Origin of the sequence: Enterobacter quasiroggenkampii, from assembly GCF_043972695.1 — a bacterium.
Taxonomy (GTDB): Bacteria; Pseudomonadota; Gammaproteobacteria; order Enterobacterales; family Enterobacteriaceae; genus Enterobacter; species Enterobacter quasiroggenkampii.
Window position 1 is genome coordinate 2,581,428 of sequence record NZ_CP143745.1, and the last position, 57,671, is coordinate 2,639,098.

The 57,671-nt window shown below is 56.8% G+C and carries 53 protein-coding genes (2 of these 53 cut by a window edge); 18 read left to right on the plus strand and 35 right to left on the minus strand.

The features are described from left to right. The 3 genes from pdxH to pdxY form a co-directional block, all read left to right on the plus strand. A protein-coding gene (gene pdxH / locus V1572_RS12380; protein ID WP_008500575.1) for a pyridoxamine 5'-phosphate oxidase crosses the window boundary here: on the plus strand, positions 1–262 show its end. Its footprint begins 395 nt before the window's first position; 262 of the gene's 657 nt are visible here — the last part of the coding sequence; its start codon lies beyond the left edge, outside the window; it ends in the stop codon at positions 260–262. Positions 263–387: 125 nt separating this feature from the next. Continuing rightward, positions 388–1,662, plus strand: a complete 1,275-nt coding sequence (gene tyrS, locus V1572_RS12385; RefSeq protein WP_023335449.1) for a tyrosine--tRNA ligase — start codon at positions 388–390, stop codon at positions 1,660–1,662. A 66-nt stretch (positions 1,663–1,728) separates the two neighbouring features. Next, a complete protein-coding gene (gene pdxY / locus V1572_RS12390; protein ID WP_063621462.1) occupies positions 1,729–2,589 on the plus strand; it encodes a pyridoxal kinase PdxY in 861 nt (286 codons plus the stop codon). Between the two features lie 77 nt (positions 2,590–2,666). On the opposite strand, the gene gstA is transcribed toward pdxY, so the two are convergent. From gstA to blr, 12 genes are all read right to left on the minus strand, one after another. Further along, positions 2,667–3,272, minus strand: coding sequence for a glutathione transferase GstA (gene gstA, locus V1572_RS12395; protein WP_252073464.1), 606 nt, complete (start codon positions 3,270–3,272; stop codon positions 2,667–2,669). 105 nt (positions 3,273–3,377) lie between these two features. Further along, a complete protein-coding gene (dtpA, locus tag V1572_RS12400) occupies positions 3,378–4,886 on the minus strand; it encodes a dipeptide/tripeptide permease DtpA (RefSeq protein WP_395299148.1) in 1,509 nt (502 codons plus the stop codon). A gap of 591 nt (positions 4,887–5,477) precedes the next feature. Continuing rightward, positions 5,478–6,113, minus strand: coding sequence for an endonuclease III (nth, locus tag V1572_RS12405; protein WP_008500570.1), 636 nt, complete (start codon positions 6,111–6,113; stop codon positions 5,478–5,480). Further along, positions 6,110–6,796 carry an electron transport complex subunit E gene (locus tag V1572_RS12410; RefSeq protein WP_023343977.1) on the minus strand — a complete coding sequence of 229 codons (687 nt, stop codon included), beginning with the start codon at positions 6,794–6,796 and terminating at the stop codon, positions 6,110–6,112. The genes nth and V1572_RS12410 overlap by 4 nt, the downstream gene beginning before the upstream one ends. Positions 6,797–6,798: 2 nt before the next feature. Next, on the minus strand, positions 6,799–7,419 hold the full coding sequence (gene rsxG, locus V1572_RS12415; RefSeq protein WP_334754770.1) for an electron transport complex subunit RsxG: 621 nt from the start codon (positions 7,417–7,419) through the stop codon (positions 6,799–6,801). A gap of 10 nt (positions 7,420–7,429) precedes the next feature. After that, entirely contained in the window at positions 7,430–8,482 is a 1,053-nt protein-coding gene (gene rsxD / locus V1572_RS12420; RefSeq protein WP_024909350.1) for an electron transport complex subunit RsxD, read from the minus strand. Beyond that, complete coding sequence (gene rsxC / locus V1572_RS12425; RefSeq protein WP_395299149.1) at positions 8,483–10,504, minus strand: electron transport complex subunit RsxC; 2,022 nt, start codon at positions 10,502–10,504, stop codon at positions 8,483–8,485. Further along, on the minus strand, positions 10,497–11,075 hold the full coding sequence (gene rsxB, locus V1572_RS12430; RefSeq protein ID WP_032651615.1) for an electron transport complex subunit RsxB: 579 nt from the start codon (positions 11,073–11,075) through the stop codon (positions 10,497–10,499). The genes rsxC and rsxB overlap by 8 nt, the downstream gene beginning before the upstream one ends. Beyond that, positions 11,075–11,656 carry an electron transport complex subunit RsxA gene (rsxA, locus tag V1572_RS12435; RefSeq protein WP_008500564.1) on the minus strand — a complete coding sequence of 194 codons (582 nt, stop codon included), beginning with the start codon at positions 11,654–11,656 and terminating at the stop codon, positions 11,075–11,077. The genes rsxB and rsxA overlap by 1 nt, the downstream gene beginning before the upstream one ends. A 76-nt stretch (positions 11,657–11,732) precedes the next feature. Then, positions 11,733–12,173 (minus strand): DUF2569 domain-containing protein, encoded by a 441-nt coding sequence (locus V1572_RS12440; protein WP_045910336.1) that lies wholly within the window; start codon positions 12,171–12,173, stop codon positions 11,733–11,735. An 86-nt stretch (positions 12,174–12,259) separates the two neighbouring features. Continuing rightward, positions 12,260–12,475 (minus strand): transcription modulator YdgT, encoded by a 216-nt coding sequence (gene ydgT, locus V1572_RS12445; RefSeq protein ID WP_013096896.1) that lies wholly within the window; start codon positions 12,473–12,475, stop codon positions 12,260–12,262. A 231-nt stretch (positions 12,476–12,706) separates the two neighbouring features. Then, complete coding sequence (gene blr, locus V1572_RS12450) at positions 12,707–12,832, minus strand: division septum protein Blr (protein WP_168112406.1); 126 nt, start codon at positions 12,830–12,832, stop codon at positions 12,707–12,709. Positions 12,833–13,075: 243 nt separating this feature from the next. Here blr and V1572_RS12455 point away from each other — a divergent pair, with 243 nt between their 5' ends. Further along, entirely contained in the window at positions 13,076–14,116 is a 1,041-nt protein-coding gene (locus tag V1572_RS12455) for an oxidoreductase (protein ID WP_045910337.1), read from the plus strand. A 54-nt stretch (positions 14,117–14,170) separates the two neighbouring features. On the opposite strand, the gene add is transcribed toward V1572_RS12455, so the two are convergent. The 3 genes from add to malX all read right to left on the minus strand — a co-directional run bounded on the left by add (position 14,171) and on the right by malX (position 18,082). Beyond that, entirely contained in the window at positions 14,171–15,172 is a 1,002-nt protein-coding gene (gene add / locus V1572_RS12460; protein ID WP_023343982.1) for an adenosine deaminase, read from the minus strand. Between the two features lie 96 nt (positions 15,173–15,268). Continuing rightward, the gene (locus tag V1572_RS12465) at positions 15,269–16,441 is read right to left on the minus strand and encodes a MalY/PatB family protein (RefSeq protein ID WP_395299150.1); all 1,173 of its coding nucleotides are present in this window, start codon (positions 16,439–16,441) and stop codon (positions 15,269–15,271) included. Between the two features lie 48 nt (positions 16,442–16,489). Continuing rightward, complete coding sequence (gene malX, locus V1572_RS12470; RefSeq protein WP_024909342.1) at positions 16,490–18,082, minus strand: maltose/glucose-specific PTS transporter subunit IIBC; 1,593 nt, start codon at positions 18,080–18,082, stop codon at positions 16,490–16,492. Positions 18,083–18,261: 179 nt separating this feature from the next. On the opposite strand from malX, the gene V1572_RS12475 reads away from it, so the two are divergent. Next, positions 18,262–19,290 carry a Mal regulon transcriptional regulator MalI gene (locus V1572_RS12475; protein WP_395299151.1) on the plus strand — a complete coding sequence of 343 codons (1,029 nt, stop codon included), beginning with the start codon at positions 18,262–18,264 and terminating at the stop codon, positions 19,288–19,290. A gap of 98 nt (positions 19,291–19,388) precedes the next feature. On the opposite strand, the gene V1572_RS12480 is transcribed toward V1572_RS12475, so the two are convergent. Next, a complete protein-coding gene (locus tag V1572_RS12480; RefSeq protein WP_395299152.1) occupies positions 19,389–20,921 on the minus strand; it encodes a YdgA family protein in 1,533 nt (510 codons plus the stop codon). A gap of 214 nt (positions 20,922–21,135) precedes the next feature. Next, positions 21,136–22,320, minus strand: a complete 1,185-nt coding sequence (manA, locus tag V1572_RS12485; protein ID WP_395299153.1) for a mannose-6-phosphate isomerase — start codon at positions 22,318–22,320, stop codon at positions 21,136–21,138. 199 nt (positions 22,321–22,519) lie between these two features. Here manA and fumA point away from each other — a divergent pair, with 199 nt between their 5' ends. Continuing rightward, a complete protein-coding gene (fumA, locus tag V1572_RS12490; RefSeq protein ID WP_028012930.1) occupies positions 22,520–24,166 on the plus strand; it encodes a class I fumarate hydratase FumA in 1,647 nt (548 codons plus the stop codon). A 182-nt stretch (positions 24,167–24,348) separates the two neighbouring features. Further along, positions 24,349–25,743, plus strand: a complete 1,395-nt coding sequence (gene fumC / locus V1572_RS12495) for a class II fumarate hydratase (RefSeq protein WP_025911542.1) — start codon at positions 24,349–24,351, stop codon at positions 25,741–25,743. Here the strand turns inward: fumC and tus are convergent, their stop codons facing one another. From tus to rstA, 4 genes are all read right to left on the minus strand, one after another. Further along, positions 25,744–26,673: a DNA replication terminus site-binding protein gene (gene tus, locus V1572_RS12500; RefSeq protein WP_126534401.1), complete on the minus strand. Its 930-nt coding sequence runs from the start codon at positions 26,671–26,673 to the stop codon at positions 25,744–25,746. It lies immediately after the preceding gene. Positions 26,674–26,748: 75 nt separating this feature from the next. Further along, positions 26,749–28,047, minus strand: a complete 1,299-nt coding sequence (gene rstB, locus V1572_RS12505; RefSeq protein ID WP_045910344.1) for a two-component system sensor histidine kinase RstB — start codon at positions 28,045–28,047, stop codon at positions 26,749–26,751. Between the two features lie 75 nt (positions 28,048–28,122). Beyond that, complete coding sequence (locus V1572_RS12510) at positions 28,123–28,383, minus strand: hypothetical protein (RefSeq protein ID WP_045910345.1); 261 nt, start codon at positions 28,381–28,383, stop codon at positions 28,123–28,125. Positions 28,384–28,627: 244 nt separating this feature from the next. Then, the gene (gene rstA / locus V1572_RS12515; protein ID WP_021241154.1) at positions 28,628–29,344 is read right to left on the minus strand and encodes a two-component system response regulator RstA; all 717 of its coding nucleotides are present in this window, start codon (positions 29,342–29,344) and stop codon (positions 28,628–28,630) included. 128 nt (positions 29,345–29,472) lie between these two features. Between rstA and V1572_RS12520 the strand changes: the two genes are divergently transcribed. After that, the gene (locus tag V1572_RS12520; RefSeq protein WP_045910346.1) at positions 29,473–29,808 is read left to right on the plus strand and encodes a GlpM family protein; all 336 of its coding nucleotides are present in this window, start codon (positions 29,473–29,475) and stop codon (positions 29,806–29,808) included. Here the strand turns inward: V1572_RS12520 and folM are convergent. The 3 genes from folM to ydgH all read right to left on the minus strand — a co-directional run bounded on the left by folM (position 29,805) and on the right by ydgH (position 33,078). Next, on the minus strand, positions 29,805–30,527 hold the full coding sequence (gene folM, locus V1572_RS12525) for a dihydromonapterin reductase (protein ID WP_395299154.1): 723 nt from the start codon (positions 30,525–30,527) through the stop codon (positions 29,805–29,807). The genes V1572_RS12520 and folM overlap by 4 nt on opposite strands. Before the next feature lie 39 nt (positions 30,528–30,566). Then, on the minus strand, positions 30,567–31,949 hold the full coding sequence (locus V1572_RS12530) for an amino acid permease (RefSeq protein WP_045910348.1): 1,383 nt from the start codon (positions 31,947–31,949) through the stop codon (positions 30,567–30,569). Between the two features lie 184 nt (positions 31,950–32,133). Then, positions 32,134–33,078 (minus strand): DUF1471 family protein YdgH, encoded by a 945-nt coding sequence (ydgH, locus tag V1572_RS12535; RefSeq protein ID WP_048030717.1) that lies wholly within the window; start codon positions 33,076–33,078, stop codon positions 32,134–32,136. Between the two features lie 535 nt (positions 33,079–33,613). Here ydgH and pntA point away from each other — a divergent pair. Together pntA and pntB are read left to right on the plus strand one after the other, a co-directional pair. After that, on the plus strand, positions 33,614–35,143 hold the full coding sequence (gene pntA / locus V1572_RS12540; protein ID WP_008500544.1) for a Re/Si-specific NAD(P)(+) transhydrogenase subunit alpha: 1,530 nt from the start codon (positions 33,614–33,616) through the stop codon (positions 35,141–35,143). Between the two features lie 10 nt (positions 35,144–35,153). After that, a complete protein-coding gene (pntB, locus tag V1572_RS12545; protein WP_021241158.1) occupies positions 35,154–36,542 on the plus strand; it encodes a Re/Si-specific NAD(P)(+) transhydrogenase subunit beta in 1,389 nt (462 codons plus the stop codon). Positions 36,543–36,662: 120 nt separating this feature from the next. Here pntB and uspE read toward each other — a convergent pair whose 3' ends face one another. The 7 genes from uspE to V1572_RS12580 all read right to left on the minus strand — a co-directional run bounded on the left by uspE (position 36,663) and on the right by V1572_RS12580 (position 43,838). Continuing rightward, on the minus strand, positions 36,663–37,613 hold the full coding sequence (gene uspE / locus V1572_RS12550; protein WP_032640084.1) for a universal stress protein UspE: 951 nt from the start codon (positions 37,611–37,613) through the stop codon (positions 36,663–36,665). Positions 37,614–37,722: 109 nt separating this feature from the next. Continuing rightward, on the minus strand, positions 37,723–37,917 hold the full coding sequence (locus tag V1572_RS12555) for a hypothetical protein (RefSeq protein ID WP_044596726.1): 195 nt from the start codon (positions 37,915–37,917) through the stop codon (positions 37,723–37,725). Positions 37,918–38,052: 135 nt separating this feature from the next. Further along, positions 38,053–38,805 (minus strand): fumarate/nitrate reduction transcriptional regulator Fnr, encoded by a 753-nt coding sequence (gene fnr, locus V1572_RS12560; RefSeq protein ID WP_006174991.1) that lies wholly within the window; start codon positions 38,803–38,805, stop codon positions 38,053–38,055. A 183-nt stretch (positions 38,806–38,988) separates the two neighbouring features. Further along, positions 38,989–39,504 (minus strand): methylated-DNA--[protein]-cysteine S-methyltransferase, encoded by a 516-nt coding sequence (ogt, locus tag V1572_RS12565; protein WP_045910350.1) that lies wholly within the window; start codon positions 39,502–39,504, stop codon positions 38,989–38,991. 10 nt (positions 39,505–39,514) lie between these two features. Beyond that, positions 39,515–41,041: a p-aminobenzoyl-glutamate transporter gene (abgT, locus tag V1572_RS12570; protein ID WP_045910351.1), complete on the minus strand. Its 1,527-nt coding sequence runs from the start codon at positions 41,039–41,041 to the stop codon at positions 39,515–39,517. Between the two features lie 41 nt (positions 41,042–41,082). Then, positions 41,083–42,528, minus strand: a complete 1,446-nt coding sequence (locus V1572_RS12575) for a M20 family metallopeptidase (protein WP_252077265.1) — start codon at positions 42,526–42,528, stop codon at positions 41,083–41,085. Next, on the minus strand, positions 42,528–43,838 hold the full coding sequence (locus V1572_RS12580) for a M20 family metallo-hydrolase (protein WP_262796144.1): 1,311 nt from the start codon (positions 43,836–43,838) through the stop codon (positions 42,528–42,530). Before V1572_RS12580 ends, V1572_RS12575 begins: the two co-directional genes overlap by 1 nt. A 175-nt stretch (positions 43,839–44,013) precedes the next feature. Here V1572_RS12580 and V1572_RS12585 point away from each other — a divergent pair, with 175 nt between their 5' ends. After that, the gene (locus tag V1572_RS12585; RefSeq protein ID WP_196346209.1) at positions 44,014–44,925 is read left to right on the plus strand and encodes a LysR family transcriptional regulator; all 912 of its coding nucleotides are present in this window, start codon (positions 44,014–44,016) and stop codon (positions 44,923–44,925) included. Between the two features lie 356 nt (positions 44,926–45,281). After that, positions 45,282–45,845 carry a DNA endonuclease SmrA gene (gene smrA, locus V1572_RS12590; RefSeq protein WP_045910355.1) on the plus strand — a complete coding sequence of 188 codons (564 nt, stop codon included), beginning with the start codon at positions 45,282–45,284 and terminating at the stop codon, positions 45,843–45,845. A gap of 27 nt (positions 45,846–45,872) precedes the next feature. On the opposite strand, the gene tcp is transcribed toward smrA, so the two are convergent. Next, positions 45,873–47,534 carry a methyl-accepting chemotaxis citrate transducer gene (tcp, locus tag V1572_RS12595; protein ID WP_045910356.1) on the minus strand — a complete coding sequence of 554 codons (1,662 nt, stop codon included), beginning with the start codon at positions 47,532–47,534 and terminating at the stop codon, positions 45,873–45,875. 143 nt (positions 47,535–47,677) lie between these two features. On the opposite strand from tcp, the gene V1572_RS12600 reads away from it, so the two are divergent. The 4 genes from V1572_RS12600 to V1572_RS12615 all read left to right on the plus strand — a co-directional run bounded on the left by V1572_RS12600 (position 47,678) and on the right by V1572_RS12615 (position 50,961). Continuing rightward, positions 47,678–48,544: an aldo/keto reductase family oxidoreductase gene (locus V1572_RS12600; RefSeq protein WP_196346210.1), complete on the plus strand. Its 867-nt coding sequence runs from the start codon at positions 47,678–47,680 to the stop codon at positions 48,542–48,544. Between the two features lie 159 nt (positions 48,545–48,703). Further along, positions 48,704–49,138 (plus strand): translesion error-prone DNA polymerase V autoproteolytic subunit, encoded by a 435-nt coding sequence (gene umuD / locus V1572_RS12605; RefSeq protein ID WP_104948725.1) that lies wholly within the window; start codon positions 48,704–48,706, stop codon positions 49,136–49,138. Beyond that, positions 49,122–50,384: a translesion error-prone DNA polymerase V subunit UmuC gene (gene umuC, locus V1572_RS12610; RefSeq protein ID WP_252077263.1), complete on the plus strand. Its 1,263-nt coding sequence runs from the start codon at positions 49,122–49,124 to the stop codon at positions 50,382–50,384. Before umuD ends, umuC begins: the two co-directional genes overlap by 17 nt. A 130-nt stretch (positions 50,385–50,514) precedes the next feature. Continuing rightward, positions 50,515–50,961: a hypothetical protein gene (locus tag V1572_RS12615; RefSeq protein ID WP_048030703.1), complete on the plus strand. Its 447-nt coding sequence runs from the start codon at positions 50,515–50,517 to the stop codon at positions 50,959–50,961. Positions 50,962–51,027: 66 nt separating this feature from the next. Here the strand turns inward: V1572_RS12615 and V1572_RS12620 are convergent, their stop codons facing one another. Beyond that, positions 51,028–52,008 carry an NAD(P)H-dependent flavin oxidoreductase gene (locus V1572_RS12620; protein ID WP_395299155.1) on the minus strand — a complete coding sequence of 327 codons (981 nt, stop codon included), beginning with the start codon at positions 52,006–52,008 and terminating at the stop codon, positions 51,028–51,030. A 134-nt stretch (positions 52,009–52,142) separates the two neighbouring features. Here V1572_RS12620 and V1572_RS12625 point away from each other — a divergent pair, with 134 nt between their 5' ends. Beyond that, positions 52,143–53,027, plus strand: coding sequence for a LysR family transcriptional regulator (locus tag V1572_RS12625; protein ID WP_252077261.1), 885 nt, complete (start codon positions 52,143–52,145; stop codon positions 53,025–53,027). Here V1572_RS12625 and V1572_RS12630 read toward each other — a convergent pair. Then, positions 52,999–54,453, minus strand: a complete 1,455-nt coding sequence (locus V1572_RS12630) for a PLP-dependent aminotransferase family protein (protein ID WP_395299156.1) — start codon at positions 54,451–54,453, stop codon at positions 52,999–53,001. The two genes, V1572_RS12625 and V1572_RS12630, sit on opposite strands and share 29 nt — an antisense overlap. Positions 54,454–54,549: 96 nt before the next feature. Here V1572_RS12630 and V1572_RS12635 point away from each other — a divergent pair, with 96 nt between their 5' ends. Next, complete coding sequence (locus V1572_RS12635; protein ID WP_395299157.1) at positions 54,550–55,317, plus strand: arylamine N-acetyltransferase; 768 nt, start codon at positions 54,550–54,552, stop codon at positions 55,315–55,317. Positions 55,318–55,335: 18 nt separating this feature from the next. Here the strand turns inward: V1572_RS12635 and V1572_RS12640 are convergent, their stop codons facing one another. Then, positions 55,336–57,671, minus strand: partial view of an efflux RND transporter permease subunit gene (locus V1572_RS12640; protein WP_395299158.1) — the 3' portion only. The gene runs 742 nt beyond the window's last position; only the last 2,336 of its 3,078 coding nucleotides appear in the window; the start codon falls outside the window, past its right edge; its stop codon occupies positions 55,336–55,338.

Sequence of the window (57,671 nt, forward strand, 5' to 3'; positions counted from 1 at the left end):
CCGCCCGCGTGACAGCCAGATTGGCGCCTGGGTATCAAAACAGTCCAGCCGCATTTCCGCCCGCGGGGTGCTGGAAAGTAAATTCCTCGAGCTGAAGCAGAAGTTCCAGCAGGGTGAAATCCCGCTGCCGAGCTTCTGGGGTGGTTTCCGCATCCCGATTGAGCAAATCGAGTTCTGGCAGGGGGGCGAACATCGCCTGCACGACCGCTTTTTATACCAGCGCGAGAATGGCGGCTGGAAAATCGACAGACTGGCGCCGTAATCCCCGAAATTTGTTGATTTAAGCGCTAGCGCACACCGCGCTTGCGCTTTATTCTATGGTCCTTTCGCATCAGGCGAAAAGTCGTGTACCGGCAAAGGTGCAGTCGTTTATACATGGAGAATTTGATGGCAAGCAGTAACTTGATTAAACAATTGCAAGAGCGGGGCCTCGTGGCCCAGGTGACGGACGAGGAAGCGTTAGCAGAGCGACTGGCGCAAGGCCCGATCGCGCTCTATTGCGGCTTCGATCCCACCGCTGACAGCTTGCATTTGGGGCATCTTGTTCCATTGTTATGCCTGAAACGCTTCCAGATGGCGGGCCATAAGCCTGTTGCCCTGGTGGGCGGCGCGACCGGTCTGATTGGTGACCCAAGCTTTAAAGCCGCTGAGCGTAAACTGAACACCGAAGATACCGTGCAGGAGTGGGTCGATAAGATCCGCAAACAGGTTGCACCGTTCCTCGACTTCAACTGTGGCGATAACGCCGCGATTGCCGCGAACAACTACGACTGGTTTGGCAGCATGAACGTGCTGACCTTCCTGCGTGACATCGGCAAGCACTTCTCTGTTAACCAGATGATTAACAAAGAGGCCGTGAAGCAGCGTCTGAACCGTGACGACCAGGGTATCTCCTTTACCGAGTTCTCCTACAACCTGCTGCAGGGCTATGACTTTGCCTGCCTGAACAAACTGCACGGTGTTTCCCTGCAGATTGGCGGTTCTGACCAGTGGGGTAATATCACCTCCGGTATCGACCTGACCCGTCGCCTGCACCAGAATCAGGTCTTTGGTCTGACCGTTCCGCTGATTACCAAAGCAGACGGTACCAAATTTGGTAAAACCGAAGGCGGCGCGGTATGGCTCGATCCGAAGAAAACCAGCCCGTACAAATTCTACCAGTTCTGGATCAACACGGCGGACGCCGATGTTTACCGCTTCCTGAAGTTCTTCACCTTTATGGACATTGAAGAGATCAACGCGCTGGAAGAAGAAGACAAGAACAGCGGTAAAGCGCCGCGCGCGCAGTACGTGCTGGCGGATGAAGTGACCAAACTGGTTCACGGTGAAGAAGGTCTGGCCGCGGCAAAACGCATTACCGCTAGCCTGTTTAACGGCACCCTGAGCGATCTGAGCGAAGCGGACTTCGAACAGCTGGCGCAGGACGGCGTGCCAATGGTTGAGATGGAGAAAGGGGCTGACCTGATGCAGGCGCTGGTGGACTCTGAACTCCAGCCCTCCCGCGGTCAGGCGCGTAAAACCATCGCGTCCAACGCCATCACCATCAACGGTGAAAAGCAGGCCGACCCGGAATACACCTTTGTTGACGGCGACCGTCTGTATGGTCGCTACACCCTGCTGCGTCGCGGTAAGAAAAACTACTGCCTTGTCTGCTGGAAATAAGTCACAGTCTTCAGGGGCGTGGGAAACCACGCCCCTTTTGTTTTTTAAGGGTTGGGTAAGCATAAAATGAAGAACATCCTCGCCATTCAGTCCCACGTTGTTTTTGGACATGCTGGCAACAGCGCAGCGGAATTCCCGATGCGCCGCCTCGGCGCCAACGTCTGGCCCCTCAATACCGTTCAGTTTTCCAACCACACGCAGTACGGCAAATGGACCGGCTGCGTAATGCCGCCTTCACACCTCACCGAGGTGGTGCAGGGCATTGCCGATATCGGCCAGCTCAAGCGCTGTGACGCCGTACTGAGCGGTTATCTTGGTTCCGCGGAGCAGGGGGAGCATATCCTCGGCATCGTACGCCAGGTGAAGGCCGCTAACCCGTCGGCAAAATATTTCTGCGACCCCGTTATGGGCCATCCGGAGAAAGGCTGTATCGTGGCGCCAGGCGTGGCAGAATTCCACGTTCGTCATGCACTGCCCGCCAGCGATATCATTGCGCCAAACCTGGTTGAACTGGAAATTCTCTGCGAGCATCCGGTTAACAGCGTAGAAGAGGCCGTAAGCGCGTCTCGCGAGCTGATCGCGCAGGGGCCTGAGGTTGTGCTGGTAAAACACCTCGCGCGCGCAGGGCTAAGTCAGGATCGCTTTGAGATGCTGCTGGTGACGAAAGAGGATGCCTGGCACATCAGCCGTCCGCTGGTGGATTTTGGCCTGCGCCAGCCGGTGGGTGTGGGGGATGTGACCAGCGGCCTGCTGCTGGTGAAATTACTGCAAGGGGCAACGCTGCGCGATGCGCTGGAGCATGTTACTGCGGCAGTGTACGAAATTATGACGGCAACGAAAGAGATGCAGGAATATGAGCTGCAGGTGGTCGCAGCACAGGATCGAATCGCGAAGCCGGAGCACTATTTCAGCGCAACCCAGCTTTAAACGATGCCGGGTGGCGCTGCGCTTACCCGGCCTACAACACCCGTAGGCCCGTGCAAGCGAAGCGCCGCCGGGCGATATTAGCTAAGCCCTTCCGCTTTCAGCGCCGCAGCCACCGCAGGACGCTCTGCTACACGCTTCATATACGATGCAATGTGGTCTAACCCTTCCAGATTCAGCTTAACCGCGCGCGCCCAGCGCAGCACGGTGAACAGGTACGCATCGGCAATCGTGAAGCGCGACCCGCCAATCCACTGCTCGTCTTTCAGCGATTCGTTAATGTACTGCAGCTTTTTCTCCAGCAGGGCGCGCAGGGTAGGTTTAAACTCTTCTGGCGTATCCGGGCGGAACAGGGGGGTAAAGCCTTTGTGCAGCTCGGTGGCAATGTAGTTCAGCCACTCCAGCGTTTTATAGCGAGAAATGGTACTGACCGGGGCCAGCAGCTGGCGATCGGGCACGCTATCGGCCAGGAACTGCATAATCGCCACGCCTTCGGTCAGCAGAGTACCGTCATCCAGCAGGAGCGCCGGAACTTGTCCTTTCGGGTTAATGGCAAGAAAATCATCGCCGTTTTCCAGACGTTTTTTCATCAGATCAACGCCATCCAGCGTGAAATCTTTGCCGCTCTCGCGCAGGGTGATATGGGAAGCAAGAGAGCACGCGCCCGGTTTGTAGAACAGTTTCATCGGTAACTCCTTTTCGCTGAGGTTTCAGCTATGTTAGTGCGCAAACGGATAAAAAAAAAGCCGCTAATCAATTAGCGGCTTCTGGTCAGTCGTTTCTCACGGATATCACGCGGTAGCGGTTTTGGTCGCCTTAGCGGTCTTGTCGTCGTCCTGAGTCATTCGATTCAGTTTCGGTGCAGTCAGCAGCATCAGAGCGGCAATAACGGCAGTCGCGATACCAATCTGCATGAACACGGTACCGTAGACGTTCAGAGAAACCAGTGGGTCAGTGACGTTTTCCGGTACGGCCATCAGGTTCGCAATCTTGCCTGCGATAATGGCTGCACCCGCAGTCGTCAGGAACCAGCTACCCATAATGAAGCCCATCAGACGCTGTGGCACCAGCTGTGCAACCATCGCCAGACCCAGACCGGAGATCATCAGTTCGCCGATAGACTGCAGCGCATAGCTCAGGATCAGCCAGTTAACGGATACGATACCGGCGTCGGTAGCAAATTTGGTACCCAGCGGCAGCACCAGGAACGCGCCGGAGCACAGCACCATACCGATAGCGAACTTGTGCGGCATTGGCAGACGGTCGCCCATCTTGTTATAAATCGCGGCCAGAATCGGGCTACCAATCATGATCCAGAACGGGTTCAGCGCCTGATACTGCTCCGGCTCGAACGCAATACCCAGGATGGAGTGCTCAACGTTACGAATGGCGAAGAAGTTCAGAGAGGTTGGCATCTGGCTGTACAGTACGAAGAAGATAATCGCTTCCAGCATCAGAATGAACGCCACGATCATCTTACGGCGGGCAGCACCCTGCATGGCGAATGCTTCTTTCGCAAAGATGACCACGATACCCAGCGCAACCACGCCCAGAACGGCACGTGCGATGCCCTGGTTGTGCAGCAGCCAGGTGGCGATCGCCGCCAGGGCAACAACGCCCACAATGGTCGCCAGCAGTTTGCCCATATGCACAGGCTCGAAGTCCGGTTTTGAACCGTAGTTTTTAACCCAGCTGCGGCAGAACAGGAAGTTCACCACGGTGATCAGCATACCGACGAAGCTCAGCGCAAACGCCACGCTCCAGCCGAATTTTGCTGCAAGCCATGGGGTGGCCAGCATTGAGAAGAACGAACCGATGTTGATGGACATGTAGTACATGGTAAATGCACCGTCCAGACGCGGATCGTCTTTGCTGTAGCAGGTAGAGAGCAGGGAGGACGGGTTCGCTTTGAACAGACCGTTACCGACGGCAATCGTCGCCATACCCATATACACGACAGCGGCATCGTGCCCTGACCATGCAACCAGACCATAGCCAATTGCCAGGACAATGGCGCCCAGCATGATGACACGTTTAGTGCCGAGGACTTTATCGCCCAGCCAGCCGCCAATCGCGACCAGACCGTACACCAGAGCACTGAAGGAGGAGAACAGCGTGATGGAATCGGCTTCGGACATACCCAGTTGTTTCACCAGGTAAACTGCCATGATCCCTTGCAGGCCGTAATAACCAAAACGCTCCCATAACTCGATAGAGAAGATGAGATAGAACGCTTTTGGTTGTTTAAAAGCGTTAAGACTCACGCTTTCTTCTGTTGGTTTATTGTTTGCAGTAGACACATATACCTCTTTTTTTACATCCCATATTAACGGGGGTGTTCATAGCGTGATGGCCGTAGTCCATACGCCTTATAGTTATATTGGGAGGAGAAACGGCGGGTAATGTTCACTATCCTGCCCCATCTGGCAATACGTTTGTAATAATCTGTTACATATATCTGGGGTGGTATAATCGTCGGTTCATACAAATGTTATTCAGCGTTAAATTTTATACGATGTGTAAAGGTAGTTTTTTCGACTGGCAGAGACCCGTCAGGACCGGTGTTTGGCGATATGTTCTGCTATTTGCCGTCTCTGGCAGTGATATAGCCCAAATTCTGAAAAATAGCTGGTCTTATCGTCGGTAAAAAAAGAAGAGTGTCTTCTCAGACAAAGGCTTTAGCTCGATTTTGACAACAAAAAAACAACATGAAGTTATCAGGGTGATCGCGATCACAGATGTATAGAAATTTTCGGCTATGAAAAAAGTATTAACCTGTTTGAGCGTTAAAGCACCGAACAAGTGACAGCCAGGGAGAGACGAAAGGCGAACAAATAACGGCCAAAAGAAGCGTGCACCATCACCCTTCTTTTGGTGTGGGGTTTTATGGTTCAGGGATATACTTTTTCTTTGTATTCGCAGAGATCTTCAATAATGCAGGAGCCGCAGCGAGGCTTACGGGCAATACACGTGTAACGACCGTGCAGAATCAGCCAGTGATGGCAATCAACCTTAAATTCAGCCGGAACCACTTTGAGCAGCTTCTCTTCGACCTGCTCGACATTTTTCCCCGGCGCAAAGTTGGTCCGGTTAGACACGCGAAATATATGCGTATCGACGGCGATAGTAGGCCAGCCAAACGCGGTATTGAGCACCACGTTCGCGGTTTTACGACCTACGCCCGGTAAAGCTTCCAGCGCAGCGCGGTCTTCCGGCACTTCGCCTCCGTGCTGTTCCAGCAGGATCCGGCAGGTCTTAATGACGTTCTCGGCTTTGCTGTTAAACAGGCCGATGGTTTTGATATACGACTTCACGCCTTCCACGCCCAGCTCCAGCATGGCCTTCGGCGTATTGGCGACCGGATAGAGCAGGGCGGTGGCTTTATTGACGCTCACGTCGGTCGCCTGTGCAGAGAGCAACACCGCGATCAGCAGCTCAAACGGGGAGGTAAAATTCAGCTCCGTCGTCGGGTGCGGGTTCTCGTCCCGCAGACGGGTCAGGATCGCAATGCGCTTTTCTTTATTCATGAGGCCTTCTCGGGTGTCCCTTCCAGAACGCTGCGCTGAGCCGCGCGGCGCTTACGTTTCTCATCAATCAGGTATTTTATCGCCAGCATCATGCCAAGGCCAATAAACGCACCGGGCGGCAGCATCGCCAGCAGGAATGGCGTATCGGTGTGGAACACTTCAATGCGCAGCGCTTTGGCCCAGCCGCCCAGCAGCGCATCTGCGCCGTCAAACAGTGTACCGTTGCCGAGGATTTCACGCAGGGATCCCAGCACGAACATGGCGCACGTGGCGCCCATGCCAATGGAAAATCCATCCAGCGCCGACATGGCCGGACTGTTTTTCACCGCGAAGGCTTCCGCACGCCCGACCACGATACAGTTGGTGACGATAAGGGGAATGAAGATCCCGAGCGACTGGTACAGACCGAACGCGTAGGCGTTAATCAGCATCTGAACAATACTGACCACCGACGCAATGATCATGACGTAAATCGGAATACGAATTTCCGACGGCGTCCAGCGGCGCAGGGCAGAGATGGAGAGGTTGGTCAGGGTCAATACCAGCGTGGTTGCCAGACCCAGACCGAGCGCGTTGGTGGCGGTGGATGTCACCGCCAGCAGTGGGCACATGCCCAGAAGCTGAACCAGCGCGGAGTTGTTTTTCCACAACCCCTGGACAATAACCTCTTTAACCTGGCTCATGATTACTCCTCACAGGCCGGAAGATTGTTGATTTGCGCGGGCAGCGTTTCAGCATACAGCCCGGCTCGTTTTACGGCATTCACCACCGCACGTGGGGTGATGGTCGCACCGGTGAACTGGTCAAACTCGCCGCCATCTTTCTTCACCGCAAACGCGGTGTCATCTTCACCATGGATCACTTTACCGGCAAAGTGCAAAATCCAGTCGCTCAGACGGGTTTCAATTTTATCGCCAAGACCCGGCGTTTCATGGTGTTCCGTCACGCGGGTGCCCAGTATGGTGCCGGAGAAATCGCTGCCCACAAGCAGCTGAATGGCACCGGAATAGCCGTCAGGCGCCGTCGCTTCCATCACTGCGCCGACCGGTTTATCCCCTTTGCGGGCAATAAAGAGGCGGTGCTGGCCTTTCCCAAGCTGCGGCGCGTCTACCACAAAGCAGCTTTTTTGCAGGTCGTTATCGTAGAAGTCGGACGGGATCACCTGATCGAACAGCGCCTTTTGCTGCTTCGAGGCCTGCTCTTCGATGGTCGTTTTGGTCAGCGCATTAACCAGCGCCGTCAGCCCTGTCAGGACCGCGGCGAAGACAGCCAGCGTGATGCCGTGTTTCTGCATCGTTTTTAACATGGCGAAACCCTTAGCGATGACCGTACACGCGTGGACGCGTGTAATAGTCGATGAGCGGAACGGTAATGTTGGCGAGCAGGACGGCAAAAGCCACGCCGTCCGGGTAGCCGCCAAAGCTGCGAATGAGCCAGACCAGCAGGCCTGCCAGTGCGCCGAAGATCAGGCGTCCGCGGTTAGTCGTTGAGGCCGTTACCGGATCCGTCAGGATAAAGAAGGCACCCAGCATGGTCGCGCCGGAGAGCAGGTGCATCTGCGGGCTGGCCAGTGATTCAGGAGAGAATACCCAGCCCAGCGTGGCGCAGACCGCCAGCGTCACGAGGAAGCTGACCGGAATATGCCAGCGGATGGCTTTCTGCTGCAGCAGGAACAGGCCGCCCAGCAGATACGCCAGGTTGACCCACTGCCAGCCGGCACCCGCCAGCACGCCGCTGTAGATCGCCGATTTCATGATCTGCTCAACGCTGTGCCCGGCATGCAGGGACGTTTTAAAGGTATCAAGCGGCGTCGCCTGGCTGATACCGTCCACGCCCATACGCAGCGCGTTCATATCGGCACCGAGTGCCGTATGGCCGGTAAAGATCACGTGCAGAGCATCCATGAAGCCCGGAACCGTGGCCGCAATCTCGTGCGGTGGCAGCCAACTGGTCATCTGTACCGGGAAGGAGATCAGCAGCACCACGTAGCCAATCATCGCCGGGTTAAACGGGTTATGGCCCAGTCCACCATACAGCTGTTTGGCAATGATCACCGCAAACACGGTGCCGAGGATCACCATCCACCACGGGGCAAACGGCGGGATACTGATAGCCAGCAGCAGGCCGGTCAGCAACGCGGAGTTGTCGGCAAGAATGCGGGAGACCGCTGCCTTGCGCAGCTTAAGGACAAGCGCTTCCGCCGCTAAGGCGCTGGCACAGCCCAGGATTATCTGGAACAGGGTTCCCCAGCCGAAAAACCAGCACTGAACGGCAATGCCCGGCAGCGCCGCCAGGCAGACCAGCATCATAATGCGCGATGTCTGGCGCTGATTGTGGGTGTAAGGGGAGCTTGCGATTCTGAAAACCATTTAATCCTCGTTAACTGCTTGCTGTGCGGCTTTCTTTGCCTGAACGCGCGCAATGGCGGCGGCGACGGCGGCTTTGCGCGGGTCATCGTTGGCGGCCTGCGGTTGTTCATCCTGCTGCGCCGCTTTGCGCGCTTTAGCGCGGGCAATCGCCGCTTCGACGGCGGCTTTACGCGGGTCGACCGGCGCTTCGGGTTCTGCGGTTTGCGTCTGCTGTGCCGCCTTGCGCGCTTTGGCACGGGCAATCGCCGCCTCAACGGCCGCTTTGCGAGGGTCGACCGCTTCCTGCTCAACCACCACGTTCTGCTCGCCGGCTTTGCGTGCTTTGGCGCGGGCTATTGCTGCTTCAACGGCGGCTTTGCGTGGGTCAACCTCAGCATCCGTCTGGGTCGTTTGCGCTTTTTCTGCCTGACGGGCGCGGGCCTGAGCTTTACGCGCTTCACGCGCAGCAATCGCTTCGCTGTTGTCCGGCTTCTCGCCGGCCGGGATCACCACAGGCTGCGCCGCAGTGGCTTTTTTCTCGCGAACGCGCGCCAGTGCGGCGTTAATTGCATCCTGATCTTTCTCGCCTGGCTGAACGGCGGCCTGCTTATGGCGCTCCTGACGGGCAATTTTTTCGCGTTCCAGTCGCGCCTGACGTGCTTCAAAGCGCGCTTTGGCTTCTGCTGCGCGTTTTTCTTCCATGGAGATGGCATAAATTTCCGCCTTCTCCTGGCGGAAATACTGCACCAGAGGAATGTTGCTAGGGCAGACCCAGGCGCAGGCGCCGCATTCGATACAGTCGGCCAGGTTATGGGCTTTCGCCTTGTCGTGCAGTTGGCCTTTGCTGTACCAGTACAGCTGCTGCGGAAGCAGATCCGCCGGGCAGGCGTCGGCACAGGCGCTGCAGCGAATACAGCCTTTTTCTTCCTGCTCTTCACCCATCTCGGTCGGGGAAGGGGCGAGCAGGCAGTTGGTGATTTTGACTACCGGCACATCGAGCCACGGCAAGGTAAAGCCCATCAGCGGACCGCCCATGATCACCATCTGGTCGCTTGACGGGCAAAACTCAGCCTGCTCCAGCAGGTGACGCACCGGCGTACCCAGACGCGCCCAGACGTTGCCCGGACGAGAGACCGCTTCCCCGGTCAGCGTTACCACGCGCTCGGTCAGCGGCTCGCCGTCGATTACCGCGCGCTTCACGGCGTACGCGGTGCCGACGTTCTGCATCAGCACGCCAATATCCGAAGAGCGTCCGCCGTGCGGAACCTGCTTACCGGTGAGAATTTGCGTCAGCTGTTTAGCACCACCAGAGGGGTACTTAGTCGGGATAACGCGCAGGCTAATATCGTGGCTACCGGCCAGCACGGCGCGCAGCATTGAGATAGCCTGCGGTTTATTGTCTTCGATACCGATCAGCACTTCCCGCGGCTGCAGAATGTGCGCGAGGATGCGGATGCCTTCCGCCACCTGGGCGGCGCAGTCCTGCATCAGACGATCGTCGGCGGTGATGTACGGTTCGCATTCGGCGGCGTTGATAATCAGCGTCTGAATATTATCGCCACCGCCGCGCAGTTTGACGCCGGTCGGGAAGCCTGCGCCGCCGAGGCCGGCAACGCCGAACTGATGAATGCGCTCGATGAGCGCTTCGCGACTATGGGAGCGGTAGTCGCTCCAGCCGTCACGGTCGATCCAGCGGTCTTCGCCGTCGGCTTCAATTATCACGCTCAGCTCTGAGAGCGCTGATGGATGGGCCACCGTATGGGGCGCGATGGCGACCACCTTACCGGAGGTGGGGGCGTGCACCGGCAGCATACGTCCGCGACCAAAGGTCAGCGGCTGACCGCGAAGGACGGTATCGCCTTCTTTCACGCACAGCTCACCCTCCGCGCCGATATGCTGCTTGAGCGGCATAACGAAACGGGTCGCCAGCGGAATTTGACGCAGCGGCGTGCCGTTAGACTGGGTTTTCATCTCCGGTGGGTGAATCCCCCCGTCAAAGTCCCAAATCTTCTCTTTTCTGAAAGCAGAAAATAACTTAAGCATGTTGTTCCACAGGAATATTGCGAACCGGAATGGTTTGAAGATCCCACTTCCAGCTTTCGGTAGTCGTTTCAACCGGGCGCAGCTCGATACATTGCGTCGGGCAGGGTGCTACGCAGAGATTACAGCCGGTGCACAGGTCCGCCACCACGGTGTGCATGGCGCGCGTTGCGCCAACAATGGCATCGACCGGGCAGGCCTGAATACATTTGGTGCAGCCGATGCAGTTCGCTTCGTCGATCACGGCCAGCGCGCGGACCGGCTCCTGCACATCCGCATCGCCGTCAACAGGCTGCGGATCAACGTTTAGCAGGGCCGCAATTTTCAACATCACCGCTTCGCCACCGGGCGCACAGCGGTTAATTTTTTCACCCTGAACCCCTACCGCTTCGGCATAGGGGCGGCAGCCCGGGTAGCCGCACTGCCCGCACTGGCTTTGTGGCAGAAGCTCATCAATTTTCTCTACAACGGGATCGTCCTCTACCGCGAAACGGCGGGAGGCGTAACCCAGGATAAGGCCAAACACCAGCCCCAGGACGCTGATAGAGGCGATGGCAATCCAGATAGCATTCATTACAACTTCACCAGACCACTAAAGCCCATAAAGGCCAGAGACATTAAACCGGCGGTCACCAGCGCAATCGCGTTACCGCGGAAGGGCGCAGGAATATCCGCTGCGGCCAGGCGCTCGCGAATAGAGGCAAACAGCACCATGACCAGCGAGAAACCGACGGCCGCAGAAAAACCATACAGCGCCGACTGCATAAAGTTATGGCCAAGGTTGATGTTCAGCAGCGCCACGCCGAGAACGGCGCAGTTGGTAGTGATCAGCGGCAGGAAGATACCCAGCAGGCGATAAAGCGCCGGGCTGGTTTTGCGCACCACCATTTCGGTAAATTGCACCACCACCGCGATAACCAGAATAAAGGCCAGCGTACGGAGATAGGTTAACCCCAGCGGAATGAGGATCCAGGTATCAATCCACCAGGCGCAGATGGACGCCAGCGTCATGACGAAGGTCGTCGCCAGCCCCATGCCCATTGCCGTTTCCAGTTTTTTGGAAACGCCCATAAACGGACACAGGCCAAGGAACTTCACCAGAACGAAGTTGTTAACCAGCACGGTGCCGACAAAGAGCAGTAAGTAATCGGTCATTATTTAGCCTGAAATAAAAAAGCCGCCTATTATCGGACAAACACACGCAGGCGACAACAGGTTATCTGTAGGGTTATTACGGGTTCACGAAAGTGTTTTTCACCCGTGTCGAACGTTTGAAGTAGGGCACCAGCAGCGCCGCGGCCAGCAACGGGAAAAGCAGCTGACGAACGGCCAGCGCGTCTGAAACGGGCGAAAAAGCAAATGCCTTCACCGCCAGCAGGACCGAAACCAGCAGCCAGATAATGTAGTGCTTAGGCACATTCTTACGGCGCTTAAAGAAGGCGATGGTCAGCCACAGCGTGTAGTACCACATCCCGATCGCGAAAACGAACGACACAAACCACAACGCAATATTAAGCACGCTTTGCGACATCAGGGTCTGGATGGCGTGGGGGGTAATCAGTGCGGTGGTATAAAGCAGCAGCGCAAGTGATGCGCTTAATAAGGCAACCAGCAGCCATGCCAGTGGGGCGATTAACCAGCCTCCAATGCGTTCTCCAGGCGTTGCGGTCATGAACTCTCCCATAATCTGCGCGAAATGTTGTACAGCCAGTTGGCAGGGCGGAGAGTATATAACATTTCGCGCGGATGGCTACTTTCTTATAAAACGTAACGCCATACGGACTTAGGCACTTCGCCGACGTTGAACAAACGACCACCGGAGACCAGCTCCGCACGGCGATGGTCAGCGGCGCGATACATATTAATGATGTCCTGATTATCCGACAGGGTGTAGTTCAGATGGTCAAACAGTTTTTCCAGGCTCTCAAGCGAATTGATCTTGCGAAATTTTAATAAATAGTCCTGAACTGTCATATTAATAAGTTTCCATATAAAAGTGAGTAATACCAGTTAAGGTAATTCGTTCGAATAATAAACGGATTAATAAAGACGTAAACAGCCCACTCAGGTAACGCGACGAAATTAGGAGTTTTCTTTGCTGAAATTCAGGCATCAGACGATGCCTGGAAGAGAAGGTTAACCGTGTTCACCAGGGCTGGCAATAAGTAACTGACATATTATGTCACTCTTTATTGCAGTAACCGGTTACTTAGGTTGAGCGACGGTGACAGGCTCCGGCGGCTGGTAGTTATCGATATGGCTGGCAACGCCCAGCAAAATGACCGAAACCCCAAGGACAATCCATCCCGCTAATTCAATGATTCGATTAATAATTGACGTCATGATACGTAATTGTACTTTATCCATAAAGACAGGGCGCAAATGTTACAGCGACGTTTCCCTGACGGCAAGGGCTTTGGGAACGGTTCCCTTAAACAAAATCAGTAGGTTAATACTATGTAACAAAAACAATCCGTATAACCTGCTATTTTACGTCATAGGGCACATTATTAATCCGTGGTAATGCCAGGCTAGCCAGTGTGAAATAAGAACGTCATAACAGAGGATGGCACTATGAGTGATAATATCCGCGTTGGGCTTATCGGTTACGGGTACGCGAGCAAAACGTTTCATGCGCCTCTGATAGCCGGGACGCCGGGCATGGCGCTGGCGGCGGTATCCAGCAGCGACGCTACAAAAGTCCATGCCGACTGGCCTTCCGTGCCGGTTGTCTCAGAGCCGAAACATCTTTTCAACGATCCCAATATTGATTTAATCGTCATCCCCACGCCGAACGATACCCACTTTCCGCTGGCAAAGGCCGCGCTGGAAGCCGGGAAACATGTGGTTGTCGATAAACCCTTCACCGTGACACTGTCACAGGCGCGCGAGCTGGATGCCCTGGCAAAGAGTCTGGGCAGGCTGCTGTCGGTGTTTCATAACCGCCGCTGGGACAGCGATTTTCTGACGGTAAAACGGCTTCTCAGTGAAGGCACGTTAGGGGAGATCCTCTTTTTTGAATCCCATTTTGACCGTTTTCGCCCGCAGGTACGAAACCGCTGGCGCGAGCAGGCCGGCCCTGGCAGCGGCATCTGGTATGATTTAGCCCCGCATCTGCTGGATCAGGCCGTCAATCTTTTTGGCCTTCCGGTGAGCATGACGGTCGATCTGGCCCAGCTCAGACCCGGGGCGCAGACAACCGATTACTTCCACGCGGTGCTCAGTTACCCGCAGCGGCGGATTGTGCTGCACGGTACGATGGTCGCGGCTGCAGAATCTGCCCGCTATATTATTCACGGCACGCGCGGCAGCTACGTGAAGTTTGGTCTCGACCCGCAGGAAGACAGGCTGAAAAACGGTGAGCGTCTGCCGCAGGAAGACTGGGGCTATGATATGCGCGACGGCGTCGTCACGCGGGTGGAAGGCGAGGAGCTGGTCGAAGAGACCTTGCTGACGATACCGGGTAACTATCCGGCGTATTATGCCGCTATCCGCGATGCGCTAAACGGCACGGGGGAGAACCCGGTTCCGGCCAGCCAGGCGATACAGATTATGGAGCTGATTGAGCTGGGCATCGAATCTGCCAAACATCGCGCCACGCTCTGTCTGGCATAAGTTTTTGACGTTGTTGTAGGCCGGGTAAGGCGTAGCCGCCACCCGGCAAAGGGTTTACGCGGTTGCCACTTTATCCCGCAGCGCCTGCTTCTCAGCAGGCGTCAGGAAGGCAATTTCCAGCCCGTTAATCTGCGCCTGACGGATCTGCTCGCGGCTCAACCCCGCCTGCGGAGCTGCGATGTTGTACTCGTGGATGATATCCACGCCCTGAACCGCCGGATCGTCCGTATTCAGAGAGGCCAGCACGCCGTGTTCAAGGAACGTTTTCAGCGGGTGCTGCGACAGCGATGCTACGGTGCTGGTCTGAATGTTAGACGTCAGGCACGACTCAATACCGATACGCTGCTCCGCAAGGAAATCCATCAGCGCGCGATCTTCGACCGCCTTCACGCCGTGACCAATACGCTCTGCGCCCAGCTCGCGGATGGCCTGCCAGATGCTTTCCGGGCCAGCCGCTTCACCCGCATGTACGGTAATGTGCCAGCCGGCATCGCGCGCGCGGTTGAAGTGGGAGAGGAACAGGCTACCCGGGAAGCCCAGCTCGTCACCGGCGAGGTCGACGGCGGTGATGGCATCACGATGGGCCAGCAGCGCCTCCAGCTCCTGCAGGCAGGCGGCTTCACCGAACGTACGGCTCATAATGCCGATCAGGCGGGCCTGAACGTCGAAGGTTTTACACCCTTCGCGGACGCCTTCAATAACGGCTTCCACCACGCCTGCAACGGGCAGGTTATGGGTCATCGCCATATAGCCCGGCGAGAAGCGCAACTCGACGTAGTGCAGGCCGTTGCGGGCGGCATCTTCGATGTTCTCAAACGCCACGCGGCGGCAGGCATCCAGCGACGCCAGCATCTTCACGCCCCAGTCAAGTTTGCTCAGGAAGCTGACCAGGTCTGGTTCATTAGAGGTCACCTGTACGTGAGGGATCAAGGACTCAAGGGTCTGAGCAGGAAGCGTTAAATTGAACTGGCGGCCAAGATCGAGGATGGTTTGGGCACGAATGTTACCGTCAAGGTGACGATGAATATCAGTTAAAGGCAGGCGTGTATCAATCATGGTCGCACTCTTTTCTGGTTAAAGTGCGCCATATTATAAAAACAAAACGGGGTAAAAAGCTATTTGCGCAAGGGAATATTCCGTTGCGCAAGTTAATTACAGGAGCGTGTTAATCCCGGCGATGAGGCGTTGAACTCCTTGCTCAAGCTTCCTGCGGGGGCAGCCCACATTTAAGCGCACGAAACCATTTCCCTCTTTCCCGTAGGTATATCCCGGCATAATGGCGACTTTTTGCTGCTCGATCAGCACTTTTTGCAGCGCCCGATCGTCAATGTTCAGCGGGCGCAGATCGATCCAGGCCAGATAGGTCGCTTCCGGTGGCAGCCAGTTCAGTTTCGGAAAAGCGCGGTTTACTTCCTGCGCAATATACGACAAATTCCCTTCGAGATAACCCCGCAGGGCATCCAGCCACGGCTCCCCCTGCTGGTAGGCGGCGATATGCGCCGTCAGCGCCAGCACGGAAGGGGAAGAGAGCCCGTCCCGTCCTTTTAGCGCGCTGAGATAGCCGTTACGGCTCTCTACATCGCCGATCAGGCCGTAAGCCCCCGTCAGCGCCGGAATGTTAAAGCTTTTCGAGCCGGAGGTCAGAAGCGCCCATTTGCCCCGAGCCACGGCGTTCCACGGCGTGTGACGATGTTCTCCCCACACCATGTCCATATGGATTTCATCGCTGATAACCGCCACGTCATAGCGTGCGCACAGTTCCGCCATGTGTGTCAGCTCATCCCGCGTCCAGACCTTGCCGGTCGGGTTCTGCGGGCTGCACAGCAACAAAATTTTGTTTTCCGGTTTCGCCAGCGCCGCTTCGAGGGCCGCCATATTGCCCTGCCAGCCTGCAGCCTGCTTTTCCATCTCAACCGCCACAACACGACGCGCGTTACCCTCTATGGCTTTATAAAACGCATCGTAAGCCGGGGTGTGCACCACCACGCCGTCGCCGGGGGTTGACCAGAGGCGTATCAGTTCAGAGACCATGTAGATGACTGACGGACCATAAACCACGCTTTCAGTATCAATCCGGCTGTTAAAACGCTGCTGGAACCAGTGCGCGACGGCGGCGAGAAACTCGTCGTTTTTCCAGCGGCTATAGCCAAACACGCCGTGACGAATGCGCTGATGCAGCGCGTCGATTATGCAGGGGGCGGTGGCGAAATCCATATCCGAGATGGTGAAGGGCAGCAGATCGTCCGCGCCAAAACGGTCGGCGACGTAGTCCCACTGCGTACACCAGGTGCCGTGTCGATCCACGACGGTGGAGAAATCAAACATGCTTTAATCCTTAACGTAAAACCCCCTCATGATGGGGGGGTGGAGGCATCAGGCTTCTACTGTTCGCATCAGGGTTGCCAGCTCATCTTTCACTGACTGTACCTGCGGGCCGATAACCACCTGCAAATTGTGCTGATTTAACTGTACCACGCCGATAGCCCGGTTGGCTTTCAGGGCGTTGGTATCCACTTTTGACATATCCGCCACCGACAAACGCAGGCGGGTAATGCAGTTATCCAGCGAGGTGATGTTCTCCGCACCGCCCAGCGCCGCCAGAATGGCAGGAGTGTTGTAGCCGGATTTGCCCACGGTACCGGCAACCGCCTGTTCCACGCTGGTGGCCGTATCGGTATCGCGGCCTGGCGTTTTCAGGTTAAAGCGGGTGATGGCGAAGCGGAAGATCCCGTAGTACACCACGAACCAGATTGCCGCCACGACCGGGACCAGATACCACTTGGTGGAGAGGCCGTGCAGGATCCCGAAGACCACGAAGTCAATCACGTTGCCGTCGGTGTTGCCGATGGTGACGCCCAGCACCGCCATCACGGTAAAGCCCAGACCGGTCAGCACAGCGTGAATCAGATACAGCACCGGCGCAACGAACAGGAACAGGAACTCGATAGGCTCGGTGGTTCCGCCCACGACGCAGGCGATCACGCCGGAAATCAGCAGGCCTTTAATTTTATGACGGTTTTCCGGACGCGCGCAGTGGTACATCGCCAGTGCAGCACCCGGCAGGCCGCCGAGGAAGGCAGGCATTTTACCCTGAGACAGGAAGCGGGTGGCGCTTTCGGAGAAGCCGTGTGTCGTCGGGCAGCTCAGCTGCGCCTGGAAGATGGTCAGCGCACCGCTCACGTCGTGACCGCACACCTCCATCGTCCCGCCCGCTTCGGTGAAGCGAATCAGGGCCACCAGGATATGCTGCAGGCCAAACGGCAGCAGCAGACGCTCGCCGGTACCGAAGATCATCGGACCGAAATCTCCCGCGCCGTTGATGATGCGGCCGATGCCGTTGATGCCCATCGCGAAGACCGGCCAGATCAGCGGAATGATCAGACCAAACAGGCCCATCACCACCAAGGTGATAATCGGTACAAAGCGGGTACCGCCGAAGAAGGCCAGGGCATCCGGCAGACGGATATTGTGGAAGCGCTCGTGCAGCATCCAGATAATCACCCCGGCGATCACCGCCCCGAGGATCCCGGTATCAATAGACTGGATACCAATCACGCTCTGAATGTTGTTAGCTTTCAGCACGGCAGCGTCGGTGGTCGGCAGAATGCCTTTCGCGGTCAGCCAGAAGTTAACCGCGAGGTTCATCACCGCGTAACCCACAAAACCGGCAAACGCCGCGACGCCTTTGTTCTCGCGGGCCAGGCCCAGCGGGATAGCAATACAGAACATCACGGGCAGGAAACTAAACGCGAAGGAGCCGACTTTACTCATCCAGATAAAGATCGCCTGCAGCACGGGGGTGCCGAGGAACGGGATCAGCGTGATGACGTCTTTACTGCTGAGGGAGCTGCCGATACCCAGCATGATCCCGCAGAACGAGAGGAGTGCCACGGGCAGCATAAAGGTTTTACCCAGTTGCTGGAAAAATTCCCACAGCGATATTTTTTGTGCTGCTTTCGCCGTCATAAAACGACTCCTTTATTGTTAAAATCAGTTTGTCTGCTTCAATGCTGCGAGAAGATAAAACGTTTTATCAAAGTTTAGTGCGCGCTAAATCACATTCTCAGGCTTTGACTGGTAGTATAAAGATAACGTATTGATAAAACGTTTTACCGATCTCATTTTTCAGGGAGTCACGCCAACACATGGCTGTAGCGAAAAAAGTCACCATCAACGATGTCGCGCTGGCGGCGGGAGTTTCCGTCAGCACCGTTTCTCTGGTACTGAGCGGAAAAGGGCGCATCTCTCCCGCGACCGGTCAGCGGGTGAACGAGGCGGTTGAACAGCTGGGCTTTGTGCGTAACCGCCAGGCGTCGGCGTTGCGCGGTGGGCAAAGCGGGGTGATTGGCCTGATTGTTCATGACCTGACGTCACCGTTCTATGCGGAGTTAACCGCCGGGTTAACCGAAGCGCTTGAAGCGCAGGGGCGGATGGTCTTTCTGCTGCACGGCGGGCGCGAGGCCGGGCAGTTGCTTTCCCGGCTCGATATGCTGCTGAACCAGGGGGTGGACGGGGTGATCGTCGCCGGGGCATCGGGCGTGGGCAGTGAACTGTGCGAGCGCGCCGCCGAAAAAGGCGTGCCGCTGGTGTTTGCCTCGCGCGCCAGCTACCTCGACGAAGCCGATACGTTGCGCCCGGATAACATGCAGGCCGCGCAAATGCTGACCGAGCATCTTATTCGTCGTGGGCATCAGCGCATTGCCTGGCTGGGCGGTAAAAGCTCGTCCCTCACCCGCGCCGAGCGGGTCGGCGGCTATTGTGCGACGCTGATTAAATACGGCCTGCCGTTCCACAGCGAGTGGGTCGTGGAGTGTGAGTCCAGCCAGAAGATGGCGGCGGAAGCGATAGGCGCGCTGCTGCGAAGCAGCCCGACCATCAGCGCTGTCATTTGTTATAACGATGTGATAGCCATGGGCGCCTGGTTTGGCCTGATCCGCGCCGGGCGTCAGAGCGGCGAGGGCGGGGTGGAAACCTTTTTCGGCCACCAGGTGGCGCTGGGGGCGTTCGCCGACGTTGGTGAAAACGCCCTCGACGACCTGCCGATCGTCTGGGCCACTACCCCTGCGCGGGAGATGGGTTACACCCTGGCGGACAGAATCATGCAGCGTATCGACAATGCGGATGTACAGGCCGGGCACCAGATTGTGGCGGCGCGGTTAGTGACGGTGAAATAATATCGCCCGGCGGCGCTGCGCTGGCTCTGAATCGTAGGCCGGGTAAGCGTCAGCGCCACCCGGCAATAAAAAACCCCTCATGCGAGGGGTTTTGACGTTTACTGTTGCGGTGCCGCCGGTTCGGCTGGCACTGCCGGTTCAGCCGGTTCCGGCATCCCCAGAGCAGGCATACCAAACATGCCTACGAAGTCTTCCAGCGGCATTTTGTCGCCGTTGAGCGTGACCTGGCCGTTGGCGTACTGCAGGCTGGTGGAAATCGTGTTGTTGTCCACCTTCGTGATGCGGAACATCTGGCCCATTGCCGCCAGACCTTTCACCTGCTGGTTCGCCAGCTTGCCGGCATCTTCATCGCCGTAGCCTTCCAGTTTCGCAATCTGGGTCATAAACTCGGTCGCCATATCCATCGGGATGGTCAGCTTGCTGTCGAGCGACTTCACGCTGCGATCCACTTCCTGCGCCAGCGTCTGCGGTTCACCCGTTGCAGTGGCCGGATCTTTCAGGAACAGAGACAGATTGAAGCTGGTTTCGCCTTTGCTGTTTTTCCAGCTCAGCGGCGCAACGGTGATCACCGGCTCGCCTTTCAGCAGGATCGGCAGGTTGTTGAACAGTACCGCCATCGCCTGCTGCTGGTACACTTCCGGATTCTGCTGCAGTGCGGTATCGGTCAGCAGCGCCTGGCTCTCTTTGCTGTATTTCTGGCTGAATTCGTGCCACGCCTGGCCGTCGATATTGCCGATCTTCAGCGACAGTTTGCCGGTTCCCAGATCCTGATTCTGTACTTTCAGGCTCTTCAGCGTGTAATCCAACTGGGTATTAATGCTCTTACCGTCTTTGGACACGTCGGATTTTCCGTTCACGTCCATGCCTTCCAGCACGGCCATCTCTTTCCCTTCAACCGCAATGGCAACTTTATCGAGAGACAGTTTCTGATCGCCGATACGCTCTTTGAAATCGGTCATGCGGCTGTTGCCGTCGGCTTTCAGGTTGTTGAAGGTGAGCTGAACTTTTTGATTGTATTCGTTTACGGCGTTGACCAGGCCGCTTTCCGCTTCACCCGTCAGAGAGAACACGTTTCCGTCGCGGTCCGCGTCAAGTTTGAAGTGACCGCCGCTAAAAGCGACTTTCTCATTCTCTTTCTCGTAGTTCAGCGCTTTCAGGGCAATATCAGAACTCGTGTCACCGGCATAGCTGATGCGGGTGTCGATCTCGAAAGGTGAGGTATTTTTGGCCAGGTCGAACAGCGGTTTGGTGACGTCGTTATTCACCAGGACCGTGTGAACGGACGCCATCGACGGGATCAGATTAAAGGACTTCAGCTGCGCCAGCGGGAATGGACCGTGGCTTACCACTTCATCCAGCACCACGCTCTGGCCCGGTTTCAGCCAGCCGTTTTCCGTACCGGCAACCGGCTTCACCACAACCTGCATATGGCTGGTAAACACACCGCGCTCATAGTTCTGGTAGCTCAGCTCAAGGCCCGCTTCCGGCGCGCTGCGCTTAATCTCTCCGTTAGCCTGCGCCACCATCTCAGCCAGACGGCCTTCCAGCTGTTTCCCGGTAAACCAGGAGGCACCCGTCCAGACCACGCCTAACGCTACAATCACTCCTACCGCTACGACCGATTTTTTCATTGCGACTATCCCTAAAATGAAACCAGGCGGTAAAAACCGCCTGGAGATATTAAGCCTGCAACTAGCTTAGCAAGAGTTGTTAAAAAAATCAGTAAGTCCCTAATACCCGTCATACTTCAAGTTGCCTGTGCGTTGGCTTTCCTCGCTCACCCCAGTCACGTACTTATGTACGCTCCTGGGGATTCGCTGCGTCGCCGCCTTCATGCAACTCGAATTATTTAGGGTATAGCTTATTGAAAACGCGCGCCAGGCGGCCGGTGCCACTTACGCTAACCGGAGACTCATTGGCAGCAACGAATGCTGACTCACCGGGCTTAAGCACCAGACGCTGTTCGCCTTTGTGCAGCGTCGCTTCGCCTTCCACGCAGAACAGGATCGCCGCGCTCTCCTGAGCCACAGACGTTTCGGCGCTGCTCAGGTCGTGCAGGGAGAAGGCAAAATCGTCCACCGGAATCGGGAAGTCCAGCTCTGCGCCGTTTTTCACCGGCTGAGTCAGCAGCTCTGCGGCAGGTTTCGCCACAAACTTCACGTTGGCAACCAGCTCGGGGATGTCTATGTATTTTGGCGTCAGGCCCGCGCGCAGCACGTTATCGGAGTTGGCCATCACCTCCAGCGCCACGCCCTGAAGGTAGGCGTGCGGGGTTTCCGCGAACAGGAACATTGCTTCACCCGGATTCAGCTTCACCACGTTCAGCAGCAGTGGGGAGAACAGGCCGCTGTCGTCCGGATAGAATTCGGAAATCAGACGGATGGTCTCCCACGGTTCACCTTGCTGGCTGTCCAGAGCGGCTTTCAGCACCGCCAGGGCGTGGGACTTTTCTTCACCCTGCATATTCAGCAGGCTGGCAAACAGCTGGCTCAGCGCGTCGGCATTCGCGTTTTCAAGGAAATGCGCGATAGCGTTATGGGCACCTGCGACAGGTTGCAGCAGGGAGATAATTTCTGAAAACTCGCGGAACGCATTCATCGCCAGGAACGGCGTCAGCGCGAACACCAGTTCCGGCTTGTGGTTAGGATCTTTGTAGTTACGCTCGGCGGCGTCTAACGGAATACCTGCCGCGTTCTCTTTCGCAAAGCCGATTTCAGACGCTTGCTTGTTCGGGTGAACCTGGATGGAGAGCGGCTGGTCGGCGCACAGCACTTTAAACAGGAACGGCAGTTCGCCAAAGCGCTGAGCCACCTTGTCGCCCAGCAGCGCGGCTTTGTTGGCCTCTATTACGTCACGCAGGCTGCGCACCTGGCCGCTGGCGTCTTCAATTTTTGAGCTGCTCTTCGGGTGCGCCCCCATCCACAGTTCTGCCATCGGCAGGTTGTTCGGGTTCGCGATACCGTAGAGATCCGTTAACGCAGTTTTACTTCCCCAGGCGTAGTTCTGCACTGAGTTAATGAGTTTTTGCATTATCAAGCCCTGATTCAATGATGGAATTAACTCCGGGTATTAAAGCAATAAACCACATGGAAGTAACCTGTGGATGTAAAAAGTCGTACTAGTCTCAGTTTTTGTTAAAAAATTGTGTAGGATAAGCTGACTCGCTTTTAAGCCGGGCAGCGGAACATCTGCCCTGAATAAACAGACCGAAGCAGTAAGTGAGAGAACAATGTCGAATAAACCCTTCCATTATCAGGATCCTTTTCCTCTCAGTAAGGATCAGACCGAGTATTACCTGTTAACCCGCGATCACGTCTCCGTCTCTGAGTTTGAAGGACAAGAGATCCTCAAGGTGGATCCGCAGGCGCTGACGCTGCTGGCGCAGCACGCTTTCCACGACGCCTCGTTTATGCTCCGTCCTGCCCATCAGCAGCAGGTTGCCGATATTCTGAGTGACCCGGAAGCCAGCGAAAACGATAAGTACGTTGCCCTGCAGTTCCTGCGTAACTCCGATATCGCGGCGAAAGGCATTCTGCCAACCTGTCAGGATACCGGTACGGCGATCATCGTCGGTAAAAAAGGCCAGCGCGTCTGGACCGGCGGCGGTGATGAAGCCGCGCTGGCGCACGGTGTTTATAACACCTACACCGAAGACAACCTGCGCTATTCGCAAAACGCCGCGCTGGACATGTACAAAGAGGTCAACACCGGCACCAACCTGCCAGCACAGATTGACCTCTACAGCGTCGACGGTGATGAGTACAAATTCCTCTGTATCGCCAAAGGCGGCGGTTCGGCCAACAAAACCTATCTCTATCAGGAAACCAAAGCGTTGCTTACCCCGGGCAAGCTGAAGAACTACCTGGTTGAGAAGATGCGCACCCTCGGCACCGCGGCGTGCCCGCCGTACCATATCGCGTTTGTGATTGGCGGTACCTCGGCGGAAAGCACGCTGAAAACCGTGAAGCTGGCCTCAACCAAATACTACGACGGCCTGCCTACCGAAGGTAACGAGCACGGGCAGGCGTTCCGCGACGTGCAGCTTGAGCAGGAGCTGCTGGAAGAAGCGCGTAACCTGGGCCTCGGCGCGCAGTTTGGCGGCAAATACTTCGCTCACGACGTGCGCGTGATCCGTCTTCCGCGTCACGGCGCTTCCTGCCCGGTCGGGATGGGCGTCTCCTGCTCTGCGGATCGCAACATCAAAGCGAAGATCAACCGCGAAGGCGTGTGGATCGAAAAACTGGAAAACAACCCGGGTAAATACATTCCGGAAGCGCTGCGTAAAGCGGGCGAGGGGGAAGCGGTTCGCGTTGACCTGAACCGTCCGATGAAAGAGATACTGGCGCAGCTGTCTCAGTATCCGGTTTCGACCCGTCTCTCCCTCAACGGCACGATTATCGTGGGCCGCGACATCGCGCACGCGAAGCTGAAAGAGCGCCTGGACAACGGCGAAGGGCTGCCGCAGTACATTAAAGATCACCCGATCTACTACGCGGGCCCGGCGAAAACGCCTGAAGGCTACGCCTCTGGCTCGTTAGGCCCGACTACGGCAGGCCGTATGGACTCGTACGTCGACCAGCTGCAGGCTAACGGCGGCAGCATGATCATGCTCGCGAAAGGCAACCGTAGCCAGCAGGTGACGGACGCCTGCCACAAGCACGGCGGCTTCTACCTCGGCAGCATCGGCGGCCCGGCTGCGGTTCTGGCGCAGGGCAGCATCAAGAGCCTGGAGTGCGTGGAATACCCGGAACTGGGTATGGAAGCGATCTGGAAAATTGAAGTGGAAGATTTCCCGGCGTTTATCCTCGTGGATGACAAAGGCAACGACTTCTTCAAGCAGATCCAGTCGTCCCAGTGTTCGGCGTGTGTGAAGTAATTCTGTAAATTGCCGGGTGGCGCTGACGCTTACCCGGCCTGGATTCTCGTAGGTCGGGTAAGGCGCAGCCGCCACCCGACACCAAAAAGAGCGCACAAAGCGCCATAACGTTTCTCAGAAGTCATCAATACTTATCCCTTAAGCATGTGAGCAATCCCGACAGTGTTATCAAGGAGAAAGTAATGACAACGGTACGCCATGAGAAAGACTCGATGGGCGCCATCGACGTCCCGGCCGACAAGCTATGGGGCGCGCAAACCCAGCGTTCGCTGGAGCATTTCCGTATCTCGACTGAAAAAATGCCCGTCTCGCTGATTCAGGCGCTGGCCCTCACCAAACGCGCGGCCGCAAAAGTGAACCAGGATTTAGGCCTGCTGGCGGCAGACAAGGCCACCGCCATTATTAATGCCGCCGACGAAGTGCTGGCGGGCAAGCATCCCGACGAATTCCCTCTCGCCATCTGGCAGACCGGTTCCGGCACCCAAAGCAACATGAACATGAACGAAGTGCTGGCGAACCGGGCAAGCGAACTGCTGGGCGGCGTGCGCGGCATGGAGCGTAAGGTTCATCCGAACGATGACGTCAACAAGAGCCAGAGTTCTAACGACGTCTTCCCCACGGCCATGCACGTGGCGGCGGTGATTGCGATTCGCGAACAGCTTATCCCACAGCTTAACGTCCTGAAATCTACGCTCAACGAGAAGGCGCAGGCCTTCCGCGACATCGTCAAAATCGGCCGTACACACCTGCAGGACGCCACGCCGCTGACGCTCGGCCAGGAGATTTCCGGCTGGGTGGCGATGCTGGAACACAACCTGAAGCACATTGAGAACAGCCTGCCGCACCTGGCGGAGCTGGCGCTCGGCGGCACGGCGGTGGGCACCGGATTAAACACCCATCCTGAGTATGCGGTGCGCGTGGCGGAGGAGCTTGCGGCCATTACCGGACAGCCGTTCGTCACGGCGCCCAACAAGTTCGAAGCGCTGGCGACCTGCGATGCGCTGGTCCACACCCACGGCGCGCTGAAAGGGCTGGCGGCGTCGCTGATGAAAATCGCCAACGACGTGCGCTGGCTGGCCTCGGGCCCGCGCTGCGGCATCGGTGAAATCAGCATTCCGGAAAACGAGCCGGGCAGCTCCATCATGCCGGGTAAAGTCAACCCGACCCAGTGCGAAGCCATGACCATGCTCTGCTGTCAGGTACTGGGCAACGACGTGGCCGTTAACCTGGGCGGTGCATCCGGCAACTTTGAGCTGAACGTCTATCGCCCGATGGTGATCCACAACGTTCTGCAATCGATTCGTCTGCTGGCGGACGGCATGGAGAGCTTTAACGAACACTGCGCGGTGGGGATCGAGCCAAACCGCGAGCGCATCAGCCAGCTGTTAAATGAGTCGCTGATGCTGGTGACCGCGCTCAATACCCACATTGGCTACGACAAAGCCGCCGAGATCGCCAAAAAAGCGCATAAGGAGGGGCTGACGCTGAAAGCCTCCGCCCTGGCGCTGGGCTATCTGACGGAGGCGGAGTTCGATGCCTGGGTGCGCCCTGAAGCGATGGTCGGCAGCCTGAAATAATCAACTCGCCACGTACAGGTGCAGCCGCGGAATAATCAGCTGTAGCGGCTGCGCCTGGGGTCGGTAACGGTGCTGGACATTTTCAGCATCGTAATTCAGCAACTCACCAATATCCGGCACGATAGCCCCCTGATCGGCATCATAGAGCGCAATCAGCGGCGTTGGACAGGCATACTGCACCTGTTTTTGCTGGCCGGAATACCAGACGCGGGCGATAGGCTGAACCTTCACCGGGCGCTTAATTTTGAGGCGCGTATCCGCCGGTAGCGAGGCGATGCTGTGGTACTCCTGCTCCAGGCGCTCAATCCACTGCTCACGCGACCACGGTGCGACGGTGCGCGGCGCCTTCAGACTTTTTTCCAGCTGCGCCAGGATCTCATCCCGGGTGAAGTTTTTAATGATGTGCTTATTCGCCCAGCCGAAGCGCAGCGTGGCGGGATGGCGCAGTACCGTCAGCGTACGATAGGCATTCAGCGTAATTAACCCCGGAAGCTGACGGTGTACCCATTCAAACCGGGCGGCAGGGGCCAGGCCCGACTCCTCGGTAACGATCTTCTCAAATGCCGCTTTCAGGCTGTTGATATGGGCAATCTGGCTTTCCAGCGCCTCGCGCGCGGCGGCATCGGTTTGCAGGCAGATCACGCCCGGAAGCCGCACGGCCGCCTTGCTGCTGCGCTGTTCGGACTGCTGCTGGATAAAAAGATGGCGATAGTGTTTCATCGCCAGTTCCAGCGCGGCCTTGCCGATGTGCTGCTTCACGTCGATGGTGTCCAGCGGATCGTGCTCGGCCCCTTTGACCACCTCGGGCAGGGTAAAAACGCGCGCGGCCAGCAGGCGGCAGGTCTGCAAACGTTCTGTCAGGGTCAGCAGCTCGTGTTCTATTTCCCGAAACGTGCTATTCAGCCGTTCAATAAGATCGTAGGTCGCCATAAGTACCCCATCATTAGTTACAACATACTTATCATATAGCACAGCACGCCGGGTCAGGCCAGCGTGCGGTTGAGGTCAGGCAGGAACGGGAAGGGCGATGTTATGGTACACCGGCCAGCTAAAGCAGAAGCGCGCGCCGCCGAGCTCGCTCTCCTCGCAATGTACCGTGCCGCCCATGGCCTGCGCGATAGAGTAGACAATGGCCAGCCCCAGACCACAGCCTCCGGTGGCGCGATCGCGGCTGGGATCGAGGCGGACAAACGGTTCAAACACGGTTTCGCGCGCCTCCGGCGCAATCCCCGGCCCGTCATCCTCTACCGTCAGGCTGGCCTGATTACCCTGCAAATCCAGCCCAATCTGTAGCGTACTTTCGCTGTAGCGCATGGCGTTGTTCATCAGATTGTCCAGCACGCGTTCCATCAGGCGCATATCGAGTGCGCCGTAGTCACCCGGCGTAACGCGCGTCAACAGCGTACGCTGCGGGTTCACGCTCTGAACGTCGTCAATGTGGGTTTGCAGCCACGCGGGCAGATCCGGCGTGCTGAGGTTCAGTTCGTTTTGCGGGCGATCGAGGCGCGCGTAGGTCAGTAGCTCCTCAATCAGCGCCTCAAGCTGGCCAATGTCGCGGTTAAGCGCCTGAGACTCTGCTTCCGTCAGATTCTCACTCATCTCCAGACGATAGCGCAGGCGCACCAGCGGCGTGCGCAGCTCGTGCGCAATCCCGTCGATGAGCTGTTTCTTACTGGCGATAAGGGCATTGATGTTATCGGCCATCTGGTTAAAGGCCACGCCCAAACGTTCAAAGCTGGAACCGCTGTCGAAGTGAATGCGCTCGGTAAAGTGTCCCTCACCAAAACGCTGCGCGGCGGATTCCAGCTTCAGCATGTCCTGCCAGTGCGGGCGCATCCAGATAAAAACCGGAAACGCCAGCGAAATGGCGATAAAGGCCATCAGCGCCATGTCCAGCAGGCGCATCTGATGCAGATAATAGAGATAGGGCACTGGCCCGACGGCCAGCACGTAATGGCTGCGCGGAATACGCTGAATAAAGGTGTATTTCTCATCCAGCGCGACGATGTCCCCGTCGCGCAGACGCTGCATGGCGGGCGGGTCCAGATCGAAATCTTTCAACGGCTCAATGCGTAAATCGAATGACAGATTGAGATCCAGCTCTTTCAGGGTTTTCGCCCAGTCGTGTGGCGGGATCTCTCTTAGCTCGCTGCGCATCAGATAGAGCGAGCTTTTCATCAGGTCGTCCAGAGACTGCCTGCCCGCACGTTCGGCGGTAAATTTATAGACCAGCCCGACCAGCATGGTCATCACCAGGAAGCAGACAAACAGTAAAAGATAAAACTGCACAAACAGCTTTTTCATTGGATCTCACCGAAAAAACGCTATGTGCAGAATATACATGAAAACCCTTCGAGTTTTTCACGTCTGTCGAGCGTGTTACATGGCTTTCGCGCTGTTTTTTACCTTGGCGATGAATTTTTCCGTCACGGCCAGGCCTTCCGCAATGTGCGTATCAATCACATCCGTTCCGTATTCGCTGATGAGGTCCAGCAGTATTTCGTAAGACTGGATGAGTTCCAGCAGGTCAAAGAGCGCTTTTTGATCGGTGCGTGAGGGGGAGGCGTGGTTCAGGGTTGCCTGATTAACAATCCACTCAAGATTGGTTTTTATCGCTTCTACCTGACCGTAGCTATACATAATTCATGAGCTTAAATCCTCATTTCAAGATTTATGTGAGAGATGTCGTGAAAGCTTCACGGCGAAAATGAGTAAAACAATCGCAAGAGCGGGGCGAGCTGAAGAAAGGAGAGTCGAGAAGGTAATTATGGAATAGTTCGCGTGCTTAGCAAGTTAATTGTTGCGCAAACGTAAAAATAAACGCCCGAAGAGAAGGCATCGTCGCGCAATGCCTTCATTTCGCACAGGTTATCTTATCCGGCGATCAGGTTTCCCACGCATGTGGGGCAAACAGATAGCCCTTGTTACGCACGGTTTTAATGCGGTAGGGCTCGGTGGCGTTATCCTGCAGTTTTTTGCGCAGACGCGAAATCGCCACGTCAACGCTGCGGTCCATTCCGTCGTAGCTTACGCCACGCAGGTTTTTCAGCAGCGCGTCACGGTCCATGATCTGCCCGGCATGCGTTGCCAGCTCCCACAGCAGGTCAAAATCTGCGGTGGAAAGGGCGATAAGCTCGCCAGAGAGCAGCACCTGACGGTTAATCGGATCAATAGACAGCGTACCGAAGCGCATCGCTTTGTGCGGCGTCAGAGACGGCGCCGGTGCTTCGCGTTCGATGCTGGCGTGCTGGCGTAAATGGAGGCGCAGGCGAGCGAGCAGGACGGCAGGCGGCGTGGTTTTCAGAATGTAATCATTGGCACCCATCTCCAGCGACAAAATATGGTTCATATCGCTGTCCAGTGAGGTGAGCAGGACGATAGGGCCTTCCCAACGGGCGCGCAGGTCCCGGCAGAGCGTCATGCCGTCTTTGCCTGGCAACATAATATCCAGCAATACCAGATCCGGGTTTTCACGGACGACCACCTCTTCGGCACGATCGCCGCGAGGTTCAACAATGACGTCCATATCATGTTTACCCAGATAGGCGGCGATCAGCTGCCCGACTTCGGGTTCGTCTTCAACATAAACAATCTTATTCATACAGCGTCTGTTTTCGTGAAAAAAGCCAACATACACCGCGAAACCTTAACCTTCCATTAATCTTTCAAAATTAACGCCGGTTCCGTTATTCTGGCTGATATTGTGAGTTGATTATTATAGGGAAAACGATGGGGCTGGTGATCAAAGCCGGGCTGGGCGCGCTGGTGGTGTTGCTGATTGGCATGCTGGCGAAAACGAAAAACTACTATATTGCCGGGCTGATCCCTCTCTTCCCGACCTTTGCACTCATTGCCCACTATATCGTGGCGTCTGAACGCGGTACGGAAGCGTTACGCACGACCATCGTGTTTGGCATGTGGTCAATCATCCCGTATTTTCTCTACCTGCTTTCGCTGTGGTATTTCACCGGTTTTCTGCGTCTCCCACTGGCGCTGAGCGGGGCGGTGGTCTGCTGGGGGCTCAGCGCCTGGCTGTTAATTTTCTTCTGGAGCCGCTTTCACTAACGCAGCGGTCGGCCGCCGTCCACGGCAAAGGTTCTGCCGGTGACGTAGCAACTGGTGAGCAGGTAATCCACGAGGTCGATGACCTCTTTCTCGCCTGGGGCAATTTTCATGAGCGACTTATTCAGCGCCTGCTGGCGATACTCCGCATCATCGTTTTCGTTGAATAAAATCATCGCCGGGGCGATGGCGTTCACCTTCACCTCGGGGGCGAGCTTGCGGGCAAACGAGCGGGTCATGTTATCCAGCGCGGCTTTACTGGCCGCATAGGCGATGTGCTTGTCACTGCCGCGCTCCACCACATAATCAGTGAAGTGAATGATGTCGCCCGCAGCATGCCCGTGGCCGCGGAGCAGATCCTGCAGAGCATGGTTTAGCAGATAAGGGGTATTAACATGGATCTGCAACATGGCGGCAAGCGTTTCGCTGAGCGAGGTACCGGTTTTTTCGGCCTGCCATGTGCTGGCGTTATGTATCACGGCGCGCAGCCCCGCAGTGGTGGATTTTACCTTTTCCGCAAAGGCCAGAATGCCTTCATCGGTTGAAAAATCAGCCTGAATGCAGACCGCCCCGGCTTTGCGTAACCCTTCAATCGACGGGTATTCCGTACGGTAGCTCACAATGACCGGATGGCGAAGGTTGAGAAAGTGATGGGCGAGAGCGAGGCCGATACGGCGGCCTCCACCGGTGATCAGTATGGGGCGAAGCGGTGCATTTCCCATCGTATTCTCCTTTACAGTTCAACAATGGGAAAGGCGATGCTATCCCACTAACATCCAGGTTGCCGGCACGGCAGCAACCAGTAAGAGTCCAATTAATGCCATTTCGCGGCGTTTCAGCGCGTTCTCCAGCTGATGCGTGCGGCGGGCGTAGATAAACACCAGCAGGCCCGGTGCGTACAGCACCACCGACAGCAGCAGATGCATAGGTCCGGAAGCATACAACAACCACAGGCCGTAAATACAGGCTCCGACACCCACGACATAATGCGCGGGGCGAGTGGCAATTTTTAACAAATACGCACCCACTAAGAAATAGGGTACCAGAATCATCTCCGAGGCGATGGTCAGCAGCGTGTTATAGTCTGAACCTGTGAGCCAGATCAGCACCAGGCAGATCTGAACGCTGATGTTGGTCAGCCAGAGTGAGGCAGACGGCGCGCTATTTTTGTTTTGACGCGCAAACAGCCGTGGGAACGCTTTGTGTGTAGAGGCCAGGAAGGGCACTTCAGCCGCCATGATGGTCCAGCTCAGGTAGGCTCCGCAGACGGAGATAATAAGACCCGCCGCAATCACCACGTCGCCCCAGGGGCCGAGCATTTTCACCATCAGGCCTGCCATTGACGGGTTACGCATTTCAGCCAGCTCAGGACGCGCCACCACGCCCAGCGACAGCAGCGTGACCAGCAGATAGACCCCGAGCGCAGCCAGTACGGCCAGCAGCGTGGCGCGGCCTACATCGCGTTTATTTCGGGCCCGGGCAGAAACCACAACCGCGCCTTCAACGCCGATGAATACCCACAGGGTAATCAGCATCGTGTTTTTCACCTGCTCCCAGACGGGGACGCCCAGCGCAACGCCGCTGAAATCGAGCTTAAACACGTCGAGACGGAACGCAATGAAGGCCAGAACGATAAACAGGCCGAGCGGAACCAGCTTCGCGAGCGTCGCCACCAAGTTAATGCTGGCGGCCGTTTGTACGCCACGCAGCACCAGCCAGTGGACGAACCACAGCAGCACCGAGGCACCCACGATAGACTGCCAGGTATTCCCGTCGCCAAAGAGGCGCAATTCAGGCGTATCGGTAAAGAAACTGAGCGCCGAGAAGACAATCACCAGATAGGAGACGTTGGCGATAACCGCACACAGCCAGTATCCCCATGCGGAACAGAAGCCAATCAGCTCGCCGAAGCCTTCACGGGCATAGGTGAAAATGCCGCCGTCCAGGTCCGGGCGAATGCGGGTCAGCAGCAGCATGGCGAAGGCCAGCAGCAATATTCCGACTCCCGTAATGCCCCAGCCAATGATGAGCGCAGACGGGCTGGCGACGGCCGCCATATTTTGCGGCAAACTGAATACGCCCGCACCCAGCATTGAGCTTAAAACGAGTGCAGTCAGAGCACTCAGGCCAAGTTTCTTTTCCATTGGCTTCCTGTTATGAAAGGTCAAAATCCAGAATAATTATTTCGCTCAGGCGCATAAAAATGGTGGATCACACTAAGGCGCGGGATTTTACGGAGTGTAACGAAAGCATGCAATGACGTGTGGCAGAAATTCAAAAAAAGTAACAAAAAAGGCGGCATTGCGCCGCCTTTCTTAAACGATTTTGTTACTTGTACAGATCGGCGCTGATGGTCACGTTGTTACCACGTTCCTGCCACTGGCGGGTAATATGGTAGAACTTCGCTCCTTTCTTCGCCGCACGCTTCGCGACCTGGTAAGAGACTTCCGTCATGTTGCCGTAGTTGCCGGTAAATTTGATGCTGTCGAACGGCACCATCTGCGCGGCAGTGGCGTTGTTCAGCTCTTCAACTTTGGTACCGTCTGGCAGCGTAACCGAATAACGGCCACCTTTCGTGGACTGCGTTTCAAAGAAACGGCCCACTTCAGCGCTTGGCGCAGCCGTCGTTGCGACGCCTGGGATTTCCACTTTCTTCGCTTCTTCGCCGCCTTTCGCTATCGCCGCGCGACCGGCTTCTGAGTTCGCCGGAATCGCATCCGGGCTCTGCAGAACACGTTTCTTCGCATCTTCTTTATAGATGAACGCGGTAATACGCTGGTTGCCGCCCTGGTTAGCATCGACCTGACGCACGATGTAGAACGAGTAGGCCCCTTTCTCTTTCGCGGCTTTGGTGATGGCATCGTTCACTTCAGGCTGGCTGCGGTAGAAGCCCTGAACGGTGACGGTGTCGTACGGTTCCAGCGCAATTGCCTGATCTTTCGGCAGTTCAACAACACCGTTAATCACGCGGTTTTTCGGTGCGTCAGCTTTTGGCGCGTTGTCCTTATACAGCGCAATGGTCACGCGCTGGTTACCGCTGTTGCCGTTATCAGACTGGTCAACAACATAAAACGAGGCTGCCCCGTTTTTATCAGCGGCCTTTGATGCAGCGGCGACGGCGTCGCCAATAGAATTATAACGACCCACAATGACCTTATGGTCAAAAGGTTTTAACGCTGCCGCTTGCTCCGGCGTTAACTCTGTTGCGGCATTCGCAGACAGGGCGGTCGCGGAGAGAAGTGCGGACGCCAGGAGTGTGTTCTTAAGCTTCATAAAAATGATCCTTCGCCTTGCGCAAACCATGTACTGGTATTGTTGTTAATTTGAGACGGTCCCGATTATGGCATTTAAAACCCGTCGCTGTCTGCGCCATTTTTCACTGCCTGTGCTCACTGAATCACCTTATTCGATAACATTTAGTGATATGTTGAAAAAACACGCGTTTGACAAGTAAAACTGATAAAGCTTATGACTTTTACAAGTTAATTTAATGTTAATAAGTTGTTCTCTTATGGCGCTATATCATGTTTTTACCGCTTCGCTTGCGCGAATTATCGGTTCTGGCGATGAATTTAAGGTAAATATCACTGTCAGTGACGCCGATCGCTTATTTTTCACAGATAAAGTCAGAAATAGTGTTTTCTGGCGGTAGATCACGGCCGCTATTTTCAGTAGGTTATAGACAGTTTGTTACTGTTTTATTTTCCGGGGTTAATTGTGTCTCATTGCTTGCGTGATGGCGAAAAATGATACAAACCGCGGGCACTTATCGTTAAACCATCATCAAAAACCGATGGAAGGGAAAACTATGCGTATTGGGGTACCAAAAGAACGGTTAGCCAATGAAACCCGCGTAGCGGCAACACCGAAAACGGTGGAGCAACTGCTTAAGCTGGGTTTTACCGTCGCAGTTGAAAGCGGCGCGGGCAAACTGGCGAGTTTCGATGACGAGGCCTTTATCCAGGCTGGCGCGGAAGTGGTGGACGGTGCCGACGTATGGCAGTCGCCGGTAATTCTGAAGGTCAATGCACCGGAAGAGAGTGAGATAGCGCTGCTGAATCCGGGCACCACGCTGGTGAGCTTTATCTGGCCTGCGCAAAATCCTGAGCTGATGGAAAAGCTGGCCGCGCGCGGCGTCACCGTCATGGCGATGGACTCCGTGCCGCGTATTTCGCGCGCCCAGTCGCTGGACGCCTTAAGTTCGATGGCAAACATTGCGGGCTACCGCGCCATCGTTGAAGCGGCCCACGAATTTGGGCGCTTCTTTACCGGTCAGATCACCGCGGCGGGTAAAGTCCCTCCGGCGAAGGTAATGGTGATTGGCGCGGGCGTGGCGGGACTTGCCGCCATCGGTGCGGCAAACAGCCTGGGCGCTATCGTGCGCGCTTTCGATACCCGTCCTGAAGTGAAGGAACAGGTCCAGAGTATGGGCGCCGAATTCCTTGAGCTGGACTTCAAGGAAGAAGCGGGCAGCGGTGATGGTTACGCGAAGGTGATGTCCGAAGCCTTTATCAAAGCCGAAATGGAACTTTTCGCCGCGCAGGCGAAAGATGTCGACATCATTGTCACCACCGCGCTTATCCCGGGTAAACCGGCGCCGAAGCTGATTACCCGTGAGATGGTTGACTCCATGAAGCCGGGCAGCGTGATTGTCGACCTGGCTGCGCAAAACGGCGGCAACTGTGAATATACCGTAGCGAATCAGGTGACCACGACCGCGAACGGCGTGAAGGTGATCGGCTATACCGATCTGCCGGGTCGCCTGCCGACCCAGTCTTCTCAGCTGTACGGCACTAACCTCGTCAACCTGCTGAAGCTGCTTTGCAAAGAGAAAGACGGCAACATCACCGTCGATTTTGACGACGTGGTGGTGCGCGGTGTGACCGTGGTGCGTGAAGGTGAAATTACCTGGCCTGCGCCACCGATTCAGGTTTCGGCCCAGCCTCAGGCAGCGCCTAAAGCGGCGCCTGAGCCAAAAGAACCTGCCAAACCGGCTTCCCCGTGGCGCAAATACGCGATCATGGCGCTGGTGATTATTCTCTTCGGCTGGCTGGCTGACGTCGCGCCGAAAGAGTTCCTCGGCCACTTTACCGTCTTCGCGCTCTCCTGCGTCGTGGGCTACTACGTGGTGTGGAACGTCTCCCATGCGCTGCATACGCCGCTGATGTCGGTAACCAACGCCATCTCCGGGATCATCGTGGTGGGGGCGTTACTGCAGATTGGCCACGGCGGCTGGATCAGCTTCCTGAGCTTTATCGCGGTGCTGATCGCCAGTATCAATATTTTCGGTGGTTTCACCGTGACTCAGCGCATGCTGAAAATGTTTCGTAAAGGCTAAGGGGTAGCATATGTCTGGAGGATTAGTGACAGCCGCATACATTGTTGCTGCAATCCTGTTTATTTTCAGTCTGGCGGGGCTTTCCAAACACGAAACGTCTCAGCAGGGGAATAACTTTGGTATCGCCGGGATGGCGATTGCGCTGATTGCCACCATCTTCGGGCCGGATACTGGCAACGTAGCGTGGATCCTGGTGGCGATGATCATCGGCGGTGCGATTGGTATTCGCCTGGCGAAACGCGTTGAAATGACCGAGATGCCGGAGCTGGTGGCGATTCTGCACAGCTTTGTGGGTCTGGCCGCGGTGCTGGTGGGCTTCAACAGCTACCTGTACCACACGCCGGGTCTGGAACCGATTCTGGTGAATATTCACCTGACGGAAGTGTTCCTCGGTATCTTCATCGGTGCGGTCACCTTCACCGGCTCCATTGTCGCGTTCGGCAAGCTGCGCGGGAAGATTTCCTCTAAGCCGCTGATGCTGCCAAACCGTCATAAGCTGAACCTGGCTGCGCTGGTGGTGTCGTTTGTGCTGCTGGTGGTCTTCGTGCGTACCGAAAGCGTCGGTCTGCAGGTGCTGGCGTTGCTGGTGATGACCATCATCGCGCTGGCCTTCGGCTGGCATCTGGTGGCGTCCATCGGTGGTGCGGATATGCCAGTGGTGGTCTCCATGCTGAACTCCTACTCCGGTTGGGCGGCGGCGGCGGCGGGCTTTATGCTGAGCAACGACCTGCTGATCGTTACCGGTGCGCTGGTGGGTTCTTCGGGTGCGATCCTGTCTTACATCATGTGTAAGGCGATGAACCGCTCGTTCATCAGCGTCATCGCCGGTGGCTTTGGTTCTGACGGCTCGTCTACCGGTTCCGATGAGGAAGTGGGTGAGCACCGTGAGATCAGCGCGGAAGATACCGCCGAGATGCTGAAGAACTCGCACTCGGTCATTATCACCCCGGGCTACGGCATGGCGGTGGCACAGGCGCAGTATCCGGTGGCGGAAATCACCGAGAAGCTGCGCGCGCGCGGTATCAAGGTGCGCTTTGGTATTCACCCGGTGGCGGGGCGTCTGCCAGGCCACATGAACGTGCTGCTGGCGGAGGCGAAAGTGCCTTACGACATCGTGCTGGAGATGGATGAGATCAACGATGATTTCGCCGACACCGACACCGTGCTGGTCATTGGGGCTAACGACACCGTTAACCCGGCGGCGCAGGACGATCCACGTAGCCCAATCGCCGGGATGCCGGTTCTGGAAGTGTGGAAGGCGCAGAACGTGATCGTGTTTAAACGTTCAATGAATACCGGCTATGCCGGGGTGCAGAACCCGCTGTTCTTCAAAGAGAACACCCACATGTTGTTTGGCGATGCCAAAGCCAGCGTGGATGCGATTCTGAAAGCGCTGTAAGTTGCGTTGAAACGAAAAAACCGCCGAATCCGGCGGTTTTTTTATTGCCGGGTGGCGCTCACGCTTACCCGGCCTACGGTTTTGTAGGCCCGGCAAGCTTGCGCCGCCGGGCGTTAGGGGTCAATCGTCTTCCGGATCGTCGAGCTCAACCGGCGTCTGGTACTCATCCGGCTTGATAACCAGCAGGTCGCAGCGCAGATGGTCGATCACCTGCTCGGCGGTATTGCCGAGGAAGGCGGCAGAAATACCGGTACGGCCAATGGTACCCAGCACCACAATCCCCGCCTGCAGGTGTTCAGCCAGGTCTGGGATCACCTCTTCAGGCAGCCCTTTTTCCACGTGGGTCATTTTCTCATCGATGCTGAATTTCTGGCGCAGCGCTTTCATGGCCAGCAGATGCTGACCGCGAATCGCGTCGTTGTACACGCTCGGGTCAAATTCCGGCAGTTCAATGGCGATGTTAATCGGGGTGACCGGATAGGCGCCAACCAGATGCACTTCGGTATGATTGACCTGATCGGCAAGCTGGATAGTCTCCTTCACCAGCTTCTCGTTCAGCGAATTGTGGTAATCCTCTTCGCTGGCGAGGTTTACCGCCACAACGGCTTTCCCGCCTTCAGGCCACGGCTGGTCTTTCACCATCCAGACCGGGCAAGGGCATTTACGCAGCAAATGCCAGTCTGTCGGGGTGAAGATCACGGATTCCAGCTTGTCGTGCTGGTGCGCCATCTTCAGCAGCAGATCGTGCCCACCGGCAACGACTTCCTGAATGATGGCTTCGAAAGGTCGGTTGTGCCAGACCACTTTAATATCAATGGGCACACCTGCTTCCAGGTAATACTTCGCCTGTTCGCGGATCCAGGCGGTACGCTGGCTGATGACGCCCTGACGCATAGCGGTGCGCTCGTCAGGCGACAGAAGGGTGGTCATCTCATACGAGAAGTCATAGATCGGCAAAAACGCTTTGATTTTGCCACCAATCCGTTGATGTAAATACACAGCACGTCGTAATGCCGGCTGATCGTCCTGATTCGGATCGATTGCTACCAGCATGTTTTGATACTTGGCCATACAGGTCTCCTTACTACTGTCACCACAGTCTGTAATTAAAAGAGTAACCTATATATCCTGAATGAAACAGAGGGGAGGTTTTGCCAGATCAATAATTCATGAAAATTTATCAGAGGAAAAGCACCGTGGTCGTTACCGCAACAAACGCAATAAACAGCAGCACCATCACCGCTATCGCAAAGGTCGTGGAATCCTGAACGTAGGTTTTTTCCTCTCCCTTCATTGGGCCGACAAGCATGATCCAGATGAAGATAAAGGTCACGGAGGCAATCACGACTGAAACGAAAAACAAACTTTCTCTCAATTCATAACCTCAACGAGAACCTTTTTGGTGCTGTGTGGGGACGTGCTACGGTGAAAAGGTCAGATAAAGGACGGGGTGACAGGCCAGACCGCTAAATCAGGAAAATTTATCGGTCTGGCTGTATACGTATGGCGTTTACGCCACGTTGCGGGCGTGCCCGGCAAGAACGGCCAGCGCTTCACCGTTTTCGATAGTGATATATTTACCCTTAACGGCCAGCATCCCGCTTTTCTGGAAACGACCCAGCAGACGGCTGATGGTTTCCACGGTCAGACCCAGGTAGTTACCGATATCGCCACGCGTCATGGTCAGACGGAATTCACGCGGCGAGAAGCCACGCTCGGCGAAGCGGCGGGAGAGGTTGTAGATAAACGCGGCCAGACGCTCTTCTGCGTTCTTTTTAGAAAGCAGCAGAATCATGTCCTGATCGCCTTTGATCTCACCGCTCATCAGACGCATCATCTGCTGACGCAGGTTAGGCATCTTGCCGGACAGATCGTCCAGGGTTTCAAACGGAATTTCGCAAACCATCGAGGTTTCGAGTGCCTGAGCAAAGCTCGGGTGATGGCCCGTACCGATGGCATCAAAGCCTACCAGGTCACCTGCCAGATGGAAGCCGGTGATCTGCTCATCGCCCTGTTCGGTGATGGTGTAGCTCTTGATGGTGCCAGAACGGATAGCATAGAGCGATTTCAGTTCGTCTCCCGCTTTAAACAGCGTCTGCCCTTTCTGAATAGGCTTTTTACGCTCGATGATATTATCAAGCTGATCGAGTTCATGCTCATTCAGGGTAAACGGGATACAGAGCTGGCTGATGCTGCAATCCTGGCAATGGATAGCACAACCGCCAGACTGAATGCGTCGTATAATTCGCTTTTCCGGGATCATAGGTTTGCTCAAGCCTTAATTGATATTGGTCAATTTTAACATCTTTTTGGTAAGTACGTAAGCCTGACAAACCCTCAATAAGGACAAGAGACGACAATGCGTCGCCATCTTCTTGAAATTCCACAGCTTGATTATGGATTTTTAGCCTAACCGGTAGAAAATTAAGCACAAAAAGCCTGGGAACTAGAGCAAAAGATACCCTTCGTGACGCAGTAACCACTCTTTTCGCTGCACGCCACCGGCATAGCCGGTCAGGGTACCGTTGCGGCCAATAACGCGATGGCAGGGCACCACGATGCTGACCGGATTAGAGCCGTTCGCGGCGCCTACGGCGCGTGCGGCCCCTGCGCGACCTAACTGCTCCGCGAGCTGGCCGTAATGCATCACCTGTCCGCAGGGAATGGCCCGCAGCGCCTGCCACACTTCGCGCTGAAAAGGGGTGCCTGCCGTGGCGGTGGGCAGCGTGTCGATGATGCTGAGATCGCCTTCGAAGTACGCCGCTAGCTTGTCGCTCAGTCCACCCGGATTGGTGGCGCGGATACGTTCATACCCCTGTGAGCGGTAGTGAATCGCAAGCAGTTCTTCCATGCGGTCGCTGTGCTCTTCCCACTCAACGGCGCGCAGACAAAACTGCTCGTCCGCGAGCACCCACAGCGGGCCAAGCGGCGTCGCAATCTTGTCTTCGAGTAATCTCAGCATCCTCATTCCTTTAGTTCAGCCTCGGGTAAATCCCCGGTCCAATCGGCAGGCCGACAAGATACCATGCCACCAGCATCACCAGCCATACCCCTAAAAAGATAAGCGGGTAGGGTAAAACCAGCGAATAGTAGGTACCCAGTTTGGCCTCGGGTTTATAGCGCTGGAGGAAGCCTAAAAACAGCGGAACAAACGGCGAAACCGGCGCCAGCGGAATGACCGAAGAGTCCGCGATGCGGAACAGGATCTGCGCGAAAGCCGGGTGGAACCCCAGCATCATAAACATCGGCACGAAGATCGGTGCCAGAATCGACCAGATGGCGGAACCGCTGGCGATAAACATGCACAGCAGGGAGGAGAGCAGCGCCAGGCCGACAAACGCCGGTACGCCGCTTAACCCGGCCGCCTCCAGCGCGTCGGTCAGGCCCACGGCCATAAACTTGCCCATGTTGCTCCAGTTAAACATCGCCACAAACTGGGCCAGCGGGAACACCATCACGATAAAGCCCGCCATCTCTTTCATCGGCTCGATCATCAGCTGCGGCAGATCGCCCTGGCGACGGATTTTACCGGTGGCGATACCGTAGGCGAGCGAGACGACAAAGAAAAAGAGGATAATCAGCGGCACGATGCCCTGGATAAACGGCGAAGGCAGGACGGTATGTTTAACCGGATCGCGCAATATGCCGTTTTCCGGTACCACCATCAGCGCCACCGCGGCAATAAACGCCAGCGAGACAATCCCCGCCACGCGCAGGCCGAAGCGCTGCTCTTTGCTCAGGGTTTCCAGCTTTTCATCACTGCGGCCTTCCCATTTACCCAGTCGCGGCTCGACGATCTTATCGGTAATCAGTCCGCCGACAATCGTCAGGACAATCACCGAGCTTGCCATAAAGTACCAGTTGTCGATCACGCTGACGTGCATGGCCGCATCAATGGTTTTCGCCGCCTCCGTACTGATGCCCGAGAGCAACACGTCGGTGGTGACGATCAGCAGGTTAGCGGTAAAACCGCAGCCCACGCCCGCAATCGCGGACAGCAGCCCCGCCACGGGATGGCGCCCGACGGCGAGGAAGATCAGCGCCCCCATCGGCGGCATGATCACCAGCGCGGCGTCGGAGGAGATATGGCTGAAGAAGGCGATAAACAGCACCATGTAGCTCGCGTACCGCGCGCTGACGTGAGAAGCCATCTTCACCATCAATGCGGGCAACAGGCCGACGCGTTCAGCCAGACCGGCGCCCAGCACCAGCGCCAGAATGGCGCCGAGCGGGGCGAATCCACTGAAGTTTTTAATCACGTTGGGTAAAAACCAGTGCAGCCCTTCAATGCTCAGCAGGTTTTTCACTGCCACCAGGCTGCCGTCGGCCGGGCTGCGCACGCTGACGTCAAAGGCGGAGAGCACGGCGGTGGCGACCATCAAAATCACAATCAAATAGATAAAAAGCAGGAAAGGGTGCGGCACTTTATTGCCGATCCTTTCAACCCAGCCATAGAGCTTACCGGATGGGGAATGCGAAGGTATGGATGACATACTCATGGGCGTTCCTCGGGACTGTTGTGTTGTTGTGTTGTGTTTTTTTATTTTAAAGGTGACGGTGTCACGCCTTGTGGGATCGGACACACGTACGGTTTTTCTTCTATTTGTTGTTCGAACTCTTCACGGCATTTTTTCAGCAGCGCGGCGTCCTGCAGCAGATTGAGCGCGGTCGCGCCCATCACTTTCCCGGCCAGCAGCATGCCTTTGTGGGCAATAGAGGTTCGCCCCTGAGATACCAGTTGCCAGGTATGCAGCGGCGTGCCGACGGTAAAGCAGGGGCTGAAGCACTGGGCGACCGGCATTTTCCAGCTGACGTCACCCACGTCGGTTGAACCTGCCAGCACGTTGTCGGTGACGGCATAAGGCGCGACTTCATCCACCAGCAGCGTCGCCTGATGACGACGGGCAAAGGCTTTACCCGCTTCGCCACCCGTGGCGGCAATATTTTTCAGGCTGTTTTGCAAATCGTTGGGCGTCAGCGTGGCGCGGATCTCGCGGGCAAACTCTCGCTCCTCGTTGGTCCACTCCGGCGTGCCGTAGTGCTGCAGGGCGCGATACATCGCCGCCTCAAGCGTGCGGTTCGGCAGGTAGCTGGAGCAGGCTTTATCAAAGCGGCATTCGACGGTGGTTTCGGTCATCATCGCCGCGCCCTGGGCAATTTTCTCGATGCGCTCGTAGATCTGCTGCGCATCCGCCATCTCCGGGGCGCGGATCAGGTACAGCACCTCGGCCTGCGCCTGCACCACGTTGGGTGAAATCCCGCCGGTATCGGTAATGGCGTAATGGACGCGCGCTTTCTCGATAATGTGTTCGTTAAGGAAGTTGGTGCCGGTGGTCATCAGCGTCACGGCGTCCAGTGCGCTGCGTCCCAGGTGAGGGGAGTTGGCCGCGTGCGCCGCCACGCCGTGAAAACGCCAGGCGGCCTGAATATTCGCCAGCGTGCTGACGTTAAACATCCCGGCAAAGGCTTCCGGGTGCCAGGTGACGGCGGCATCGACGTCATCAAACAGCCCTTCGCGCACCATAAAGGTTTTCCCGGAGCCGCCTTCTTCACCGGGACAGCCGTAAAAACGCACCGTTCCGCTGCCGCCGTGCTGCTCCAGCCAGCTTTTCACCGCCACCGCGCCCGCAAGCGCCGCGGTGCCTAAGAGGTTATGTCCGCAGCCGTGGCCGTTAGCCCCCGGCGTGGCGGTTTGCGCGGTCGCGCAGTGTGCCTGCTGGCTTAACCCGGCCAGCGCGTCGTACTCGCCCAGCAGGGCGATAACCGGTTTTCCGCTGCCGAAGCTGGCGATAAAGGCATTTGGAATACCGCCTGCCTCGCGGGTCAGCGTGAAGCCTTCGGCTTCCAGCTCGCTGGCCAGCCGTTCGGCGGACCAGAACTCTTCAAAGCGGGTTTCGGGGCGATCCCAGATCGCGTCGGCAATATCGGTTAACGTCCGACATCGCGTATCGATCGCATCGGCAATAAAAGCGTAGTTCTCCTGCATTACACACCTCGCGTCCACGGGAAATTCAGCGCAGTTCGCGCCAGCGTTTCGATGGCGACAGGCATCACCTGCTCATCGAAGTCGAATTTTTCGTTGTGATGTCCGGCGCTCAAATCCGTGCCAAACACCATATAGGACGCCATGCCGCCGTTCTGCTGCACGCGGGCCATCATCAGCGTGGCGTCTTCGGATCCGGCCGGGGCTTTCACCTTATCGATGGCGTGAACAACCCCGGAAACCTGGCTCGCCTGTTCGCGCAGATAATCAACCCAGGCCGGCGTCGGCGCGCTGGAGGTGGCGGCCCCCATCAGGCGCATCTCCGCGCTCACGCCGTAGAGCGCCGCTGCGCCGGTAATCACCGCCTGCGCGCGTTCAAAGACATACTGATTAATCGCTTCGCTTTCACCGCGGGTTTCAACCTTCATCAGCGCATTCGCGGGCACCACGTTGCGTCCGCTGCCCGCCTGCATCACGCCGACGTTTACCCGGGATGCGCCGTCGCTGTGCGGGGCGATGCTGTGCAGGGCGAGGGCGGCCTGCGCGGCGGCGAGCAGAGCGTTACGACCGTCCTCCGGCTTACCGCCCGCGTGTGCGGCCACGCCGGTGAAGCTCACGTCGAACTTGGTGGTGGCCATAAAGTTATCGCTGCCGCAGATTACCGTACCGGCAGGGACGCCGGTACCAATATGGATAGCCGTGAAATAGTCCACGTCATCCAGCGCCCCGGCGGCAACCATGGCGCGCGCGCCGCGCGTTCCTTCTTCGGCAGGCTGGAAGATCAGCTTGATGGTGCCGTTCAGCCGGGCTTCATTCTGCTTAAGCACCTGTGCCAGCCCCAGACCAATGGTGGTGTGGCCGTCGTGTGCGCAGGCGTGCATCATTCCCGGATTGCAGGAGGCAAACCCGTCGCGGAACGGGCGATGGCTGTTGTCGAGCGCTTCGCTTAAATCAAGGGCGTCCATGTCCACGCGAAACGCCAGGGTTGGGCCAGGGCGTCCGGTATTCAGGGTGGCAACAATGCCGGTAAAGCCGCCTTCAAACGGCGCCAGCCATTTCTCAGGCGCGCCTTGCTTGCGCGCGCGGGCAAATTCTCGCGCCAGGGTCGCGTCATCGGGCAGCCCCATCCGGCTTTCGGCATCGACGACGTCGCGCCCCATCGCCAGCGCGTAACCCAGCGAGTCCAGGGTCTCCGCGACTTTCGCGGCGGTACGAAACTCTACCCAGCCGGATTCCGCAAAATGGTGAAAATCGCGACGCCACGCGCTCAGTTGCGGGGTTAACGTCTGGATGTAGTGCGCCAGTGTGTCCATATCTGTTCCTGTCATCATTAAAATATGTGAACTGCTTCACGCTGTGATAGTTTTTACTTATCACTAACCGATTTTTCACAGTTTTAACCGTTCAGGAATTACCCTCGCACATCCCTTTCCAGTAAAGTAGATGACAGTTTCTTTACTCTGATAAACAACGGTTATCGGTCGGGCTATGTCATTTCAGGTTAAATTCCATCATCTCCGGGCGTTTGTTGAAGTTGCTCGTCAGGGCAGCATTCGCGGTGCCAGCAGGACGCTGAATCTTTCCCAGCCGGCGTTGACCAAATCCATCAAAGAGCTGGAGGAGGGCATGGCGGCGCAGCTTTTCGTGCGCAGGAGTAAGGGCGTCGCGTTGACTGAATGCGGCGAGGGCTTTTACCAGCGCGCCCGGCTAATTCTGGAAGAGCTGCGCGCGGCGCAGGATGATATTCGTCAGCGGCAGGGGGAACAGGCCGGGCAGATCAACATCGGGATGGGGGCCAGCGTTTCGCGCAGCCTGATGCCCGCCGTCATCACCCGCTTTCATGCCCAACATCCGCAGGTCAAAGTGCGGATAATGGAAGGACAGCTGGTGTCGATGATTAACGAATTACGGCAGGGCGAACTGGACTTCACCATCAACACCTATTATCAGGGACCTTACGACCAGGAATTTACGTTTGAAAAACTCTTCGAGAAGCCGTTTGCGGTATTTTGTCGCGAAGGGCATCCGGCAACAGGGGCAACGTCGATTAATGAACTTCTGCATTATAACTGGACAATGCCGACGCCGCGGGGAAGTTATTATAAGCAGTTAGAAGAGGTATTTAGGCATCGCTCGCAAATACCGCGAATTGGTGTGGTCTGCGAAACCTTTTCCTCCTGTATTAGCCTGGTTGCGCAAAGTGATTTTCTAAGCATATTGCCGCAGGAGCTAGGGTGTGACCCGCTGCTGGCGCACCGCCTGGTCATGCTGCCGGTTGTCGAATCGCTTCCAAAAGCAGCATATTATTTAATTCAGCGCCGCGATTCACGTCAGACGCCCCTGGCTGAATCATTAATTACACAGTTCAGACGGGAAGCGAGAAAAATAATCGTGGCGTGAAAGTGAGATAATAAAAAAACAGGATCTGCCCGACATCAGACAGATCCTCCAGTACACACAGCAGTGCGTCCTTTCGCCAATCCTGAGTATTATATCCATGAAGCAGGTATATTTAGGTATAACACCTTTCCCGCAAAATGAAAGGATATTGAGTGTTTGATTTTACGAAAATTTAACACAAATCACTTATTTCATCTTTGCTGAAATTTTACTTAAGTCATATTTAACTTTATTTTATAAATACTATATATATTCATCAGGTTAATATTTGTTGCGCACGACGGCCTGTAACGGTGATTGAGGCCTGTCTCGGGCGCAGGTATAGTACCGTCCTCAGTTGTAGCCGGAGGATATCCATGAACCCTGACGACAAATCCTTTTTTCTTGACGCCATGGAAGATGTCCAGCCGCTGAAGCGTGGCCCGGATATTCACTGGCAGCCCAGCCGCAATACGCGGACGCGCCAGGAGGTGGATAGTGAACAGCTGGATAACTTCCTGACGCTGGATTTTCTTGACCTTCTTCCCCTGGAAGAACCGCTGGCGTTCCAGCGCGAAGGGGTGCAGCAGGGCGTTATCGATAAGCTGCGCTCGGGTAAATATGCCCGCCAGGCCAGCTTAAACCTCCTGCGCCAGCCCGCCGAACGCTGCCGTCAGATGCTCTATTCTTTTATCTGCCAGGCCAGACGTGACGGGTTACGTAACCTGATTATCATTCACGGGAAAGGGCGGGAGCAGAACTCACATCCTAATGTGGTGCGCAGCTATCTGGCGCGCTGGTTAACCGAGTTCGAGGATGTACAGGCCTTCTGCGTGGCGCTGCCGCATCACGGCGGCAGCGGGGCATGCTACGTTTCACTGCGTAAATCCGATGAAGCAAAACAGGAGAACTGGGAGCGGCACGCCAAGCGCAGCCGCTAGCGGGCGATATTCTCGCCCGCCTGAAACTCAGAAGGTTTCCCAGTTGTTGTCGGTGGCGGCGTTTGCGGTTGCCGGGCGCAACAGCTGAGGCGTCTTCACGCTGGCCGGACGTGGAGCTACTGCTTTTTCTTTGCCGTTCAGACGAAACGCGGCCACCGCCTGGCGCAGCTGTTCGGACTGATCTTCCAGCGCCGCTGCCGCCGTGGCGGACTCCTGCACCAGCGCGGCGTTTTGCTGCGTCACGCTGTCCATCTGCGAAACGGCCAGGCTCACCTGCTCAATGCCGCGGCTCTGCTCGTCAGAGGCAGAGGAAATCTCGCCCATGATATCGGTCACACGGGTAACGGCGGCGACGATTTCCTTCATGGTGGTGCCTGCCTCGCTAACCTGTTCAGAACCGGTATTCACCCGGCTGACGGAGTTCTCGATAAGCCCTTTGATCTCTTTCGCCGCCTGCGCGCTGCGGCTCGCCAGCGTACGGACCTCGCCCGCGACAACCGCAAAGCCACGCCCCTGTTCCCCGGCGCGTGCCGCTTCCACCGCGGCGTTAAGCGCCAGAATGTTCGTCTGGAACGCGATGCTGTCGATCACGCTGGTAATATGCGCAATTTGCTGCGAACTGTCGGCGATTTCGTTCATGGTGCGAACCACGTTATCCACGACGTGACCGCCGCGCGCGGCCGTTTCAGAGGCGTTTTTCGCCAGCAGCGTGGCCTGACGGGCGTTATCGGAGTTCTGTTTAACCGTCGCGGTCAGCTCTTCCATGCTGGCGGCGGTCTCTTCGAGCGAGGCGGCCTGCTGCTCGGTGCGGGCGGAAAGATCGTTACTTCCTGCGGCAATTTCGCCTGCGCCGGTGTAGATGGAATCGGTGCTTCCGCGCACGGCGCTGACGGTGGTTACCAGCGACTGCTGCATCTCATGCAGACCCGCGGCCAGTTGACCCATCTCATTGCGGCCCGAGATAGCGATATCCTGCGTCAGGTCGCCCCCTGCAATGGCGCGAATATGGTTCATAATGGAGTGGAGTGGTTTTAACAGCAGGTGCTGTAAACCCTGCCAGATGACCACCAGAACCGCGATAACGGCCAGCAGAATTGCCGCCAGCGTCCACTGCATCTGCGTAAAGCTGCTCTGGTTCTCTTCGGTTGCGGCCTTCAGCAGGGTGTTGTTTTCGGCGCGCCAGCGGTTATAGACCGCTTCCATATCGTCCTGCGCCTGCTGCGCGTCCAGATCGCCATAGGCCTGATAGTTATCGGCGCGCAGATACTCAATCGATAAACGCATGACTTCGTGCATCTGGTTCCAGGATTTCTGCATCTCGTCGGTCAATGCCGCCTCCTGGCCCTTAACCTGCGGCAGTTTCTGCCACTCTTTGTTATAGGCTTCGGCTTTTGCCAGCGAGTCGCTTGCGGTGCCCAGCAGTTTATTGATCGCCGCAAGGGAAGCCGGGTCACGCTGGTTTTTCAGGTAGCGGATCGCCACGCGGGTGACGGTGACGCGCGTTTTCACCAGCGTGTTCACGCTGTCGCTCAGGCTTTCCTGCTGGGCGTTGAGCACGCCGGAGTTCTGGAAGTTATGGCGATCGTTGCTGACGGCAGAGTAGAACAACCCTCCCGTGACAACTTGCAGCAGACAGAATATGGTGAGGGCAAAGATAATACCGGTAATCACGTGCAGATTTTTCAGCATAGCGGTCGTCCGTTAGAGAAGATGCAGGGTTACTTCATTACTATCGTCGTAGAGAATGTAAACTTTAATTAACTCGCGCTTAACTAAAGGCTCCCAGAGGGAACCTGTTGTAAATCCGGATCATTTTTATGAGGAAGGCCAACATGAGCAGCATTGATAAAAGCGGGACGTACGCGCTTGGGACGCGGACGGTGAAACGACTGGGCTACGGCGCGATGCAGCTGGCCGGGCCGGGCGTCTTTGGGCCGCCGAAGGATAAGCAGGCCGCGCTGGAGGTGTTACGCGAGGCCGTGGCGGCGGGGGTGAACCACATTGATACCAGTGATTTTTATGGCCCTCATGTCACCAACCAGCTGATCCGCGAGGCGCTTCATCCTTATCGGGACGATCTGACGATCGTCACCAAGATTGGTGCCCGTCGCAACGACAAAGGCGCCTGGCTGCCGGCCTTTTCCGCACAGGAGCTGACGCAGGCGGTGCATGACAACCTGCGTAATCTGCAGCTGGACGTGCTGGACGTGGTGAACCTGCGGATCATGTTCAGCGCGCACGGGCCAGCGGAAGGGTCGATTGCTGAACCGCTCTCCACCCTGGCAGAATTACAGCAGCAGGGGCTGGTGCGGCATATTGGCCTGAGCAACGTCACGGCCACCCAGGTCGCGGAAGCGCAGAAGATGGTGCCGGTGGTGTGCGTGCAGAACATGTACAACATTGTGAACCGGGGTGATGATGCGCTGGTGGATCTGCTCGCGCAGCAGGGGATCGCGTATGTGCCGTTCTTCCCACTGGGCGGCTTTACGCCGCTGCAATCGTCCGGGCTGAAGGCTGTGGCGGATTCTCTGGGCGTCACGGCAATGCAGGTTGCGCTGGCATGGCTGCTGCAGCGTTCCCCGAATATCCTGCTGATCCCGGGCACCTCTTCCGTGGCGCATCTGCGGCAAAACCTCGCGGCGGGGGAACTGCAGCTGCCGCCTGACGCGCTGGAAACATTGAATACGCTGATGGACTGATCGTCACAGGCGCAAAGCCCGACATGCACTTCCGGGCTTTGCGCGTTTTAAATCTTCTGACACTTCAACGCGTTTGGGTTCGCTTCCGGAAATGACCTTGATCCCTGGCCATAATCCGTAATACTGTATTTATATACAGTATCTGGCGAGAAAGGCATTATGGACACTCTCTTTTCTTATCATCCAAACCAATCTATTGAATTACCGTTGTTTGCAGAGCGTGTAGCCTGTGGTTTCCCCAGTCCGGCTCAGGATTATGTGGAGGATCGTCTCGATCTTAACCGGCTGGCAGTAAGACATCCCAGTGCGACCTATTTTATCAAGGTGAGTGGAGACTCCATGATTGGCGCGGGGATTGGCGACGGCGATCTGCTGGTAGTTGATCGCTCGTTAAATGCCGAACATGGGGATATCGTCGTGGCGTCGGTCGCCGGTGAGTTTACGGTGAAGGAGCTACAGACGCGCCCGGCTCTGAGACTTCTGCCGCATAATGTCCGCTATCAGCCGATTACCTTTCATTCCGAAGAGGAACTGCAGATCTTCGGCGTCGTCACCCACACGCTTAAAACGCATAAACATGTTCGCGCTGGTTGATGTGAACAGCTTCTATGCCTCCTGCGAGAAGGTATTCCGCCCCGATCTGGAGGGGAAGCCCATCGTGGTGGTGTCCAACAACGACGGCTGCATTATTTCACTGTCGCGGGAGGCAAAGCAGTTCGGCATAAAAATGGGTGAGCCCTATTTTAAATTCAAAGAAAAACGGTTTCCGGAACGGGTTTACGTCTTCAGTTCAAACTATGCGTTGTATGCCGACCTCAGCAGTCGGGTGATGCAGACGCTGACCGATCTCGCTCCGGCCATAGAAATTTACTCGATCGACGAGGCGTTCGTGAACGTTTCAGGGATCGGTAACTGCCTTGCACTGGAAGCGTTCGGACACCAGATGCGCACGCAGGTCTTTAAAAATACGGGCTTAACCGTTGGCGTCGGCATTGCCCCGACAAAAACGCTGGCGAAGCTGGCCAACTATGCGGCGAAACGCTGGGTCAGTACCGGCGGCGTGGTCGATCTGTCGGGCCGGGAGCGGCAGCGTAAACTGCTGGCAAAGGTTCCGGTAGAGGAGGTATGGGGCGTAGGGCGGCGCATCACGAAAAAACTGAATGCGATGGGGATTACCACGGCGCTGGAGCTGGCGGAGGCCTCCTCGTGGGTCATTCGCAAACATTTTAACGTGGTGCTGGAGCGTACGGCGCGCGAGCTTCGCGGCGAGCCCTGTCTTGACCTGGAAGAGTACACCCCCACGAAGCAGCAAATCATCTGTAGCCGTTCGTTTGGTCATCGCATTACGCAATATGAAGAGATGCACCAGGCGATTTGCGCCTACGCGGAACGCGCCGCAGAGAAACTGCGCGGCGAGCATCAATACTGTCGTTTTATCAGCGTGTTTGTGCGCACCAGCCCGCATGCAGACAACGAAATTTATTACGGTAATCAGGCTTCGGTCACCCTGATGACGCCCACCAATGACTCGCGGGATATCATCCGTGCCGCCACGGAGGCGCTGGGGCGGATATGGCTCGACGGGTATCGCTATATGAAGGCCGGTGTCATGCTGGCGGACTTTTTCAGCAGCGGTGTCGCTCAGCTTAATCTGTTTGACGACAATCGCCTGCGCGCCAATAGCGCGGCGCTGATGGAGATGATCGACAGCGTAAATCACTCCGGCAAAGGGAAGATATGGTTCGCCGGGCAGGGGATTGAGAAACCGTGGGCGATGAAGCGGGAAATGTTGTCACCGGCCTATACGACGCGATACGCGGATTTACCGGTGGCGAGGTAAAAGGCGGTTATTTTGTGGCGTTGTGGGTCGCGATCTCAGGCAGTAATTGCTCAATCACGCTGACGACTTGTCATCAACGATCGGCGCGTTATACTCACGCGTTAAAATAAATGTATTGTGGGGCAGGGATATGCACGAAAGTCTAAAAATGATATCAGTCGCTCTGCCCCTCATTGCGCTTCTCATTCTGTTAAGCTTTTTGGTCAGACGCATTCGCCAGGCAAAACGTATCATTTCAGACCGTAACGGGATGAAAAAGATATCTGCCAATCCCTCAATATTTGGCGGAAATGCAGGTAAAACCTGGTTTTATGATGACCAGTTTTTATATGAAGTTAAAAACAACGCCACCCGTAAAATTGCGCTGGCTAACATCATTAAAATCAGACCGGGGAATACAGAGATAAACAGCAGACGGGTCTGGATTGTTATTTACCGTGATGGTGCAAATGAAAAGCAGGTGCAGTTTTATAACAATCTTACCCTCTGGAATCATAACTTCACGGCTTTTCTGGCAGCGGTAAAACGTGCCAATCCTGACGCTGTCGTTAAAGAACGCGCAATCCTCAATCTATGAAAAAGAGCCGCAGACGGTTTGCGGACGCTGCTCCTGTGCAGCGCCCATAGCATCAGGGTTAAGGGCTTACTCAACCGTTAATGCATCGACAACCTCGGCCACGCTTTTCACGCTTCGGATATTCCCAATCCCCGTGCCGAGCGCGATATAGCCTTCATCGGTGTTATCTTCCAGCATGCCCAGGCGCAGGCCCCGTAATCCGCCCATCGCCTTGCCCAGCGCTTCGTTGCTTGCGCCCGCTTTATCCATCGCCGCCAGTTTTTCCGCCAGCTTGCCGGGAAGAGAACGATAGTAGTGGGGGACGGTGCGGAAAAGCAGCAGGTCCAGGCCGTTGGCGGCAACAATTTTCTCTTTGACCCCCTGCGGCACGCGGCTTTCTTCGGTACTGATAAATACGGAACCGGCAAACACGCCTTCCGCCCCCAATGCATGCGCCGCTCTGGCGGTGCGATTATCGGTAATACCGCCCGCGGCCATCACCGGGACGTGCTTCACGGCGTCGGCAATCAGCGGCACGATGGAAAAGGTCCCCAGCGCCGTCGCGGGTAGCGTCCCACCCTCGTCAAAACCGGTGGCGACGATGATGTCTGCCCCCATCTCTTCAGCCAGAAGGGTGTTTTCCGGCGTGGGATTGATGTCGCGGTAGATAATGGCAATGCCCGCCTCTTTTAACTCACTAAACAGCGCGGGAATAATGCTGCCTTCCCCGTAGCCCGTGTACACCACGGCCCTGACGCCTTCTTCTTTTACCACCTTAAGAATTGGCCCGGTCCAGACGTCATTAACGGCGGTGGGGATCAGGTTGACGCCGAAGGGTTTTTCGGTCAGCCGTTTGGTTTTACGAATTTCTTCCCGCATTTTTTCGGCGGTTGCTTCCGGCGTGGAGACCGCGGTATCGGCGGTTAACCCTGCGTTGGGACCCAGCACGCCGAGTCCTCCGGCATTGCTGACCGCGGCCACTAAACGGGCATCAGTAAGCCAGGATAACGGTCCCTGAATAACGGGCTTTTCGATACCCAGGATCTGACAGATACGGTTATTTTTCATAGCAGACTCTCCCTTACGTTTGAATGAGGGAGAGTGTAGAGAGTAAGATTGTTAGGAAAAATAGCCAGAAAGATTCATCACTGTTATAAAATCAATAACAATCATTTTCTCCCGCTCGCGGCAAGACATCCCTTATGCAAATAAACCTCTTTGAATCTATTCGGATTTTTATTGAAATTGTCGACTCGGGGAGCCTTACCCAGGCGGCAGAGAATCTGCAGGTCCATCGACCGGCAGTGACCAAAGCGCTGCAGCTTCTGGAACAACACAGCGGCACGCGGCTCCTGCAGCGCACAACGCGTCGGATTAGCCTGACGCCGGATGGGGAAGCGTTTTATCGCCGCAGTAAACCCCTGCTGGCGCAGGCGGATGAATTACTGGAGTCGTTTGGTTCGGACCGTGCAATACACGGCCAGTTGCGAGTCGATATGCCTGTCTCTTTTGCAACGCTGCGGGTGATACCCAATCTGCCTGATTTTTATCGTCAGCATCCCGAGATCGAGATCATTCTGAGCAGCTCTGACCGCCGTCGGGATATGCTGCGGGACGGCCTGGACTGCGTGCTGCGGGTGGGCGAGCTGGACGATGGCGATTATATCGCGCGTAAAGTCGGGAACATTAAAATCACGACCTGTGCCAGCCCGGCCTGGCTGGCAAAACACGGTACGCCAGAAACGCTGGAGGATTTACGCAAGCATCAGGCCATCAACTGGATTAACAACAGCAGCAGGCACATTCAGCCGTGGACGTTTACCACGCCAGAGGGCGTCGCGGAGATCGCGCTACCCGGTAAGCTGGTGGTGGATAACTCCGAGGCCTACATCGCGGCAGGCCTGGCCGGGCTAGGGGTAATGCAGGGGATGAATCTCTTTCTCCAGCCTTACATTGACCGCGGCCTGCTGGTTGAGGTCTTGCCAGCCTATCGCTCGCCGGACCGCAAACTGTCACTGCTCTACCCACACCGCCATCTCTCCCGCAAGGTGCGGGTATTTACCGAGTGGCTGGAGAGTCTGGTGTGAAAGCGGCCAGCTCATGGCATAGCGCACCAATCTGCTCCACGGCATTGAGCAGGCGGGGCGTCGGTTCGTTTGCGCAGTTTAGCCGCAGAAAGTGCGTGAGTTCTGCGCCAGGAGAAAACAGGGGACCGGGGCTGACGCCAATACCCCGCGCCAGCGCGCGACGATGCACCTCCAGCGCGTTGACCTGCGGAGGAAGTTCGACCCACAACAGAAAGCCAGCTGCGGGGACGTTTACGCGGGTGCCGGGGGGAAAACTGGCCCCGACCTGCGCCACGACGGCGGCTATTCCCTCTGCGATCCGCCGCTTTAGCCGCCGCAGGTGACGGTCGTAGTCGCCGCTTGCCAGCATCTCGCTCGTCGCGGCTTCCAGCAGCGGCGCACCTGCCCACTCTCCGGCCATGCGGGCCTGCAAGACCTGCGTGTAATAGCGTCCGGCGGCAATCCAGCCGATTCGCCACCCCGGCGCAAGCGTTTTTGACAGGGAGCTGCAGTAAATCACATTCCCGCTCTGGTCGAAGGCTTTGCAGGCCGGAGGACGTTGCCCGTCACCGACCAGGTCACCGTAAACGTCGTCCTCAATCAGAGGAATACCGGCCTCTTCAAGCAGAGCAACCAGTTCCTGCTTGCGCGCGACGGGCATGCTGGCACCCAATGGGTTTTGCACGGTGGGCGAGGCCAGAACGGCCGCAGGACGGTGGCAGCGGATGGCGTCAGCCAGCGGTTCCAGTAACAGGCCTTCAGCAGGATCGGTGGGGATTTCTAAGGCCTTCAGGCCTAAATCCTCCAGCAGCAGGAGCGTGCCGAAGTAGGCGGGCTGCTCAATCGCCACCACATCACCTGGCTGACACACGGCCCGCAGGGCCAGGCGCAGCGCCTGCGTCGCGCCCGCGGTGATAATAAGATCGTCCGCGCCGAAACGGGCTCCCCACTGCGCAGCGCGCGCGGCAATCTTACTTCGCAAGTCTGCTCTTCCAGGAGGCAGGCTGTAGCTCTGCCCATGCGCGTCCAGACGACGGCCCGCGGAGTGCAACGCCCGCTGCAGCGCTTCCCCGGGCAGCCACGCGGGATCGGGCAGGGCGGCGCCCAGCGGGACCAGACGGGTTTCTGCACTGCTGAACAGCGACCGGGCCACGGCGGACAGGGTGACGGGGACCGGGCCAGCCGGGGAACGCGCGGGCTCCGCACGCTGAGGCTGGCTGATCTGGCGAATGTAGTAACCCGAACGCGGACGCGCAACGATCAGCCCCTCGGCCTCAAGGCAGCGAAGGGCCTCCAGCGCCGTCGGAAGGCTAACGTGCTCGCGTTCGGCCAGTTTTCGCGCGGAGATCATCCGGTCACCGACTCGCAATGCGCCTGAAGAGAGCGTGAGGCGTAGACTCTCAGCAATCCGGCGATAGTGTGGTGAGGAGGTGGACGGGGCAGACATGGGTATCTGTTCAGGCTAATTTTCGATAAAACTGACTATACAGCCAATGATGCGCGCCATCTATAGTGTCCGGCATGTTCAGGACAAGGAGGCATTATGCACAGCGATAATTTCGACATTTCCTCGTATTTCAAACGCATAAACTACACCGGACCGGCGGCGGCCGACACGTCCACCCTGCATGCGCTGATGCGTCATCAGCTCTTTTCCGTTCCCTTTGAAAATCTGGACGTGCAGGCGGGTAAAATTGTCTCGCTGGCGCCAGACGACATTGCCGATAAGGTGTTAAAGAAAGGGCGCGGCGGCTACTGCTATGAGGTGAACGGGCTTTTCGCCATGGCGCTGGAAGCGTTAGGGATACCTTACCGTTTTGTGGCGGCGCGTCCGATGTTCTACCCTGCACGGCGGCCAAAAACCCATATGGCGTTAATCGCTGAAGTGGAGAGCAGGCAGTGGCTTTGCGATCTCGGGTTCGGCAGCTACGGCATCCGCGCGCCAATGGCGCTGGACACGCTTGACGTGGATATCCCCCAGGATTTCGACACGTTTCGCCTGAGCCGCAGCACAGAGGGTGAGTATCTGCTCGAGGCGAAGGTGGAAGGCGACTGGGCCCGACAATACGGCTTCGATCTCACGCCTCAGGAGTGGATTGATTTCGTCCCGGCCAACTACCTGAACTCCACGCACCCGGATGCGATCTTTGTGCAGAAGCGGGTGGTGGTGCAGCACAGCCCGGAAGGACGCCAGATTTTACTGGGCGATATGCTGAAAACCATCACGGCGAACGGCACTGAAACGCGGCAGCTGGCGGAGGATGAAATCCGCCATGTCCTGACAGACCGTTTTGCGCTCACCGCCGCGTAATCGGAGAAAAATGGAGACTCAGCCCGGCCCGTCGGCTGTGGCTTTGCGCTGAGCCCCCCACTGTAACAGCAGGCTAAACGACGCGGGTAACACGGTCAGCGTCACCAGCGTCGCAGCCAGCAGCCCGCCGATGATGGCATAGGCCATTGGGCCCCAGAAGACCTGGTGAGAGATGGGGATCATCCCCAGAATGGCGGCACAGGCAGTCAGACAGATGGGTCTGGCCCTGTGCTCCGCGGCCGCCATAATCGCGGCATCATTTGCCATCCCCTGAGCAAGATTGCTGTCAACCTCGCTAATCAATATTACCGCGTTACGCACGATCATCCCCGCCAGGGCGATGACGCCCAGCAGCGCGACAAACCCCATCGGCGTTCCGCCAGGCAGCATAGCCAGCACGATCCCCGGTAAACCAAACGGGGCCATCAGGAGCGCCAGCAGCATCCGGGAATATCGCCGCAGCTGAAGCATCAGCAGCAACAGCATGATGACCAGCGTTACCGGAAGAACGGTAAATACGGAGCTGTTCCCCTTATTCGATTCGGCAACCGCGCCGCCTTCTTCAATGCTGTAACCTGCGGGCAGGTTCGCGCGCAGTTTATCCACCGTCGGACGCAGCGCGGCGGATACCGCTTCAGCCCTCAGCCCCGGGGCGAGGTCGGTTTGCACCGTGATAAAGGGCACACGCTGCCGACGCCAGATGACCGGATCGTCCACGCCCCAAACCGGCGTTGCGACGGCGCTGAGCGGAATTTTTTTACCGTCATTCCCCTGAATCGTGAGTGAGGAGAGGGTGGCGGTGCTCTGGCGCGCGCTGTCCTTGGCCCTGAGCACCACGTCGACAAGGCGGTCATTATCTCTGATGGACGTGACAACGCTGCCGGACCAGACGGTATTCAGCGTGCGGGCGAGGCTTTCTGACGATATTCCCGCCGCTCTGGCCGCCGTCTGATTTACCTCAAGGGTAATGACTCTCTCCGGCTCTCCGGCCGTCTGGTTAACGTCGCGTGAGAACGGGGAGCGGCCAATCGCGTCCGTGAGACGGTTCGCAAACGCCCGGACCTGCAGATAATCCGGCCCGCTCACCCGGTATTTGATGGGCCAGCCGACGGGAGGCCCCAGCTCAAGGGGCGACACGCGCGTGATGATGTCGCTAAATTGCGTCGCCAGGATCGTGTTGAGCTGTGCGTGCAGACGATCCCGCGCCGCAAGATCCTTCGCGACCACAACCATCTGGGCGATATTTTCATTTTCCAGCAGCACGTCCATCGGCAGGTAAAAACGGATGGCGCCTGAGCCAACGTACGTCGAAAAGCGAACGATATTGCTGTTGTCGGCCAGCGCTTTTTCCAGCTTTTCCACCTCTCTGAGCGTTTCCGGCTGCGACGCGTTGGCCGGAAGCGTCAGGCTGACCAGCAACTCGGGCCGGTCCGAGGCGGGGAAAAACTCGCCCTGCATAAACGTCGTGCCGTACGCTGACAGCCCCAGCGCGGCAAGCGCAATCAGTACGGTAGCGAGCCGGTGGCGGAGCGCCAGGCGTAAAAGCCGTCCATACCCGCGCGCGATCCTTCCCGGTCCTGCCGCGTGATGTCTGACTTTTTCCGGCAGCAGCCACGTGCCCGTTAGCGGCGAAAACAGGATCGCGACGGCCCAGGAGCAGAGCAGGGCGATGAGCACCACCGCAAACAGGGAGAAGCAGTATTCACCGGCGCTGGAGGCCGCAAAACCAACGGGAATAAAGCCGGCAATCATGACCAGAGTACCGGTGAGCATCGGGAAGGCCGTCGTTTTGAATGCATAGGTGGCCGCGTGTCGACGGGAATCCCCGGCTTCCAGCCGGGAGACCATCGTTTCGACGGCGATCATGGCGTCATCCACCAGCAGGCCCAGGGCAATGATCAGCGCCCCGAGCGAGATACGCTGAAGGCCAATACCGGCGAGCATCATGCCGACAAACGTCATGGCAAGCACCAGCGGAATGGCCGTCGCCACCACCAGTCCGGCCCGCAAACCCAGCGAGACAAATGAAACCGCCAGCACGATAACAACGGCTTCGATAAGTACCCGGATAAATCCGCTTACCGCGTCACTGACCACCGCTGACTGATCGGCGACTTTCACCATCTCGATACCGTGCGGCAGCCCGGCGCTGAGGGCCGCCATTTTTGCGTTCAGCGCAACACCGAAACGCAGCATGTTGCCTGTCGGCGCCATCGACACCGCCAGACCAATAGCCGGTTTGCCGTTCACCCGGTAGGCCGGGGCCGGTGGCTCGGCGATTTCCCGAGTGACGGTGGCAATGTCGGTCAGCGGAATATAGCGATTGTTAACGTGCAGCGTGACGGCGCGTAAAC

Bases quoted from the DNA above. Each gene is read 5' to 3' on its own strand.
- tyrS (WP_023335449.1), top strand. From the start codon at position 388: ATGGCAAGCAGTAACTTGATTAAACAATTGCAAGAGCGGGGCCTCGTG.
- pdxY (WP_063621462.1), top strand. From the start codon at position 1,729: ATGAAGAACATCCTCGCCATTCAGTCCCACGTTGTTTTTGGACATGCT.
- gstA (WP_252073464.1), bottom strand. From the start codon at position 3,272: ATGAAACTGTTCTACAAACCGGGCGCGTGCTCTCTTGCTTCCCATATC.
- nth (WP_008500570.1), bottom strand. From the start codon at position 6,113: ATGAATAAAGAAAAGCGCATTGCGATCCTGACCCGTCTGCGGGACGAG.
- V1572_RS12410 (WP_023343977.1), bottom strand. From the start codon at position 6,796: ATGAGCCAGGTTAAAGAGGTTATTGTCCAGGGGTTGTGGAAAAACAAC.
- rsxG (WP_334754770.1), bottom strand. From the start codon at position 7,419: ATGTTAAAAACGATGCAGAAACACGGCATCACGCTGGCTGTCTTCGCC.
- rsxD (WP_024909350.1), bottom strand. From the start codon at position 8,482: ATGGTTTTCAGAATCGCAAGCTCCCCTTACACCCACAATCAGCGCCAG.
- rsxC (WP_395299149.1), bottom strand. From the start codon at position 10,504: ATGCTTAAGTTATTTTCTGCTTTCAGAAAAGAGAAGATTTGGGACTTT.
- rsxB (WP_032651615.1), bottom strand. From the start codon at position 11,075: ATGAATGCTATCTGGATTGCCATCGCCTCTATCAGCGTCCTGGGGCTG.
- rsxA (WP_008500564.1), bottom strand. From the start codon at position 11,656: ATGACCGATTACTTACTGCTCTTTGTCGGCACCGTGCTGGTTAACAAC.
- V1572_RS12440 (WP_045910336.1), bottom strand. From the start codon at position 12,173: ATGACCGCAACGCCTGGAGAACGCATTGGAGGCTGGTTAATCGCCCCA.
- ydgT (WP_013096896.1), bottom strand. From the start codon at position 12,475: ATGACAGTTCAGGACTATTTATTAAAATTTCGCAAGATCAATTCGCTT.
- V1572_RS12455 (WP_045910337.1), top strand. From the start codon at position 13,076: ATGAGTGATAATATCCGCGTTGGGCTTATCGGTTACGGGTACGCGAGC.
- add (WP_023343982.1), bottom strand. From the start codon at position 15,172: ATGATTGATACACGCCTGCCTTTAACTGATATTCATCGTCACCTTGAC.
- V1572_RS12465 (WP_395299150.1), bottom strand. From the start codon at position 16,441: ATGTTTGATTTCTCCACCGTCGTGGATCGACACGGCACCTGGTGTACG.
- malX (WP_024909342.1), bottom strand. From the start codon at position 18,082: ATGACGGCGAAAGCAGCACAAAAAATATCGCTGTGGGAATTTTTCCAG.
- V1572_RS12475 (WP_395299151.1), top strand. From the start codon at position 18,262: ATGGCTGTAGCGAAAAAAGTCACCATCAACGATGTCGCGCTGGCGGCG.
- V1572_RS12480 (WP_395299152.1), bottom strand. From the start codon at position 20,921: ATGAAAAAATCGGTCGTAGCGGTAGGAGTGATTGTAGCGTTAGGCGTG.
- manA (WP_395299153.1), bottom strand. From the start codon at position 22,320: ATGCAAAAACTCATTAACTCAGTGCAGAACTACGCCTGGGGAAGTAAA.
- fumA (WP_028012930.1), top strand. From the start codon at position 22,520: ATGTCGAATAAACCCTTCCATTATCAGGATCCTTTTCCTCTCAGTAAG.
- fumC (WP_025911542.1), top strand. From the start codon at position 24,349: ATGACAACGGTACGCCATGAGAAAGACTCGATGGGCGCCATCGACGTC.
- tus (WP_126534401.1), bottom strand. From the start codon at position 26,673: ATGGCGACCTACGATCTTATTGAACGGCTGAATAGCACGTTTCGGGAA.
- rstB (WP_045910344.1), bottom strand. From the start codon at position 28,047: ATGAAAAAGCTGTTTGTGCAGTTTTATCTTTTACTGTTTGTCTGCTTC.
- V1572_RS12510 (WP_045910345.1), bottom strand. From the start codon at position 28,383: ATGTATAGCTACGGTCAGGTAGAAGCGATAAAAACCAATCTTGAGTGG.
- rstA (WP_021241154.1), bottom strand. From the start codon at position 29,344: ATGAATAAGATTGTTTATGTTGAAGACGAACCCGAAGTCGGGCAGCTG.
- V1572_RS12520 (WP_045910346.1), top strand. From the start codon at position 29,473: ATGGGGCTGGTGATCAAAGCCGGGCTGGGCGCGCTGGTGGTGTTGCTG.
- folM (WP_395299154.1), bottom strand. From the start codon at position 30,527: ATGGGAAATGCACCGCTTCGCCCCATACTGATCACCGGTGGAGGCCGC.
- V1572_RS12530 (WP_045910348.1), bottom strand. From the start codon at position 31,949: ATGGAAAAGAAACTTGGCCTGAGTGCTCTGACTGCACTCGTTTTAAGC.
- ydgH (WP_048030717.1), bottom strand. From the start codon at position 33,078: ATGAAGCTTAAGAACACACTCCTGGCGTCCGCACTTCTCTCCGCGACC.
- pntA (WP_008500544.1), top strand. From the start codon at position 33,614: ATGCGTATTGGGGTACCAAAAGAACGGTTAGCCAATGAAACCCGCGTA.
- pntB (WP_021241158.1), top strand. From the start codon at position 35,154: ATGTCTGGAGGATTAGTGACAGCCGCATACATTGTTGCTGCAATCCTG.
- uspE (WP_032640084.1), bottom strand. From the start codon at position 37,613: ATGGCCAAGTATCAAAACATGCTGGTAGCAATCGATCCGAATCAGGAC.
- fnr (WP_006174991.1), bottom strand. From the start codon at position 38,805: ATGATCCCGGAAAAGCGAATTATACGACGCATTCAGTCTGGCGGTTGT.
- ogt (WP_045910350.1), bottom strand. From the start codon at position 39,504: ATGCTGAGATTACTCGAAGACAAGATTGCGACGCCGCTTGGCCCGCTG.
- abgT (WP_045910351.1), bottom strand. From the start codon at position 41,041: ATGAGTATGTCATCCATACCTTCGCATTCCCCATCCGGTAAGCTCTAT.
- V1572_RS12575 (WP_252077265.1), bottom strand. From the start codon at position 42,528: ATGCAGGAGAACTACGCTTTTATTGCCGATGCGATCGATACGCGATGT.
- V1572_RS12580 (WP_262796144.1), bottom strand. From the start codon at position 43,838: ATGGACACACTGGCGCACTACATCCAGACGTTAACCCCGCAACTGAGC.
- V1572_RS12585 (WP_196346209.1), top strand. From the start codon at position 44,014: ATGTCATTTCAGGTTAAATTCCATCATCTCCGGGCGTTTGTTGAAGTT.
- smrA (WP_045910355.1), top strand. From the start codon at position 45,282: ATGAACCCTGACGACAAATCCTTTTTTCTTGACGCCATGGAAGATGTC.
- tcp (WP_045910356.1), bottom strand. From the start codon at position 47,534: ATGCTGAAAAATCTGCACGTGATTACCGGTATTATCTTTGCCCTCACC.
- V1572_RS12600 (WP_196346210.1), top strand. From the start codon at position 47,678: ATGAGCAGCATTGATAAAAGCGGGACGTACGCGCTTGGGACGCGGACG.
- umuD (WP_104948725.1), top strand. From the start codon at position 48,704: ATGGACACTCTCTTTTCTTATCATCCAAACCAATCTATTGAATTACCG.
- umuC (WP_252077263.1), top strand. From the start codon at position 49,122: ATGTTCGCGCTGGTTGATGTGAACAGCTTCTATGCCTCCTGCGAGAAG.
- V1572_RS12615 (WP_048030703.1), top strand. From the start codon at position 50,515: ATGCACGAAAGTCTAAAAATGATATCAGTCGCTCTGCCCCTCATTGCG.
- V1572_RS12620 (WP_395299155.1), bottom strand. From the start codon at position 52,008: ATGAAAAATAACCGTATCTGTCAGATCCTGGGTATCGAAAAGCCCGTT.
- V1572_RS12625 (WP_252077261.1), top strand. From the start codon at position 52,143: ATGCAAATAAACCTCTTTGAATCTATTCGGATTTTTATTGAAATTGTC.
- V1572_RS12630 (WP_395299156.1), bottom strand. From the start codon at position 54,453: ATGTCTGCCCCGTCCACCTCCTCACCACACTATCGCCGGATTGCTGAG.
- V1572_RS12635 (WP_395299157.1), top strand. From the start codon at position 54,550: ATGCACAGCGATAATTTCGACATTTCCTCGTATTTCAAACGCATAAAC.